This is a genomic window from Kitasatospora sp. NEAU-CNBT7 (assembly GCF_057220535.1).
Genome location: NZ_JBXQQB010000012.1, coordinates 175,222 through 225,890 on the forward strand (window position 1 = coordinate 175,222; position 50,669 = coordinate 225,890).

Sequence of the window (50,669 nt, forward strand, 5' to 3'; positions counted from 1 at the left end):
GGGGTCCGGCTTGGTGACGCCGACGCAGCCGAGCCGGTCGAGCCGGTGCGGCACGGTGATGATCAGTGCGGTGCAGGCGACCACCGCGATGCCGAGGGTCGCGGCGAACAGCCGCATCGGGGCGCCGACCATCCACAGCAGGCCGAACAGCATTCCGATCAGGACCATGGTGGTGCCCATGTCGCCGCCGACCATGATCAGCAGCATCAGCAGCACGGTGCCCGGCACCAGCGGCACCAGCAGGTGCTTCCACTGGTCGAGCATGTGGGTCTTCTGCTTGCGGGCCAGCAGGTCGCCGCCCCAGAGCACCAGGGCGAGCTTGGCGAACTCCGAGGGCTGGATCTGGAAGAAGCCCAGGCTGATCCAGTTCCGGTTGCCGTTGACCTGGGTGCCGATGCCGGGCACCGCGACCAGCACCAGGCCGGCCAGCACCCCGAACAGCACCGGGTAGGCCAGCGCCCGCAGGCCCTTGACCGGTGCCCGGGCCAGCAGCATCGCGATGGCGGCGCCGAGCAGCAGGGCGACCAGCTGCTTGCGGAAGAAGAAGGTCATCGGCAGGTGGTTCTCGGTGACCACGTTCTGCGAGGCGGAGAAGACCATCACCAGGCCGAGCACGACCAGCAGCAGGGTGGAGCCCAGGATCAGGTAGTACGGCGTCAGGGGCCGGTCCAGGGCGTAGCGGAAGCCCGCCCGGAAGGCCCGGGCGCGGGCGATCGGCCCGGCCGACTTGAAGGTGGTGGTGGTCGCCGAGATCAGTCTGAGCGGTGAGGACCGCTCGGGTGGGGCTGTGGTGCCCGCCTTGCCGTCGCCCGCCACGTCTCCCCGCCCTCGCCTCGTCCGCCGCCCGCCCCCGTCGGCCGCGGGCGGCCGGCCCGCCCGTGGGCCGGCCGGTCCGCCCGTGCGCGCCGCTACTTCTCCAGCTCCCGTACGGCGGCGGCGAACTGGTCGCCGCGCTGCCCGTAGTCGGTGAACATGTCCATCGACGCGCAGGCCGGGGCCAGCAGGACGGTGTCACCGGGCCGGGCGAGGCCGGCGGCCACCCGGACCACCTCGGCCATCGCCTCGGCGCCAGTCTGGCCCTCGGCGGCCTCGAACACCGGCACATCGGGGGCGTGTCGCGTCAGCGCCTCGCGGATCAGTGCGCGGTCCTGGCCGATCAGCACCACGGCCCGCAGCCGGTCCGCCGCGCCGAGCACCAGCTCGTCGAAGGTGGCGCCCTTGGCCAGTCCGCCGGCGATCCACACCACCGGCCGGTAGGCGGCCAGCGAGGCGGCGGCGGCGTGGGTGTTGGTGGCCTTGGAGTCGTCGATCCAGGTCACCCGGTCGACCACGGCGACCTCGGCGATCCGGTGGGCGTCCGGCCGGAAGGCGCGCAGGCCCTCGCGGACCGCCTTGGCGTCGACCCCGTAGGCGCGGGCCAGCGCGGCCGCGGCCAGCGCGTTGGCGATGTTGTGCGGGGCGGGCGGGTTGACGTCCTCGACCGAGCCGATCTCGGCGGCGTTCTTCTGCCGGTCGGGCACGAAGGCCCGGTCGACCAGCAGGCCGTCGACCACACCGAACTGGGAGAGGCCGGGCGCGCCGAGGCCGAAGCCGATCGCCCGGCAGCCCTCCTCGACGTCCGCGCCGCGGACCAGCTCCTCGGTGACCGGGTCGGCCAGGTTGTACACGCAGGCGACCTGGTTGCCCTCGTAGATCCGGCCCTTGTCGGCGGCGTAGGCCTCCATCGAGCCGTGCCAGTCGAGGTGGTCGGGGGCGAGGTTGAGCACGGCCGCCGAGTGCGGGCGCAGGCTGGGCGCCCAGTGCAGCTGGTAGCTGGAGAGCTCGACCGCGAGGACCTCGTACGGCTCCTCGGCGAGTACCGCGTCCAGCACCGAGACGCCGACGTTGCCGACGGCGGCGGTGCGCTTGCCGGCCGCGCGCAGGATCGAGGCGAGCATCCGGACGGTGGTGGTCTTGCCGTTGGTGCCGGTGATGGCCAGCCAGGGGGCGGGCTCGCCGGTGGCGGGCAGCGGGCGGCGCAGCCGCCAGGCCAGCTCGACGTCGCCCCAGACCGGGACCTCGGCCAGCGCGGCCTCGGTGAACAGCGGGCTGCTCGGCGGCCAGCCGGGCGAGGTGACGACCAGCCGGGTGCCCTCGGGCAGGGTCTCGCCGTCGCCGAGGCGGACGGTGATGCCCTCGGCCGCCAGGTCGGCGGCCTTGGCCTGCTGGGCGGGGCCCTCGCTGCCGTCCACCACGGTGACGAGCGCGCCGAGGCCGTGCAGGACCCTGGCGGCGCTGATCCCGGAGAGGCCGAGGCCGGCCACCACGACCGGCAGGCCCGGCCACTCGGGGTCGGGGGTCATCCGGCCACCCATCCTGCGTAGAAGAGTCCGAGGCCGACCGCGACGCACAGGCCCTGGATGATCCAGAACCGGACCACGATCAGCACCTCGCTCCAGCCCTTGAGTTCGAAGTGGTGCTGGAGCGGGGCCATCTTGAAGACCCGCTTGCCGGTCATCCGGAACGAGCCGACCTGGATGATCACCGACAGGGTGATCACCACGAACAGGCCGCCCAGCAGGGCGAGCAGCAGCTCGGTGCGGGAGCAGATGGCGAGGCCCGCGAGGGCGCCGCCGAGGGCGAGCGAACCGGTGTCACCCATGAAGATCTTGGCGGGCGAGGTGTTCCACCACAGGAAGCCGAAGCAGGAGCCCATCAGCGCGGCGGCGACGATGGCGAGGTCCAGCGGGTCGCGGACGTCGTAGCAGTTGGCGGTGGCGGTGATCGCGTAGGCGCAGCTCTGGCTGTACTGCCAGACGCCGATGAAGGTGTAGGCGCCGAAGACCATCACGGAGGCGCCGGTGGCCAGGCCGTCCAGACCGTCCGTCAGGTTCACGCCGTTCGACATCGCGGCGATCATGAAGTACGCGAAGATCACGAACAGCACCGGGCCGACCGACCAGCCGAAGTCGCGCACGAACGAGAGGTGCTGCGAGGCCGGGGCGAGCCCGCGGTCGTCCTTGAACTGCAGTGCCAGGATGGCGAAGGCGAGACCCACCAGGGACTGGCCGGCCAGCTTCGCCTTGGCCCGCAGGCCGAGCGAGCGGCGCTTGACCACCTTGATGTAGTCGTCCAGGAAGCCGACCAGGCCCAGACCCGCCGTCAGGAACAGCACCAGCAGGCCGGAGGCGGTGGGCGACTCGCCCGTTATCGCCTTGGTCGCACCGTAGGCGATCAGTGTCGCCAGGATGAAGGCGATGCCGCCCATCGTGGGGGTGCCGCGCTTGCTGTGGTGGGCCTTGGGGCCGTCGTCGCGGATGTACTGGCCGTAGCCGTGCTTGGCCAGCAGCTTGATCAGGGCCGGCGTGCCGAGCAGCGACAGCACCAGGCCGATCATGCCTGAGAAGAGGATCTGCTTCACCGGGCGGCTCCGTCCGAAAGCAGAGCCTCGGCCACCTTCTCCAGACCCACCGAGCGGGAGGCCTTCACCAGCACCACGTCCCCCGGCTGAAGCTGACTGCGCAGCAGCTCGACCGCCGCGTCCGCGTCGGACACCAGCACCGACTCCTCACCCCACGAACCTTCGTTCCTCGCGCCCAGTTCCATACAGGCCGCCTCGCGTCCGCCGACCGCCACCAGCTTGGTGACGTCGAGCCGGACCGCGAGCCGCCCGATGGCGTCGTGCTCGTCGAGGCTCTCCTCGCCGAGCTCCCGCATCTCTCCGAGCACCGCCCAGGTACGGCGGCGCCCCGGGCCGCGGCCCGCCATCGTCGCGAGGGCCCGCAGCGCGGCCCGCATCGAGTCGGGGTTCGCGTTGTAGGCGTCGTTGACGACGGTGACACCATCGGCCCGGTCGACGACCTCCATGCGCCAGCGGGACAGCGCGCCCGCCTCGCTGAGGGCTTCGGCGGCGTCGTCGACGGACATCCCGAGCTCCACCGCCACCGCAGCGGCGGCGAGGGCGTTCGAGATGTGGTGCTCACCGTACAGGCGCAGCTTCACGGGTGCGGAACCGGCCGGGGTGACAAGCGTGAACGATGGCCGTCCGGTGTCGTCCAGGCGAACGTCCTGGGCCCTGACCTCGGCCTCGCGGCTCTCGCCGAACAGCACCACCCGGGCCTTGGTCCGCTCGGACATCGCCCGGACCAGCGGGTCGTCGGCGTTCAGGATCGCCACCCCGTCGACGGTCAGCGCCTCCACCAGCTCGCCCTTGGCCTCGGCGATGGCCTGCTTGGAGCCGAACTCGCCGACGTGCGCGGTGCCGACGTTGAGCACCACGCCGATGGTGGGCGGCACGATGCCGGTCAGGTAGTCGATGTGGCCCTTGCCGCGGGCGCCCATCTCCAGCACCAGGTGCCGGGTGGAGCCGGTGATCCGCAGGGCGGTGAGCGGCATGCCGATCTCGTTGTTGAACGAGCCGGGCGGGAAGACCGTCTCGCCGCGGCGCTGCAGCAGCTGGCCGATCAGGTCCTTGGTGGAGGTCTTCCCGGCCGAGCCGGTCAGCGCCACGAAGGCGGTGCCGTGGGCCCGTTCGACCACGGCGCGGGCGAGCCGGCCGAGCGCGGTCACCACGTCGTCCACCAGGATCGCGGGCACCCCGACCGGGCGGGAGGCCAGCACGGCGACCGCGCCGGAGGCGGTCGCGCGGGCGGCGTAGTCATGGCCGTCGACGTGCTCGCCGAGCACCGCCGCGAACAGCCCGCCGGGCTCGACCAGCCGGGAGTCGACCACCACCGCCGCGGTGATCTCGGCCGCCGGGTCGGCGCCGTCCAGGGTGCCGCCCACCGCCGCGGCGGCCTCCGCCAGAGTCAGTGCGATCACCGATCCACCTCCTGCATCCGTACGATCGCCTCGCGCAGCACCTCGCGGTCGTCGAACGGCCGCACCTCGCCCCGGACGTACTGCCCCAGCTCGTGGCCCTTGCCGGCCACCAGGACGGCGTCACCCGCGTGCGCGCGGGCCACCGCCAGCGCGATGGCCTCGGCCCGGTCCGGCGCCACCAGCACCTCGCCGCGCTCGGCCTCGGGCACGTCCGCGGCGCCGCCCAGCATCGCGACCAGGATCGCCAGCGCGTCCTCGGAGCGCGGGTTGTCGCTGGTCAGGACGGCGGTGTCGGCGAGCCGGGCGGCGATGGCGCCCATCGGGCCGCGCTTGTAGGGGTCGCGGTCGCCGCCGCACCCCACCACCACGTGCAGCCGCCCCTTGGTGACCTCGCGCAGCGACTCCAGCACCGCCTTGAGGGCGTCCGGCTTGTGCGCGTAGTCGACCACGGCGACGTACGGCTGGCCCGCGTCCACCCGCTCCAGGCGGCCGGGGACGCCGGGGACGGCGGCCACCCCGGCGACCGCCTCGGCCAGCGGGAGGCCGGCGGTGACCAGCGCGGTGATCGCGCCGAGCGCGTTCGCGACGTTGAACGGGCCGGGCAGCGGCACCGAGGCGTCGGCCTCGGCGCCGTCGGGGCCGGCCACCTTGAAGGTGGAGCCGGCCGGGCCGAGCTGGACGTCCACGGCCCGCCAGTCGGCCTCCGGGTCGCCCTGCGCGGAGAAGGTGGTCATCGGGACCGGCGCCTCGGCGGCCAGCCGGCGCCCGTACGCGTCGTCGAGGTTGGCCACGCCGCGGCGGGCCTTGTCCGGCTGGAAGAGCCGGGCCTTGGCCCGGTAGTAGTCCTCCATGTCGGGGTGGAAGTCCAGGTGCTCCGGCGTGAGGTTGTTGAACAGCGCCACGTCGTAGACCACGCCGTCGACCCGGCCGAAGACCAGGGCGTGGCTGGAGACCTCCATCACCACCGCCTCGGCGCCGCGCTCGCGCATCACCGCGAGGACGCCGTGCAGGTCGGTGGATTCCGGGGTGGTGCGCTCGCTCTTGATCCGCTCGTCGCCGACCCGCATCTCGACGGTGCCGATCACCCCGGGCAGCCGGCCGGCGCCGCGCAGCCCGCCCTCCACCAGGTACGAGGTGGTGGTCTTGCCGTTGGTGCCGGTCAGTCCGATCATCAGCAGCCGCTCGCTGGGACGGCCGTAGACCGCCGCCGCCAGCTCGCCCATGACCGCCCGGGGGCTCTCCACGACCAGCAGCGGCGCCCCGCAGCCGGCGGCCAGCTCGGCCCCGGCGGCGTCGGTCAGCACCGCGGCGGCACCGGCCGCGACCGCGGCGGCGGCGAAGGCGGCGCCGTGGTGGTTGGCACCGGGGAAGGCCACGTACACGTCGCCGGGCCGCACCGCCCGGGAGTCGTGGGTGATGCCGGTGACCTGCGGCCCGTCGGCGGGCTCCAGGCCCAGCAGTCGGGCGACCTCGGCGAACGGCATCGCCGCCTCCTCGGTGGGACGGGGCGGACTCGCGGAGATTTGATCGGGTTTCGGCACGGCGGGCAGGCTATCGCCTTTTTCGGCGGCTCTGCTCCCCCTCGGGCGCTGCGGCCCGGCGCCGGGCGCCGAGGGCTGCTGGGCGGGCGTGCCGTGGCCGGGTTCCGGGGTGTGGGGCATCAGGGCTTCCAGTCGACGGGCAGGTTGGGTGCTTCGCTGCCGCTCGGCGGTACCTGCAGGGACTTGAGGGTGAACTCCATCACCTGCTTGAACACCGGGCCGCAGAGCTGGCCGCCGAAGTGGCCGTTGACCGGGTTCTGGATCACGCAGGAGACGGTGACCCGGGGCTGGTCGGCCGGTGCGAAGCCGATGAAGGAGGCGGTGTACCCGGAGTACTTGCCGGTCTTCGGGTCCACCCGGTTGGCGGTGCCGGTCTTGCCGGCCACCCGGTAGCCCGGGATGGCCGCCTTGGTGCCGGTGCCCTGCTCGTCGGTGACCACCGACTCCAGCATCTCGGTGAGGGTCTTGGCGGTCTGCTCGCCCACCACCCGGGAGCCCGCCGGGGCCGGGGCCGGGGTGTAGCGGCCGTCCGGCCCGGTGGTGCCCGCCAGCAGGCTGGGCGGCACCCGGACCCCGCCGTTGGCGATGGTGGAGAAGACCGAGGTGGCCTGCAGGGCGTTGACCGACAGGCCCTGGCCGAACGGGATGGTGAACTGCTGCGAGCCCTTCCAGTCCTCCGGCTTGGCCAGGATGCCCCGGGTCTCGCCGGGGAAGCCGAGCCCGGTGGGCCTGCCGATGCCGAACCTGTCCAGGTACCCGGCCAGCACCTTGTTGGACTCGGCCTGGTCGGCGCCGAGCGTCTCGGCGGCCTCGATGGTGCCGATGTTGGAGGACTTGGCCAGCACCCCGGCCAGCGTCAGGTACCAGGTCTCGTGGTCGACGTCGTCGTGGAAGACCTGGTCGGAGCGTTGCAGGGTGTTGGGCACGGTGACGTGGGTGTCCCAGGTGGCCTTGCCGGTGTCCAGCACCGCCGCCATGGTCATCAGCTTGGCCGTGGAGCCGGGCTCGTAGGCGTCCTGGAGGGCCGCGTTGCCGAGCTGTTCGGGCCTGGCGGTGGACAGGTCGTTGGGGTTGAAACCGGGCGAGGTGGCCATCGCGAGGATCTGGCCGCTCTTCACGTCCTGGACGACCACGTAGCCCTTCTCCGCCCCGGCGTTGGCCACCTGGTCGGTGATCGCCCGCTGGGCCGCCCACTGGATGTCCGGGTGCAGGGTGAGCCGCAGGTCGGAGCCGGGGACCGGCTCCTGCCGGCTGCCGCCGGCGGTGGCGACCATCCGCCCGCCGGCCGAGGCGTACGTGCTGCGGCCGCTCTGCCCGGCCAGCTCCTTCTGGTACTGCAGCTCCAGCCCGCCGGTGCCGACGCCCTCCGAGTTGACGAAGCCGACCAGGTTGGCGGCCAGCCCGTCGGCGGGGTAGACCCGGCGGGTCGACTCGGTGGAGGCGAGGGCGGCCAGCGGATTGGTGCAGGCGACGTCCAGGTACTGGCGTCCGCCCTGCTCGGCCGGCTTGCCGAGCAGCTGGCGCTGGCCGCGGCAGGCGGCGGTGTCGGCCTGCTTGGCGAGCGAGCTGCGCAGTTCGTTGATCTTGTTCTTGACCTCCGGGGTCTGCCGGTAGGCGAGCGGCGAGTACTGGCTCTTCGGGTTCTTCGGGTTCAGGTGCAGCGCGGTGGCGAGCTTCTCCTTGGGCTGGCCGAGGATCGGGGCGAGCAGCGCGGCGGCCTGCTCGGGCCCGTCGGCCAGGTGCAGCGCGGCCGGGGTGAGCAGGGTCGGGTCGCCGACGATGTCGTAGGCGTCCACCGTGGTCGCCAGCACCGTGCCGTCCGCGGCCGTTATCGAGCCGCGCTCGGCGGGCAGTTCCATCCGGACGTACTTGTTGGCGCCCGCGGCGGCGGCCAGCGCGTCCGAGTCGAGCAGCTGCAGCTGCACCAGCCGGCCGGCGAAGACCGTGAACACCAGCGCCAGCGCGACCGTCACCAGGCGCAGCCGGCGGCGCGGGTCGGCCAGCCTGATCGGGCGCGACTGCGGACGGGCCGCGGGGCGCCGGGCCGGCGGCCGGCGGGCGGCCGGACGGCGGGGATCGGCCGACGGCCGCGGGCGCGGGGCGCGCGGGCGCTGCCCGCCGGGCCGGGCGGGCCCGGCCGGGCGCCGGTCGCCCGAGCCTCGGGACGGCTGGCGGGGCGTGCTCATCGCGGCGTACCTCCGGCCTGCGCTGACGGGGTGGCGGCCGGGGCGGCCGTGGACGCCGCGGGCGGCAGCGGGGCGATCTCCACCCCGCCGCCCACCGCGGCCGGCGGGGTGGGTGCGCCGCCCTGCCCGGACGGCGCCGGGGCGGACGCCTGCGGGGAGGGCAGTGGGGCGGCGGGCGTGGCGGCCGGGGCCTGCTGCCACAGGCCGTTGTCGGTGCGCTTGACCGGCGGGCCGTCCTGGGCCTGGGCGGGCTTGCCGAGCACGGTGCCGTCGTCGGACAGGAACACCGGGTCGCCGCCGGGCACCATGCCGAGGTCGCGGGCCCGCCGTTCGAGCGCGTCGGGGGCGGAGAACTGGTCGATCTCGCGTTGCAGCGACTGCTTGCGGTCGGTCAGTTCGGTGGTCTGCCGCTTGAGCCGGGAGAGCTCGAAGGAGTTCTCGTTGAGCGCGGTGTTGAGCATCAGCAGCCCGAGCAGCCCGGCGGTCAGCAGGGCGACCACCAGGACGGCGAACGGGGTGCGTCCGCGGATCTGGCGGGCGCCGGGGCGCACGGTGATCCGCGCCCTGCCGCTCTGCCCCGGGAGCCGACCGCTCCCCCAGGCCCCCTGGCCGGCCACCGGCACCGCCGCCCTCCCTCGTCCCGATTCCCTGGCTCGTCCCGTTTCCCCGGCCCGTCCCGCTGTGCCCGGCCCGTCCCGCTCGCCGGCCGTCCGTCACGCACCCGTCCGGTCCGCGGCCGGCCCGGTCCCGGCGGGCCGGCCGGGTCAGGCCCGGGCTGCCCTGATCCTCTCCGCCACCCGCAGCCGTACGGGGGCGGCGCGCCGGTTCTCCTCGATCTCCTGCTCGGTGGCCAGCTCGGCGCCCCGGGTGAGCAGCTTCAGCCAGGGCTGGTGCTCCTCGGGGATGATCGGCAGGCCGGGCGGTGCGGTGTTGGTGGCCCCGGCCGCCAGGTACTGCTTGACCAGGCGGTCCTCCAGCGACTGGTAGGACATCACCACGATCCGCCCTCCGACGGCCAGCGAGTCGAGTGCGCCCGGGATGGCCCGGTCCAGCACCTCCAGCTCGCCGTTGACCTCGATCCGCAGCGCCTGGAAGGTGCGCTTGGCCGGGTTCCCGCCGGTGCGCCGGGTGGCGGCCGGGATGGCGTTGCGTACCAACTCGACCAGACGCGCGCTGGTGCTGAACGGTTCCTTCTCGCGTTCGCGGACGATCACCGAGGCGATCTTCCCGGCGAACCGCTCCTCGCCGTAGACCTTGAGGATCCGGGCCAGCTGGCCGTGGGTGTAGGTGTTCAGCACCTCGGCGGCGCTCAGGCCGCGGGTCTGGTCCATCCGCATGTCGAGCGGGGCGTCCTGGGCGTAGGCGAAGCCGCGCTCGGCCTCGTCCAGCTGCATCGAGGAGACGCCCAGGTCGAACAGGACGCCCTGGACCTCGGGGATGCCGAGGTCGGCCAGCACCTGCGGGATCTCGTCGTACACGGCGTGCACCAGGGTGGCCCGCTCGCCGAAGGGGGCCAGCCGCTCGCCGGAGAGCTTCAGCGCCGCCGGGTCCCGGTCCACGGCGACCAGCCGGACCTCGGGGAACTGGGTCAGCAGCGCCTCGCTGTGGCCGCCGAGCCCGAGGGTGGCGTCCACCACCACCGCGCCGGGCGCCGCGATGGCGGGCGCCAGTGCGTCCACGCAGCGCTGCAGCATCACCGGGACGTGCTTGGGTGCCGGAGCGTCGTTCGTCATTGCGCGGTGGCGCCCTTCCTCGGTGCGTCCGTCCGGGGCCGGACGGCTGCTCCCATTCTGGCCCACCGGGCCGCGGCGGCAGCACGCCGCCCGTGGTCCCCGCCCGCTCGCCCGGGGAAGGAGGGGCCGCCAGGCACCGGGGAAGGTGTGCCGGGAGGCCAGGAGCGGGTGGAGGCCGCGGGCGGCGCGGGGGCCGCAGCGACCGGCCGGGGAGACACAGTTGACGATCTGCGCGGACTGTGCTCCGGGGCGGCGCCAGCCTATCGCGGGCCACCGCCGAGTCAACGGTCCGCACCGGCGCGCCACCCGGGCGGAGGTACGGATTCCCGCAGGTCGGGGCGGTCGCCCGGGTGACCGCGGCCGATCGGCGCACGGCGGCGGCCCGCGCCGGGACCAACCGGGGCAATCCGGGGCGTACCCGTGCGCAGAGACTCGCGTTCCGCTCGGGGCCCGGTCACGGCACGGATTCGAACAGCGATCACCCGTCCCGCGCGGGCCCGGACCCCACTACCGTCATCCCCATGACAGTGACCCCCGACCGGCCCACGCCGACCGCCGCTGCCAACCCCGCCGAGTCGGTCATCGACCGCTTCGTCGGATCCAACCGGAGCTACGCCGTCGACTTCCGCGACGGCGGCATGGACGCCCGCCCGGTCCAGCAGGTCGCCGTGGTCGCGTGCATGGACGCCCGCCTCGACCTGTTCGCCGCGCTCGGCCTCGAGCTCGGCGACGCCCACATCATCCGCAACGCGGGCGGGGTCGTCACCGACGACACCATCCGCTCGCTCACCATCAGCCAGCGCGCCCTGGGCACCCGCTCGGTGGCGCTGATCCACCACACCGGCTGCGGCCTGCTCGGCCTGACCGAGGACTTCCGCCGGGAGCTGGAGCTGGAGGTCGGCCAGCGGCCGCAGTGGGCGGTGGAGTCCTTCGTCGACCTGGACGGCGACGTCCGCCAGTCGATGCAGCGGGTCCGCACCTCGCCCTTCCTCCCGCACACCGACGACGTCCGCGGCTTCGTCTTCGACGTCCACACCGGCCTGCTCCGGGAAGTCCGCCCCTGACCCTCCCCACCCCTCCCGCCCGCGGTCCGGCCGACGGCGTCCGGGCCGCCGCCCCCTGTGCGGACGAACCGGGACAGGGGCACCCGTGTCGCCCCGCGGCGCCCGCGCACCGGGCGGCGGGCCGGTCCCAAGGGTGACTTCTGCCCGGCCGACAGTGGAGAATGCGCCTGCGGACCGGTCCCCGAACCACCTGGGGCGGTCCGGCCACGATCCCGCCGCCGTAGGGTTCCGACCGGAACCGGACGCGCTGCGGGCCGTGTCATCGGGGTGGGCCGGGCCGTGACGAGGCCCCGGCGTGAGAATGGCCTTTGGGAGCAACGGGTGACGACCTTCAACGGACAGAGCGCAGCAGGCGCACCGCAGCCGGCGGGCCTCGACGCACGCCGCGAGCGGATGGGCCTGACCGAGCTCGCCGCGGTGGCCGAGCGGATCCGGGGCTCCGTGGAGAGCGTGATCGAGGGCAAGCCGGAGGCCGTGCGGATCGCCCTCACCGTGCTGCTGGCCGAGGGCCACCTGCTGCTGGAGGACGTCCCGGGCGTCGGCAAGACCATGCTGGCCAAGGCGCTGGCCCGGTCGGTGGACTGCACCGTGCGCCGGATCCAGTTCACCCCCGACCTGCTGCCGTCCGACGTGACCGGCACCAACGTCTTCGACCAGCACCAGCGCGACTTCGAGTTCCGGCCGGGCGCGATCTTCGCCCAGATCGTGGTCGGCGACGAGATCAACCGGGCCTCGCCCAAGACCCAGTCCGCGCTGCTGGAGTCCATGGAGGAGCGCCAGGTCACCATCGACGGCACCAGCTACGAGCTGCCCTCGCCGTTCATGGTGGTCGCCACCCAGAACCCGGTGGAGATGGAGGGCACCTACCCGCTCCCCGAGGCCCAGCGCGACCGCTTCATGGCCCGCATCTCGATCGGCTACCCGAGCGCGGACGCCGAGTTCGCGATGCTCGACCTGCACGGCGGCGCCAACCCGCTGGACGACCTGCAGCCGGTCGCGCACGCCCACGACATCCTCAAGCTGGTCGAGCTGGTCCGCACCGTCTACGTCTCCGACGCGGTCCGCCGCTACGCCGTCGACCTGGTCGGCGCCACCCGCACCTCCCCGGAGCTGCGCCTGGGCGCCTCCCCCCGGGCCACCCTGCACCTGGTGCGGGCCGCCCGCGCCGCCGCCGCCCTGGACGGCCGCGACTACGTGCTGCCGGACGACATCCAGGCGCTGGCCGTCCCCGTGCTGGCGCACCGCCTGCTGCCCACCGCCGAGACCCAGCTGAGCCGCCGCACGGCCGAGCAGGTCGTCCTCGACCTGGTCGCGCGCCTGCCGATCCCGCGTCCGCAGGGCCGCTGACATGCCGGGGCCGGACAACCCCTCGGGGATCCGGGCCGGCCTGCGGGGCCTGACCACCCGCGGCCGGTCGTTCCTCGCCGCCGGCGCCACCGCGGCGCTGTGCTCGTTCGTCTTCGGTCAGGACGCCCTGTTCCAGATCGGCGTGCTGCTGGCGGCCCTGCCGCTGGCCTCCGCCACCCTGCTGCTGCGCACCCGCTACCGGGTGGCCAGCGGCCGCCGGCTCAACCCGCACCGGGCGGCGGCCGGCCAGGAGGCCCGGGTGCACCTGCGCCTGGACAACGTCTCCCGGGTGCCCACCGGGCTGCTGCTGCTGGAGGACAAGGTCCCGTACGTGCTCGGGCCGCGCCCGCGCTTCGTGCTGGACCGGGTCGAGCCGCGCGGGTTCCGGGAGGTCTCCTACCGGGTCCGCTCGGACCTGCGCGGGCGCTACCCGCTCGGGCCGCTGCAGCTGCGGCTGTCGGACCCGTTCGGGATGTGCGAGCTGACCAGGTCCTTCGCCGCCTCCGACGTGCTGACCGTGGTGCCGCAGGTGCAGGCACTGCCGCCGGTGCGGCTGCCCGGCGAGTGGTCGGGCCAGGGCGAGAGCAGCGCCCACGCGCTGGCGCTGGCCGGCGACGACGACGTGATCCCGCGCGAGTACCGGCACGGCGACGACCTGCGCCGGGTGCACTGGAAGTCCACCGCCCGCTACGGCGAGCTGATGGTGCGCCGCGAGGAGCAGCCGCTCAAGGCCAAGGCCACCGTGCTGCTCGACACCAGGGAGATCGGCCACCGCGGCAGCGGCCCGGCCTCCTCCTTCGAGTGGGCGGTCAGCTGCGCCGCCTCGGTCGGGGTCCACCTGGCCGAGCGCGGCTACCAGACCCGGCTGCTCACCGACACCGGCACCGCGGTACCGGCCCCCGGCATCGCGGTGTCCACCGTCGGCGAGGCCACCGGCCTGCTGCTGGACTCGCTGGCCGTGGTCGAGTGCTCCGACGGCGGCGGGCTGTCCCGCGCCGAGGACGCGCTGCGCCTGGGCGGCGAGGGCCTGCTGGTGGCGATCCTCGGGGCGCTGGACGAGGAGCAGGTCACCCGCCTGACCCGGCTGCGCCGCCGGACCGCCGGCGCGGTGGTCTTCCTGCTGGACACCGGCAGCTGGTCCGGCCTGCGGGCGCTGCTGCCCGAGGGCCCGGACTCCGAGCTGGACGAGCAGGCCAAGCGGCTGCGGCTGGCCGGCTGGACGGTCCTGCCGGTCCGGGCGGGCGACTCGGTCGCCCGGCTGTGGCGGACCGCCGACCGTACCGAAGGCTCCGGCCGCACCGGACACAGCTCCCCCTACCGAGACGAGGTCGGCCCATGACCACCAGGGCGAAGCTGACCCTGTTCGCCGCGCTGGCGACCACGCTCGTGATGTTCAGCCTGCTCCCGGTGCTGGAACCGGACGGCTGGTCGGTGCACGCCGTGCTGCTGATCGCGGCGGTCGGCGCGATCGGCGCGGGCCTGAGGCGGCTGCCGATCCCCCGGATACTGGTGCTCCCGCTCCAGCTGCTGGCCGTGGTGTACCTGGTCATGCTGGGCTTCGTGCAGTCCTCGATGGCCGGCGGCCTGCTGCCCGGTCCGCGGGCGCTGGACGCGCTCGGCTCGGTGCTCGCCCAGGGCGGCACCGACATCCAGGACTACGCCATCCCGGCGCCCGCGACGGCCGGGCTGCGGCTGATCGTGGTCGGCTCGGTGGCGCTGATCGCCGTCCTGGTGGACGCGCTCGCGGTGACCTACCGGCGGGCGGCGGCGGCCGGGCTGCCGCTGCTCGCGCTGTACTCGGTGGGCACCGGCCTGGCCGGCGACACCGGCACGGCCTGGCTGTGGTTCCTGCTGGCCGGCGGCGGCTACCTGGCGCTGCTGCACACCGAGGGCCAGGACCGGATCTCGCGCTGGGGCCGGGTCTTCCACGGCACCGGTCGCACCGCGTCCGGTGCCACCGTGACGCACGGCGGCCGGCAGGCCGGGGTGGTCGCGCTGGCGCTGGCGCTGCTGGTGCCGCTGGTGGTCGGACCGGTCGGGCTGGGCCTGATCGGCGGGTACGGGAACGGCGGCGGGGGCGGCGGCAGCGGCCCGGGCGGCGGCGTGAAGTCGCTCAGCCCGGTGGTCGCGCTCACCGCGGGCCTCAACAACCGCGACAACACCGTCCTGTTCGACTACGTCACCGACGGTCCCAACGCGGCCGAGATGTACCTCCGGGTCGCCGCGCTGGACGAGTTCGACGGCGTGGAGTGGAAGTTCGGCGACCAGGACCCGGTCGCCGTCCCGCCGGTCTTCCCGCCGCCGGACGGCCTGGCCGCCGGCGCCGCCCCGGACACCGTGCACACCAGCGTCAAGGTCACCGACAGCCTGGCCAGCGACTGGCTGCCGATGCCGTACCCGGCCACGTCGGTCAAGGTGGCCGGCCACTGGCGCTTCGACCCGGTCACCCGGATGGTCAGCGGCGAGAACGGCCAGAAGTCCAACGGCCTGCCGTACGAGGTCACCAGCCTGGACGTGCAGCCCACCGCCGACCAGCTGCGGGCGGCCGGCCAGGCGCCCAGGGACATCACCGACCGCTACCTGCGGCTGCCGGACAACCTGCCGCCGGAGGTCAAGGCCACCGCGCAGCAGGTCACGGCCGGCCGGACCAACGCCTACGACCGGGCCCTCGCCCTGCAGACCTGGTTCACCAGCGGCCAGTTCACCTACTCGACCAAGGTCGACGCGGGCACCGGGCCGGACGCGATCCGCAAGTTCCTGGACGACCGGCAGGGCTTCTGCGTCCACTTCGCCGCCACCATGGCGGCGATGGCCAGGACCCTGAACATCCCGGCCCGGGTGGCCATCGGCTTCACCCCCGGCCAGGAGATGGGCGGCCGCAACCGGCAGGTCCGCAGCATGGACTACCACGCCTGGCCGGAGCTGTACTTCCCCGGCAGCGGGTGGACCCGGTTCGAGCCCACCCCGAGCCGCGGCTCGGCACCGGTCTACACCCGGGACAAGAACGCGCCCGAGCCGGCCGCCCCGTCCCAGGAGCCGACCGCCGCGCCGACCGGCACCGCCTCCGCGGCGCCGTCCGCCGACGCGTCCTGCGACGCCAAGCTGCGGCGGGCCGGCGAGTGCGGCGGCGACCGGCAGAGCACGCCGGTCGGGACGGCCCAGCCGGGCTGGTGGCAGGACCCGGCGGTGCTGGCCTCGCTCGCGCTGGGCGCCCTGCTGCTGGCCCTGCTCGCCACGCCGATGGTCTGGCGGGCCAGGATCCGCAGCCGGCGCCTGGGCACCGGCCGCTACCGGGCCGGCGCCGAACGGGCCGACCTGACCGACGCCCAGGTGCTGGCCGCCTGGCAGGAACTGATCGACTCGGCCTGGGACCTGGGCATCCCGCCGGACGACGCCCGGACCCCGCGCCGCACCGTGCAGCGGCTCACCGAGACCGGTGACCTCGGCACCGCGGCGGCCGAGGCGGCCGGGCGGGTGGCACTCGCCACCGAGCAGGTCATGTACGCCCGCGAGCTGGGCCCGCTGGCCCCGCTCGGTCCGGACGTCCGCACCGCCCGGGAGGGCCTGAAGGCGGGCGCCGGACGCGTCGGACGGGTCCGCGCGGTGCTGCTGCCGGCCTCCATGCTGCGGATCTGGTGGCGGGCGGCCGACCGCGTCATGGCGGCCCGTCAGGCGGTCCGGGAGCGGACCGGCCGGGCCGCCCAGGCGGTCCGCGCCCTGGCCGCCAGGGCCGTCGCGCCGCTGCGCCGCAGGCGCTGACCGTGCCCGGCCCCCCGGGGCCGGGCACAGCAGAGGGCGGGCAGTCTTCCGACTGCCCGCCCTCGCGGCTCTCCTGCTCCGGTCCAGCTGGCGATCCGCCCGGACTCCGTGCCCGTCGGCCCTGGTCTACAGGCCGTCGTGCTCGTCCCTGCGACGCTGCCAGCGCTGCTCCATACGATCCATGACGCCGGCCTTGCGGCGCGGTGGTGAGGCCGTTCTCGGGCCCGCACCGGACCCGACCGGGCCCCGCCTCCACGCGGTGACGGCGAGGACCGCACAACCCAGCATCACCAGAAACCCGACCACACTCACCCAGATCAGCTGGGCGACCATGCCGCCCATCAGCAGAGCGATGCCCGCCACGAACCCTGCGGCGGCCAGATAGACCCTCCGACGGGTGTAGGTGCGCAGCCCGGTTCCCTCAAGCGCTGACGCGAACTTGGGATCTTCGGCGTACAGCGCTCGCTCCATCTGCTCGAGCAGTCGCTGCTCGTGCTCCGAGAGCGGCACGGAGTCCTCCTACTCGTCGGTCGCGGGGCGACCGGTCCGCCACCCCTGGCTGGCCCTGTGTGGTCCATATGCCCCAAGGGTCCGGGTGTCATGCTTTCCGGCTTTACCCAGATCATACGGTCCAGCGGCCTGCTTCGGCGTGGTCAATCCTGCGTGGCTCGGGCCACTTCGGCAGTGGGCCCGCACGCTGCCCAACGCCGCAGGACACGGACAAGTGCCCGACGGCGCGCAAACATCCCGGTGACCTGCCGCCGACGCCCGGTGGACCGCCCGGCGACGGCGACCGGTCCGGCCGTCGCCGGTCCGGCCGGGCGACGCCTCAGACCAGCTCGCCCAGCAGGTGCAGCTGGGTCGCGACGGCGTGGAAGGCCGGCTGCTCGGACGCGGCCAGCTCCAGCTTCAGCAGCGCCTCCATGGCGCCGGGCTCGGTGTCCACCAGGACTCCGGGGACGAGGTCGGCGAAGACCCGTACGCCGTGCACCGAGGCGACCCGCAGCCCGGCCGCCCCCGCCAGCTCGGCGAGCTCCTCCCCGGTGAACCGGCGCGGCATCGGGTCGCCGGGGCCCCAGCGGCCGTCGGTGGCGCCCAGGACGGCCTCGGCCTCGGCGAAGTGCCCGGCCAGCGCCCGGGCCAGCACCGCGCCGTTGCGGTTGGCGGCGAGCAGGGAGACCAGGCCGCCCTTGCGCAGCGTCCCGGTGAGGCTGCCCAGGGCCTCCGCCGGGTCGTCCACCATCTCCAGCACGCCGTGGCAGAGCACCGCGTCCACCGAGCCGCCCTCGACCAGCTCCGGCAGGGTCTGGGTGTCGCCCTGCACGGCCCGGACCAGCTCGGTGACCCCGGCCTCGGCGGCCCGGCGCTCCAGCGCGAACAGCGCGTCGGGGCTCGGGTCCACCACCGTCACCCGGTGGCCGAGCCGGGCCACGGGCACGGCGAAGTTGCCCGTGCCGCCGCCCGTGTCGAGGACGTCCAGCACCGGCTGGTCCAACTCGGCGGCCCGCCGCTCCAGGGCCGCCCGCACCACCTCCCAGACCACGGCGGTACGCAGGGCACTGCGGGGACGCGTCGGGTACACGGGTGGGCTCCTCGGGCGTGTGGTTCGGCCGGACGGCTCCACCTTAGACCGAGGCGCCGCAGGCGCCGCGGACCCGGCCCGCGGGCGGTCCGCTCAGCCGGCCTCCTCCAGGGGGAGCGGCTGCGCCGGCGGGGCCGGCGACAGCCCGAGCAGGCGCTGCACCAGGCGCAGGTACAGCGCGGTGTTGCGGATCAGGTCGTCCGCGTCCCGGGCGGTGGCGGCGCCGGCGATGCCGGCCTCGGCGGCCGCGCGGCGGCGGGCCCCGGCCGCGAAGTACACCGCCCACTCGGCGAGCTCGGGCGCGACCTCGGGCAGCAGCTCCCAGGCACTGCGGATGGCCTGGCGCCGGCGCGGCTGCCGTTCGGGCCGGCCGCGGACGGCCAGCACCGCCGCCGTGGAGCGCAGCGCGGCCAGGTGGGCGGTGGCGTAGCGCTCCAGCGGGTCCTGGAGGGCGCGGGCCTGGTCGAGGGTGCGGTGGGCGTGCCGCAGCAGGTCGAGCGCGGCCGGCGGGGCGGCGGCCCGGCGGGGCACGGGGTGGACGTCGGCGCCGCGGGCCCGCGGGACCTGGACGGCGGACGGGTACGCGCTGGGCAGCGGAAGGGCGGACGGCTGGTCGGCGACAGAGCGGCGGGCGACGGGCTCAGGACGGCTGACGGTCATGGCTCCCCCGGTCCGAGGCGGGTGCCCGGGCCGGATTGACCCGTGCAGGACCATCGTGAACCGCACCACTGACAAGTCGGCCGGCCGTCGGCCCGCGAACCAGCCTTGCCCGGGACGGGCGCACGGGCGGCGGCGCCCGGTCGACTCCCCCGCGGGTCGACCGGGCACCGCCCCCCGGCAGGCCGAGTCGGGGCGCGCGGCCGCACGCCGCGTCGCCCCGAATCTCCCCCCGCGCCGCCGTCCCCCCAGGACCGGCAGCGCCCCGCACACTCTGCCGTCCTCGCAGGTGGGACGGCATCCGTCGGGGTACTCAAGTGCGAGACTGAGTATCCGTACTCAGTTCCGGCGCACCCGGGACGGGACCGGGCGGGGTGCAACCGCGGCGCCGCCCGCGGCGTCCTGACAGCGCCGGGCCCGGTACGGGTACGGTGTGGCCCGGCCGGCCGGGGGCCGGTGCGGCGGCGGTGAAGGGGAGCACAGAGTTGAGCATCATTCCGTTGGTCTTCACCAGCGGCTGGGCGAGCGGGATCAACGCCTATGCCGTGGTGCTGCTGCTGGGCCTGTTCGGCCGCTTCGGCGGGGCGGACAGCGTGCCGCCGGCGCTGGAGCGCACCGATGTGCTGCTGGCCGCCTGCGCGCTGTTCCTCTGCGAGGCCGTGGCCGACAAGATCCCGTACGTGGACACCGTCTGGGACGCCGTGCACACCGTGATCCGCCCGGCCGCCGGCGCCACCGTGGCCGCCCTGATGGCCTCGCACGACCCCGGCTCGCTGGGCGAGGTCGCCGCGGGGGCGGTGGGCGGCACCACCGCGCTGGTCAGCCATCTGACCAAGGCCTCGCTGCGGATGGCCGTCAACACCTCGCCGGAGCCCGCCTCCAACATCATCGTCAGCCTGCTGGAGGACCTCTCGGTGGCCGGTCTGGTCACCCTGGCGGTCTTCCACCCGTGGGCGGCCGCCTCGATCGCCGCGGTGCTGCTGGTGCTCGGGGTGCTGCTGGTGCTGCTGGCGGTCTCCCGCATCCGGCGCTTCCTGCAGCGCCGCCGCGAACGCCGGGCCGGCCGCGCGGCCGCCGCGGTGGCGTAGGGCGGGTCCCGGAGGCGCCCCGCCGGAGGACGCCCCCGGTCCTGCCGGGCGGACCCACCGACGCCAGCGCCCGGGTGCGGCCCGGCACGAGGCCCTTCACCGGCACGCCCGGCCCGTCGCCCACCGCCGCGCACCGATCCGCCGCGCACCGGCCCGGCGGGCAGCCGAACCCGGCCAATGACGGAACCGACCTCCGGCAGGCGCGGCCGCCGGCGGGCCAGGTCCGTCGCGCGCCCGGGTGCCGGCCGGAGCCGGGTCCGGTACGGCCTAGGATCTTCTGCCATGGCACGGATCGTCATCATCGGCGCGGGAATGAGCGGGCTCGCGGCCGCCGCCAGGCTGGCCACCCTCGGGCACCGGGTGACGGTCTGCGAGGCCTCCGGCACGTACGGCGGGCAGGCCGGGCGGCACGAGTTCGACGGCTTCCGCTTCGACACCGGCCCGACCCTGCTCACGCTGCCCGCGGTCTACCGCGACCTCGCGCTGAAGACCGGCAAGGAGCCGCTGGAGCAGCTGGTCGGGCTCGCGCCGGTCGACCCGGAGAGCCGTCACCTGTTCCCCGACGGCACCGACCTGCTGCTGCCCAACGCCTCCCGCGGCGGCGTCGGCCAGGCGCTGGACGCCGCGTTCGGCGCGGGCTCGGGCGCCGCCTGGGCCGAGGTGATGAACCGGGGCCGGGCGGTCTGGGAGGCCACCCGCCGCCCGCTGCTGGAGGAACCCCTCCCGGACGACACCTCGCCGCTGCGCACCGACCCCTACCCCGCCGCCCCCCGGCGCGGCCTGGCCCGGCTGCGCCGCCGCCCCGGGTCCACGCTGGCCGAGGTCGCCCGCCACGAACTGGGCGGGCACCCCGGCCCGGCCCAGCTGCTGCACGAGTACGCGCTGCGCTTCGGCCTGGACCCGCGCGAGGCCCCCGCCGGGGCGACCGTGCTGCCGTACATGGAGCAGTCCTTCGGCGTCTGGTACGTCCGCGGGGGCATCCGGGCGCTGGCCGAGGCGGTGTACCGGCGGTGCGAGCTGCGCGGGGTGGAGTTCCGCTTCGGCACCCCGGTGACCGAGGTGCTGACCGCCGGCGGCCGGGTGAGCGGGGTGCTGGCGGACGGGAAGCCGCTCGACGCGGACCTGGTGGTCGCAGCCGGCGGGCACGACCGGCTGGTCCCCGGGCCCTCGTCCCGGCCGGTCCCGTCGGCCGGGGCCCGGTTGCTGACGGTCTTCCTCGCCCTCGACGGCGCGCGGCCCGCCGGTACCCCGCACCGGACCGTGGTGCACGCCGCCGACCCGGCGCGCGAGTGGGAGCAGGTGTTCGGGGCGGGTGTCCTGCCCGAGCGGCCGACCGTCCAGGTGCTGCGGCCCGACGACGCCTCGCTGGTCCCCTCCGGCGGGCACGAGGCGGTCACCCTGACCGTCACCGTCCCCGAGCAGGGCGAACCCGGTCCGGCCGAGCTGGAGTCCTACACCGACGGGCTCCTCGGCCACCTGGCCGCGGCCGGCCCGGACCTGCGCGGGCGGGTCCGCCGGTACGAGAGCAGGATCAGCGCGCCGATGCCGCCGCCCGCGCTCGCCGGGGCGGGCGGTGCCTATCTCGGTGCCCCGAACCGGGCGGCGGTCCCCGGCCTGTACCTGGTCGGCGCGCACGCGCACCCCGGCGGCGGGCTGGCCCGGGTCGGCATGTCCGCCTCGATCACGGCGGGCCTGATCGGCCCGGCCTGACCGCGCCCCGGCCCGCCGTCGGGACCGGTCTGCCCCCGGGACCGGCTCAGCCCTGCTGCTGGTAGTCCCAGGGCTGCGGCTGGTACTCGGGCGAGGCCTGCGGCTGCTGCGGGATGCCCTGGTACGGCTGCTGCTGGTACTCCCAGCCCTGCGCCGCCTGCTGCTGCGCCGCGTACGGGTCCTGGTACTGCGGCTGGCCGTACGGGTCCTGGTACTGCTGCTGGTAGACGGGCTGACCGTACACGTCGTACCCGTACGGCTGCTGCTGCTGGTACTCCCAGCCCTGCGCGGCCTGCTGCTGGTACTGCGGCTGGCCGTAGGCGTCGTAGGCGTAGGCCTGCTGCTCCTGCGGCTGCTGCGGGTCCTGCTGGTAGGCGGCTGGCTGCTGCGCGGTGTAGACGCCGTCGTCCGGGCCGATCTCCTGGAGCTCCTCGTAGGCGTACGGGGCCTCGGCCTCCTCCGCCTCCACCGGGCCGACCTCGCCGACCGGCGCCACCGCCTCGACGGCGGCCACCGCGGCGGCGCCGCCGGTGACGGCGCCCAGCAGCGGAACCCTGGCCAGCGGGCCCGGCAGGGAGCCGTCGGCCCCGCGCAGCGACCAGCCGACCGGGCGGCCGCGCTTGACCGCCAGCGTGACGAAGGTCTGCCCGACCGCGAAGACGGCCGCTCCGGCCCCTATCACCAGGACCGAGCTCAGCCGCATCCCGGCGACCACGCAGAGGAATCCGGCCAGCGCGAGCGCCCGCCAGAGCAGCGGGGCGCGGTTCTGCAGCAGCAGTTCGGCCACCAGCCAGAGCGCCACCAGCGCCAACGCGACGTACAGCAGCAGGTATCCGATGCCCATCCCCGCTACCTCCAGTCGCGTACCGCGCGGTTGCGGGCGACTGTACCCGCTCCCGGCCCGCAGACCCACATCCCCGGCGGCCCCGCGCGGGGCGGGCCGCGGGCGGGCGGTCAGCGCTGGTGCAGACCGAGGTTCTGGTAGATCTCCAGGGTCGAGGTGGAGTGGTTCAGCGTGATGAAGTGCAGACCGGGCGCGCCCTCCGCGAGCAGCCGCTCGGACATGGTCGTGGCGTGCTCGATGCCGATCGCCCGGACCGCGTCGGGGTTGTCGGCGACCGCCAGGAAGCGCTCCACCAGCTCGGGCGGGAAGTCCGAGCCGGACAGCTGCGGGAAGCGCTCCAGCTGCCTGATGTTGGTGACCGGCATGATCTCCGGGATGATCGGCGTCGCGCAGCCCGCGGCGGCGACCCGGTCGCGCAGCCGCAGGTAGTCCTCGACCTCGAAGAACATCTGGGTGATCGCGTAGTCCGCACCGGCCCGGCACTTGGCGACGAAGTGCCGGATGTCGTCGTCCCAGTTCTCCGAGCGCGGGTGCATCTGCGGGAAGGCGGCCACGCCCACGCAGAAGTCGCCGATCCCCTTGATCAGCTCGACCAGCTCGTACGCGAAGGTGACGCCCTCCGGGTGGCGGACCCACTCGCCCATCGGGTCGCCGGGCGGGTCGCCGCGCACCGCGAGGACGTTGCGCACGCCCTCGTCGGCGTACTGGCCGATGATGTTGCGCAGTTCGGCGACCGAGTGGTCGACCGCGGTGAGGTGGGCGACCGGGGTCAGCGTGGTCTCGGTGGCGATCCGGCCGACCAGGTTGACCGTGCGGCCGCGGGAGGAGCCGCCGGCGCCGTAGGTCATGCAGACGAAGTTGGGATCGAGCGACTCGACCCGGCGGATCGCGTCCCAGAGCCGGCGCTCGGCCTCCTCGCTGCGCGGGGGCATGAACTCGAACGAGAACGAGCGGTCACCTGCCGCCAGCAGATCGCGCACGGTCTGCGCACGGTCGGTCCTGGTGGAGGGAATCCCTAGTGCCATGCTCGCAGGTTAGCCGGGATGCGGAGAGGCCGACCAAACGAGGTCCACCAAGTGAGACACCCGTCGAGACGGTTTCGGCCACCCTGGGAGGCGGGTGCCGGGCGCCGTGGTGAGAGGGCCGCCGGACACCCCGATAGTCTGATTGTCAGCCAATCGATCCGGAGTTCCCCGTGCGTTCGCCCACCGGTCTGCCCAGCCACCCCCTCGACGCGGAAGCCGTACGGACCCGCGTCAACACGGCCCTCGCCGAGTTCATGGACGGCCGCACGGCCCTGCTGGACGGCATCTCCCCCCAGCTCCGCCCGGTCGCCGACGCCCTGCGCGACTTCCTGCTCGACGGCGGGAAACGGCTGCGGCCGGCCTTCTGCTACTGGGGCTGGCGCGGCGCCGGCGGCAGCGACCGGGACCCCGGCATCACCCGGGCGGCCGCCGCCCTCGAACTGCTCCAGGCGAGTGCACTCGTCCACGACGACCTGATGGACCGCAGCGACACCCGCCGCGGCCTGCCCTCCGTGCACCGCCGGTTCGAGGCGCTGCACCGCAGCAGCGGCTGGCGCGGCGACCGCGAACAGTACGGCGCCTCCGCGGCCGTCCTCCTCGGCGACCTGCTGCTGATCTGGTGCGACGAGCTGTTCAACAACTGCGGCCTGCCGCCGCAGGCCGTCCGGGCCGCCAAGCCCGCCTTCGACCTGATGCGCACCGAGGTCATGGTCGGCCAGTACCTCGACGTCCTCGAACCGGTGGCCGGCGACTCCGCCGACCCCGACGCCCTCGACCGGGCCCGGACCGTCCTGCACTACAAGTCCGCGAAGTACACCATCGAGCGCCCGCTCCAGGTCGGCGCCGTCCTCGCCGGGGCCGGCCCCGACCTGGTCGCCGCCTACGCCGCGTTCGGCCTGCCGCTCGGCGAGGCCTTCCAGCTCCGCGACGACCTGCTCGGCGTCTTCGGCGACCCCGCGGTCACCGGGAAGCCGGCCGGCGACGACCTGCGCGAGGGCAAGCGGACGCTGCTGGTCGCCCACGCCATGCGGGGCCTGCCCGCGGCGGACGCGCGGCACCTGGACGAGCGGCTCGGCGCGGCGGACCTGACGGCCGAGGAGGTGCCGGTGCTGCGGGCGCTGGTCGAGCGCAGCGGGGCGGCGGATCTGGTGGAGAAGCGGATCGACGAGCTGATGCGGGAGTCCCTGGCCGCCCTGGACGCCGCCCCCCTCGCCCCCGGCCCCACCCGCACCGTCCTCCTCTCCCTCGCCGAAGCCGCCACCACCCGCAAGTACTGACCCCCCGGGGAATCCAGGAGCGCCCACCGGGAGACGGGGGCACCCCCCAGGGGCGCGGGGAACTGCGCGAGGTCGGAAGCGGATCACCGTTCAGCCGGGGTCGGTGACCGAGTTGCAGGTGGTGCCCTGCCGTTTCGCGCAGTTCCGCCCCCAGCCTTCGGCCGGGAGGTGCCCCCAGCGCCCCTATGGGTGCCCCCCGGCGCCCCTGAAATCCACCGCGCGTCCGCCGGGAGGTGTCAGCGGTTGCGGAGGCGGCGGGCGAGTTCGGCGGCGGCTGCGCCCGGGTCGTCGGCTGCCGTGATGGCGCGGACGACGACCACCCGGTCGGCGCCGGCCGCGAGGACCTCGTCCAGGTTGGTGAGGTCGATGCCGCCGATGGCGAACCAGGGCCGGTCGGTCGGCTGCTTCGCCGCGTACGAGACCAGCGAGAGCCCCGGTGCGTGGCGGCCGGGCTTGGTGGGGGTGGGCCAGACCGGGCCGGTGCAGAAGTAGTCGACGCCGGCCTCGGTCAGCGCGGTGTCGACCTCGGACTCGGCGTGGCAGGAGCGGCCGATCAGCACGTCGGGCCCGAGGATCGCCCGCGCCGCCGGCACCGGCAGGTCGTCCTGCCCGAGGTGCAGCACCTGCGGCCGGGCCGCGTGCGCCACGTCGGCCCGGTCGTTGACCGAGAAGAGCTTGCCGTGGCGGCGGGCCGCGTCGGCGAAGACCTCCAGGTACTCGAGTTCCTGCTTCGCCTCCAGCCCCTTGTCCCGCAGCTGGACGATGTCCACGCCGCCGGCCAGCACCGCGTCCAGGAACTCGGGCAGGTCGCCCTGCTCGCGGCGGGCGTCGGTGCACAGGTACAGCCGGGCGTCCGCCAGCGCGGTGCGGGGGTCGGCCGTCACAGCAGCATCGCCTGGGCGCGGCGCTTCACCTCGGTGCCCCGGTTCTCCCGCAGCGCCTGGATCGGGCTGCCGGGCAGCGACGGGTCCTCGGTGAACATCCACTCGAGGATCTCCTCGTCGTTGAGCCCGCAGTCGCGCAGCACGGTCAACGTCCCGACCAGGTGCTTCACCGGCCCGGTGGGCTCGATGAAGTCGGCGGGCACCTGCAGCGAGTTGTTCTCGCCGCGGCGGACGGCCAGCAGGGTCCGGTTCCTCACCTGGTCCCGGACCTCGGTGATCTGCACCCCCCACAGCTCCGAGATGTCGGGCAGGTAGAGCCACGCGGGGACAAGGGCTTCAATCTTGGGATCAATCTTGCTCACGCCCCCAGCCTGCCACCTCCCGAGGCCCTCGCGCACCACCTCCCCGGCCGGGCCCCGCCGCTCCCCCGGTCGGCCACCCGGCCGGCCCCCGGTCAGGACCCCGGTCCGGCGGCCGCCGCCTTGAGCTGGACGGACGGGTCCGCGGCCAGGGCGCGGTCGAGCACCGCACCCCGGTCGATCAGCCGCTTGGCCTGGTTGAGGTCGCGCGGGCGGTCCACCGACAGGGTCGCGACCAGCGCCCCCTGACGCAGCCACAGCACCGACCAGGACGCCTCCTCGGGCGAGCCGCGGTGGATCAGCTCGTCGGCACCGGCGTGCCGGCCCGCGTACTGGACCATGTGCCCGAACTGCTCGGACCAGAAGTACGGCACCGGGTCGTAGGGGGTGTCGGCGCCGAGCATCACGGCGGCCGCGGCGCCGCCGGACTGCAGCGCGTGGTCCCAGTGCTGGACGGCCAGCCGGGTGCCGGAGCGGGCCGAGGGGTAGGAGACGCAGTCGCCCACCGCCCACACGCCGGGGGCGGTGGTGCGCAGCCGGTCGTCGACCAGGATCGCGCCGTCGGGGTCGAGTTCCACCGCGGAACCGGCCAGCCAGCCGGTGGCGGGACGGGCGCCGACGCCGACCAGCAGTTCGTCGGCGGCCAGCCGGGTGCCGTCGGTGAGCACCACCGCCGCGGGTTCGGCCGCCAGGACGCCGACCCCGCAGCGCAGGTCGACCCCGGCGGCGGCGTACCAGCCGGCCATCGCCGCGCCGACGGGTCCGGGCAGCGCTCCGGCCAGCGGGGCCGGTCCCGCCTCGACCACGGTCACCTCGCAGCCGAGCTGCCGGGCCACCGTCGCGGTCTCCGCGCCGATCCAGCCGGCCCCGGCGAGCACCAGCCGCACGCCCGGGCGCAGCCGTTCCCGCAGCGCGAGGGCATCGTCCAGGGTGCGCAGCAGGCGGGCGCCGGGGGCGCCGGGCAGCGGCCGGGGGGCGGCGCCGGTGGCGATCACCAGGCCGTCGTACGGGAGCTCGCCGGCGTCGGTGTGCAGCACCCCGGGGTGGAGGGCGAGGGCGCGGCGGCCGGGCAGCAGGTCGATGCCGAGGTGGTCCCAGTCGATGTCGAAGGCGGTGCTGTCGGCCTGGCCGAGCAGCACGTTCTTGGAGAGCGGCGGCCGGTCGTAGGGGCGGTGCGGCTCGTCGCCGAGCAGCGAGATCCGGCCCTCCCAGCCTCCGCGCCGCAGGCCCAGGGCGGCCTGGGCGCCCGCCATGCCCGCCCCGACCACGACCACTCGTCCGGTTCTCTTCAGTTCGACCACCGGGTCAGCCTATCCAGCGGGGTGTCCACCCTCCGTACGCACCTTCGGGATGGGCGGCGCCCGGCGTTATGGTGGACGGGCACCTCACACGGGAGCCCGGTGCACCGGGCTGAGAGGCGGGCTGGTGCGGCCTGCGACCGTCCGAACCTGATCCGGGTCATGCCGGCGAAGGGAGTTACCGACTTTGGCACGGACATCTGCGGCCGGGACGCCGGCGGCGCGCACGCCCGACGTGCTGGTGATCGGCGGCGGGATCATCGGCCTGGGCGTGGCCTGGCGGACGGCGCAGCGCGGACTGGCGGTCGCTGTCGTCGACCCGGCGCCGGGCGGCGGGGCGGCGCAGGTCGCGGCCGGCATGCTGGCGCCGGTCACGGAGCTGCAGTACGGCGAGGAGCCGCTGCTGCGGCTCGGGATGGCGTCGAACGAGCGGTACGCCGACTTCGCCGCGGAGCTGACCGCCGCCACCGGCCTGGACACCGGCTACCGCCGGACCGGCACGCTGGCGGTGGCGCTGGACTCCGACGACCGCGAGGAGCTGCGCGAGCTGCTCGCCTTCCACCAGCGGCTCGGACTGGAGTCGCACTGGCTGACCGGCCGCGAGTGCCGCAAGCTCGAGCCGATGCTGGCCCCGGGAGTGCGCGGCGGGCTGCAGGTGACGGGCGATCACCAGGTGGACGGCCGGCGGCTGGCGAAGGCCCTGCTGGCCGCGTGCGAACGCGAGGGCGTGCTGCTGCACCGGTCCGAGGCCGCCGCGCTGCTGGTCGAGGACGGCCGGGCCACCGGGGTCCGGCTGGCCGACGGCTCCGAGCTCACCGCCGGGCAGCTGGTCCTGGCGGCGGGCTGCCGCAGCCACCTGCTGCCGGGGCTGCCCGCCGGGGTGCTGCCGCCGGTCCGTCCGGTCAAGGGCCAGGTGCTGCGGCTGCGGATCCCGCAGCCGTACGCGCCGTTCCTGTCCCGCAACGTGCGGGCCGTGGTGCGCGGGCAGCACATCTACCTGGTGCCGCGGGCCGACGGCGAGCTGGTGATCGGGGCGACCAGCGAGGAGCTGGGCCACGACACCACCGTCACCGCCGGCGGCGTGTACGAGCTGCTGCGCGACGCGCACGAGCTGATCCCCGGCATCACCGAGCTGCCGCTGGCGGAGACCGGTGCCGGGCTGCGGCCCGGCTCGCCCGACAACGCCCCGCTGCTCGGCCCGACCGCACTGCCCGGCCTCACCGCCGCCACCGGCCACTACCGCAACGGCGTGCTGCTCACCCCGGTCACCGCCGATCTGATCGCCGAGCAGCTGGCCACCGGTGTGCTGCCCGGACTCGCCGCCCCCTTCTCCCCCAGCCGCTTCACCGCAGAGGTCCCGTCATGAACCAGATTCCGCTCACCGTCAACGGCGAGCCCCGCGAGCTGCCCGCCTCGACCACGCTGGCCGAGGTGGTGGCCCAGCTGAGCAAGGCGCCCTCGGGGGTGGCCGCGGCGCTCAACGAGGCGGTGGTGCCGCGCGGGTCGTGGACCGCGACGGTGCTGAGCGCCGGCGACCGGGTCGAGATCCTCACCGCCGTCCAGGGCGGCTGAGCGCCGTGGCGGACGACGTTCTCACCATCGCCGGGACGGCCTTCACCTCCCGGCTGATCATGGGCACCGGCGGCGCCCCCAGCCTGGACGTGCTGGAGCAGGCGCTGCTGGTCTCCGGGACCGAGCTGACCACGGTCGCGATGCGCCGCGTCGACCCCGGCACCCAGGGGTCGGTGCTCGACGTGCTGACCCGCAACGGCATCCGGGTGCTGCCCAACACGGCCGGCTGCTTCACCGCCGGGGAGGCGGTGCTGACCGCCCGGCTCGCCCGCGAGGCGCTCGGCACGGACTGGGTGAAGCTGGAGGTGATCGCCGACGAGCGGACCCTGCTGCCCGACCCGATCGAGCTGCTGGACGCCGCCGAGACGCTGGTCGACGACGGCTTCACGGTGCTGCCGTACACCAACGACGACCCGGTGCTGGCCCGCAAGCTGGAGGACGTCGGCTGTGCGGCGATCATGCCGCTGGGTTCGCCGATCGGCTCCGGCCTCGGGATCCGCAACCCGCACAACTTCCAGCTGATCGTGGAGAACGCGGGCGTCCCGGTGGTGCTGGACGCGGGCGCCGGCACCGCCTCCGACGTGGCGCTGGCGATGGAGCTGGGCTGCGCCGCGGTGATGCTGGCCTCCGCGGTGACCCGGGCCCAGGACCCGGTGCTGATGGCCGAGGCGATGCGCCGGGGCGTGGAGGCCGGGCGGCTCGCCCACCGGGCCGGGCGGATCCCGCGCCGGTTCCACGCCGAGGCCTCCTCGGCGATGGCCGGCCGGGCCGAACTGGACGTGCGGGAGCGCCCGGCGTTCTGACCGGGTCTCAACTTCGGCACAGACCGGCCCGCGACGGGCAGGCCCCGGGCCCGCCCGGGGCCTGCGCCTCTACACTCCTCTGGTGGACATGACGCTGCGCGACCCCCTGATCGGAACGCTGCTCGACGGCCGGTACCGGATCGAGCAGCGGGTCGCCGCCGGTGGGATGTCCACGGTCTACCGGGGGCTGGACACCCGGCTGGACCGGGTGGTGGCGCTGAAGGTGATGCACCCGTCGCTGGTCGGCGACAGCGACTTCACGGCCCGGTTCATCCGCGAGGCCAAGGCCATCGCCCGGCTGGCCCACCCCAACGTGGTGAACGTCTTCGACCAGGGCGCCGACGGCCAGACCGTCTTCCTGGCGATGGAGTACGTGCCCGGTTCCAACCTGCGGGACGTGTTGCGCGACCGGGGCGCGCTGTCGGTGCGGGCCGCGCTGGACGTGATGGAGCCGATCCTGGCCGCGCTCGGCGCCGCCCACCGGGCCGGCCTGGTGCACCGGGACATCAAGCCGGAGAACGTCCTGATCACCGAGGGCGGCATGGTCAAGGTCGCCGACTTCGGCCTGGTCCGGCTGCTCTCGGCGGCCGGCGGCGAGGTCACCAGCACCACCGAGGCGGGCACCGTGCTCGGCACCGTCTCGTACCTGGCCCCGGAGCAGATCCGGCAGGCCCCGACCGACCAGCGGGTCGACGTGTACGCGGCCGGCATCCTGCTGTACGAGCTGCTCACCGGCACCAAGCCGCACTCCGGCGACCACCCCGCCCAGGTGATGTACCAGCACCTGCACGAGCGGGTCCCGGCGCCGTCGCTGTCCGCCCCGGCGGTGGGCCCGGAGCTGGACGCGATAGTGGCCGCCGCCACCGCCCACGACCCCGAGGCCCGGCCCTGGGACGCGGTGGAGCTGCTGGCCACCCTGCAGCGGGCCCGGCGCACGCTGAGCCAGGCCCAGCTGGACGCGGAGCCGCCGGCCTCCTCCCGGCTGACGCCGCAGTACTCGACCGGCGAGGTCACCTCGGTGATCTCGCCGCCGGTGGAGCGGACCAGCGTGCTGGAGGTGCCGCCGGACCTGCTGCCGCCGCGCCCGCCGGTGGACGAGCCCGCCGCGCACCACACCGTGCAGCTGCGCCGGGTCCGCCCGCCGCGTCCGCGCCGCTCGCGCAAGCCGTTCGTCTGGGCGGGTGCGATCGCGGTGCTGCTGGCGGCGGTCGCCGTCACCACGTACCTGCTGTCGGGCGCGGTGTACACCACGGTGCCCGCCGTGCTCGGGCAGTCCCAGGCGCAGGCCCAGGCGACCCTCGACAAGGCCGGGCTGCACGGCACCTACGTCCAGGAGTTCAGCGAGTCGGTGCAGGCCGGGCAGGTGATCTCGACCGACCCCGGGGTCGGGCAGCGGGCCCGCAAGAGCGACTCGGTGCGGGTGGTGCTCTCCCGGGGTCCGGAGCGGGTCCAGGTGCCGGAGCTGGCCGGCAAGCCGCTGGAGGCGGCGCGCAAGGCGCTCACCGACGCCCGGCTGACCCCGGGCACGGTGACCGAGGCGTTCGACGACGCGGTGCCCAAGGGTTCGGTGATCAGTGCCTCCCCGGCCACGGGCGGGCAGCTCGCGGTGGGTGCGCCGGTGGCGCTGGTGGTCAGCAAGGGCCAGGTCCCGGTGCCGAACGTGGTCGGGATGGACAAGGACGCGGCCACCAAGGCGCTCACCGACGCCGGGTTCAAGGTGCAGACCGCGGGCCTCAACCTGTTCGGTACCGGGAAGGTCTCCTCGCAGACCCCGCCGGCCGGGCAGCCGCGCCCGCAGGGCACCGTGGTGACGATCTCCTTCAGCCTGTTCTAGGGCGCGGCGGCGGGGAGCGGGCTCAGCGCAGCGGCCCGTCGCCGGGCTCCTCCTGGTACGAGTAGCGCTGCTCGGCCCAGGGGTCGGCGAGGTTGTGGTAGCCACGCTCCTCCCAGAAGCCGCGGCGGTCGGCCCGCATGTACTCGACCGCGCGGACCCACTTGGGCCCCTTCCAGGCGTACAGGTGCGGCACCACCAGCCGGACCGGGAAGCCGTGCTCCAGGGTGAGCGGCTCGTCGTTGTGGTGGGTGGCGAAGACGGTGCCGGGGTCGGCGAAGTCGGCGAGCCGCAGGTTGGCGCTGTAGCCGTACTCGGCCCAGACCATCACGTGGGTGACGCCGGCGGCCGGCGGGACCAGGTCGAGGACGGTCTTGGCGGCGACCCCGCCCCACTCGTTGCCGAGCATCGAGAAGCGGGTCACGCAGTGCAGGTCGCCGCGGACGGTGACCCGGGGCAGGGCGTGGAAGGCGGCGAAGTCCCAGCTGTGCTTCTCGGCGGAGGCGGTCGCGCCGAACACCTGGAAGTCCCAGCTCTGCGGTTTGAAGCGGGGCACCGGTCCGTAGTGCAGCACCGGCCAGCCGCGCTGCAGCCGCTGGCCCGGGGGGATCCGCGGGTCAGACGGCTGAGGCTGTTCCGGTTGGTGCTGACCCATCTCTCCATGGTGACAGACGGCGGGCGCCGCACCTCGCGCGCCCCTCGCGCACGCCCCCCGATTGGCGGATATCGGACAATACGACACATGTCCGAGTGAGTGTGAACTTACTGGAATTACCGGCCGCAAGGGTGCCACGATGCCACCAACCGCGGTAGCGCGTGCGACGCATGGGACAAGGAAGGCACCGCCATGAAGGGCGACCCCGAGGTCATCGAATTCCTCAACGAGCAGCTCACCGCCGAGCTGACCGCGATCAACCAGTACTTCCTGCACGCGAAGATGCAGGAGAACAACGGCTGGACCAAGCTCGCCAAGTACACCCGGCACGAGTCCTTCGACGAGATGAAGCACGCCGAGACGCTCACCGACCGGATCCTGTTCCTCGACGGCCTGCCCAACTACCAGCGGCTGTTCCACGTCCGGATCGGGCAGACCGTGAAGGAGATGTTCGAGGCCGACCGGCAGGTCGAGGTCGAGGCGATCGACCGGCTGCGCCGGGGCATCGTGGTGATGCGCGCCAAGAACGACGTCACCTCGGCCAACATCTTCGAGGACATCCTGGCCGACGAGGAGCACCACATCGACTACCTCGACACCCAGCTCGAACTGCTGGAGAAGCTCGGCGAGCCGCTCTACCTGGCCCAGCTGATCGAGCAGCCGGAGTCCTGACCCGCCCCCGCCGCTACGGCGCTACGCCGCCAGCGGCGCGGAGTCCGGCTCGGCGAGCCCCAGCCGGGCCGCCAGCCTGGATGTCGGGCACGGGCGGGCACCGTGCTCCCCGAGCAGGGCCTGGATCCGCCGGACGCAGGAACCGCAGTCGGTGCCGGCCTTGCAGCCCTTGGCGATCTGGCGCGGGGTGACGGCGCCGGCCTCGATCTCGTCCTTCACCTGGGCCTCGGTGACCGCATGGCACATGCAGACGTACATCGCGGTCTCTCCCGGTGGTGCTGGCGGTGCTGGACGGTGCAGGTACTGGACGGTGCCGGCGCTACGGCGAGCAAGATCAGCAAAGCCTTGCCTTACCTCGCTAAGCCTTACCTTACCCGGCGATCGGCACAGGAAAAAGCCCCTCCCCGCTCGGATCGTCCGAGCGGGGAGGGGCTTTCGTCACACCGGCGCGGGCCGGCGCCGTCGGCGGGTCTCAGTGGCTGCGGTACATCTCCGCCACCAGGAACGCCAGGTCCAGCGACTGGCTGCGGTTGAGCCGCGGGTCGCAGGCCGTCTCGTAGCGCTGGTGCAGGTCGTCCTCGAACACCTCGTCGCCACCGCCGACGCACTCGGTGACGTCGTCACCGGTCAGCTCGACGTGGATGCCGCCCGGGTGGGTGCCGAGCGCGCGGTGCACCTCGAAGAAGCCCTTGACCTCGTCGAGCACGTCGTCGAAGCGGCGGGTCTTGTGCCCGGTCTCGGCCTCGTAGGTGTTGCCGTGCATCGGGTCGCAGATCCAGACCACCTGGGCACCGCTCGCGGTGACCTTCTCGACCAGGTTGGGCAGGTGCTCGCGGACCTTGCCCGCACCCATCCGGGTGATGAAGGTGAGGCGGCCCGGCTCGCGCTCCGGGTCGAGCCGGTCGATCAGGGTGAGCGCCTCGTCGACCGTGGTGGTCGGACCGAGCTTGACCCCGATCGGGTTGCGGATCTTCGAGGCGAACTCGATGTGCGCGTGGTCCAGCTGCCGGGTCCGCTCGCCGATCCAGACCATGTGGCCGGAGACGTCGTACAGGTGGCCGGTGCGCGAGTCCGTCCGGGTGAGGGCGGTCTCGTAGTCCAGGATCAGCGCCTCGTGCGAGGAGAAGAACTCGACCGTCTTGAACTCCTCGGGGGCGACCCCGCAGGCGTTCATGAAGGCCAGCGCGTTGTCGATCTCGCGGGCCAGCTTCTCGTACCGCTGCCCGGCCGGCGAGTTGCGCACGAAGTCCTGGTTCCAGGCGTGCACCTGGCGCAGGTCGGCGTAGCCACCGGTGGTGAAGGCGCGGACCAGGTTGAGCGTCGCGGCGGACGCGTTGTACATCCGCTTCAGGCGCTCCGGGTCCGGGATCCGGGACTCCGGGGTGAATTCGAAGCCGTTCACCGAGTCGCCGCGGTAGACCGGCAGGGTCACACCGTCGCGGGTCTCGGTCGACTTGGAGCGGGGCTTGGAGTACTGCCCGGCGATCCGGCCGACCTTCACCACCGGCACCGAGGCCGCCTGGCCGCGGCCGGCCCGGACCTGCGCGGGCGGGTCCGCCGGTACGAGAGCAGGATCAGCGCGCCGATGCCGCCGCCCGCGCTCGCCGGGGCGGGCGGTGCCTATCTCGGTGCCCCGAACCGGGCGGCGGTCCCCGGCCTGTACCTGGTCGGCGCGCACGCGCACCCCGGCGGCGGGCTGGCCCGGGTCGGCATGTCCGCCTCGATCACGGCGGGCCTGATCGGCCCGGCCTGACCGCGCCCCGGCCCGCCGTCGGGACCGGTCTGCCCCCGGGACCGGCTCAGCCCTGCTGCTGGTAGTCCCAGGGCTGCGGCTGGTACTCGGGCGAGGCCTGCGGCTGCTGCGGGATGCCCTGGTACGGCTGCTGCTGGTACTCCCAGCCCTGCGCCGCCTGCTGCTGCGCCGCGTACGGGTCCTGGTACTGCGGCTGGCCGTACGGGTCCTGGTACTGCTGCTGGTAGACGGGCTGACCGTACACGTCGTACCCGTACGGCTGCTGCTGCTGGTACTCCCAGCCCTGCGCGGCCTGCTGCTGGTACTGCGGCTGGCCGTAGGCGTCGTAGGCGTAGGCCTGCTGCTCCTGCGGCTGCTGCGGGTCCTGCTGGTAGGCGGCTGGCTGCTGCGCGGTGTAGACGCCGTCGTCCGGGCCGATCTCCTGGAGCTCCTCGTAGGCGTACGGGGCCTCGGCCTCCTCCGCCTCCACCGGGCCGACCTCGCCGACCGGCGCCACCGCCTCGACGGCGGCCACCGCGGCGGCGCCGCCGGTGACGGCGCCCAGCAGCGGAACCCTGGCCAGCGGGCCCGGCAGGGAGCCGTCGGCCCCGCGCAGCGACCAGCCGACCGGGCGGCCGCGCTTGACCGCCAGCGTGACGAAGGTCTGCCCGACCGCGAAGACGGCCGCTCCGGCCCCTATCACCAGGACCGAGCTCAGCCGCATCCCGGCGACCACGCAGAGGAATCCGGCCAGCGCGAGCGCCCGCCAGAGCAGCGGGGCGCGGTTCTGCAGCAGCAGTTCGGCCACCAGCCAGAGCGCCACCAGCGCCAACGCGACGTACAGCAGCAGGTATCCGATGCCCATCCCCGCTACCTCCAGTCGCGTACCGCGCGGTTGCGGGCGACTGTACCCGCTCCCGGCCCGCAGACCCACATCCCCGGCGGCCCCGCGCGGGGCGGGCCGCGGGCGGGCGGTCAGCGCTGGTGCAGACCGAGGTTCTGGTAGATCTCCAGGGTCGAGGTGGAGTGGTTCAGCGTGATGAAGTGCAGACCGGGCGCGCCCTCCGCGAGCAGCCGCTCGGACATGGTCGTGGCGTGCTCGATGCCGATCGCCCGGACCGCGTCGGGGTTGTCGGCGACCGCCAGGAAGCGCTCCACCAGCTCGGGCGGGAAGTCCGAGCCGGACAGCTGCGGGAAGCGCTCCAGCTGCCTGATGTTGGTGACCGGCATGATCTCCGGGATGATCGGCGTCGCGCAGCCCGCGGCGGCGACCCGGTCGCGCAGCCGCAGGTAGTCCTCGACCTCGAAGAACATCTGGGTGATCGCGTAGTCCGCACCGGCCCGGCACTTGGCGACGAAGTGCCGGATGTCGTCGTCCCAGTTCTCCGAGCGCGGGTGCATCTGCGGGAAGGCGGCCACGCCCACGCAGAAGTCGCCGATCCCCTTGATCAGCTCGACCAGCTCGTACGCGAAGGTGACGCCCTCCGGGTGGCGGACCCACTCGCCCATCGGGTCGCCGGGCGGGTCGCCGCGCACCGCGAGGACGTTGCGCACGCCCTCGTCGGCGTACTGGCCGATGATGTTGCGCAGTTCGGCGACCGAGTGGTCGACCGCGGTGAGGTGGGCGACCGGGGTCAGCGTGGTCTCGGTGGCGATCCGGCCGACCAGGTTGACCGTGCGGCCGCGGGAGGAGCCGCCGGCGCCGTAGGTCATGCAGACGAAGTTGGGATCGAGCGACTCGACCCGGCGGATCGCGTCCCAGAGCCGGCGCTCGGCCTCCTCGCTGCGCGGGGGCATGAACTCGAACGAGAACGAGCGGTCACCTGCCGCCAGCAGATCGCGCACGGTCTGCGCACGGTCGGTCCTGGTGGAGGGAATCCCTAGTGCCATGCTCGCAGGTTAGCCGGGATGCGGAGAGGCCGACCAAACGAGGTCCACCAAGTGAGACACCCGTCGAGACGGTTTCGGCCACCCTGGGAGGCGGGTGCCGGGCGCCGTGGTGAGAGGGCCGCCGGACACCCCGATAGTCTGATTGTCAGCCAATCGATCCGGAGTTCCCCGTGCGTTCGCCCACCGGTCTGCCCAGCCACCCCCTCGACGCGGAAGCCGTACGGACCCGCGTCAACACGGCCCTCGCCGAGTTCATGGACGGCCGCACGGCCCTGCTGGACGGCATCTCCCCCCAGCTCCGCCCGGTCGCCGACGCCCTGCGCGACTTCCTGCTCGACGGCGGGAAACGGCTGCGGCCGGCCTTCTGCTACTGGGGCTGGCGCGGCGCCGGCGGCAGCGACCGGGACCCCGGCATCACCCGGGCGGCCGCCGCCCTCGAACTGCTCCAGGCGAGTGCACTCGTCCACGACGACCTGATGGACCGCAGCGACACCCGCCGCGGCCTGCCCTCCGTGCACCGCCGGTTCGAGGCGCTGCACCGCAGCAGCGGCTGGCGCGGCGACCGCGAACAGTACGGCGCCTCCGCGGCCGTCCTCCTCGGCGACCTGCTGCTGATCTGGTGCGACGAGCTGTTCAACAACTGCGGCCTGCCGCCGCAGGCCGTCCGGGCCGCCAAGCCCGCCTTCGACCTGATGCGCACCGAGGTCATGGTCGGCCAGTACCTCGACGTCCTCGAACCGGTGGCCGGCGACTCCGCCGACCCCGACGCCCTCGACCGGGCCCGGACCGTCCTGCACTACAAGTCCGCGAAGTACACCATCGAGCGCCCGCTCCAGGTCGGCGCCGTCCTCGCCGGGGCCGGCCCCGACCTGGTCGCCGCCTACGCCGCGTTCGGCCTGCCGCTCGGCGAGGCCTTCCAGCTCCGCGACGACCTGCTCGGCGTCTTCGGCGACCCCGCGGTCACCGGGAAGCCGGCCGGCGACGACCTGCGCGAGGGCAAGCGGACGCTGCTGGTCGCCCACGCCATGCGGGGCCTGCCCGCGGCGGACGCGCGGCACCTGGACGAGCGGCTCGGCGCGGCGGACCTGACGGCCGAGGAGGTGCCGGTGCTGCGGGCGCTGGTCGAGCGCAGCGGGGCGGCGGATCTGGTGGAGAAGCGGATCGACGAGCTGATGCGGGAGTCCCTGGCCGCCCTGGACGCCGCCCCCCTCGCCCCCGGCCCCACCCGCACCGTCCTCCTCTCCCTCGCCGAAGCCGCCACCACCCGCAAGTACTGACCCCCCGGGGAATCCAGGAGCGCCCACCGGGAGACGGGGGCACCCCCCAGGGGCGCGGGGAACTGCGCGAGGTCGGAAGCGGATCACCGTTCAGCCGGGGTCGGTGACCGAGTTGCAGGTGGTGCCCTGCCGTTTCGCGCAGTTCCGCCCCCAGCCTTCGGCCGGGAGGTGCCCCCAGCGCCCCTATGGGTGCCCCCCGGCGCCCCTGAAATCCACCGCGCGTCCGCCGGGAGGTGTCAGCGGTTGCGGAGGCGGCGGGCGAGTTCGGCGGCGGCTGCGCCCGGGTCGTCGGCTGCCGTGATGGCGCGGACGACGACCACCCGGTCGGCGCCGGCCGCGAGGACCTCGTCCAGGTTGGTGAGGTCGATGCCGCCGATGGCGAACCAGGGCCGGTCGGTCGGCTGCTTCGCCGCGTACGAGACCAGCGAGAGCCCCGGTGCGTGGCGGCCGGGCTTGGTGGGGGTGGGCCAGACCGGGCCGGTGCAGAAGTAGTCGACGCCGGCCTCGGTCAGCGCGGTGTCGACCTCGGACTCGGCGTGGCAGGAGCGGCCGATCAGCACGTCGGGCCCGAGGATCGCCCGCGCCGCCGGCACCGGCAGGTCGTCCTGCCCGAGGTGCAGCACCTGCGGCCGGGCCGCGTGCGCCACGTCGGCCCGGTCGTTGACCGAGAAGAGCTTGCCGTGGCGGCGGGCCGCGTCGGCGAAGACCTCCAGGTACTCGAGTTCCTGCTTCGCCTCCAGCCCCTTGTCCCGCAGCTGGACGATGTCCACGCCGCCGGCCAGCACCGCGTCCAGGAACTCGGGCAGGTCGCCCTGCTCGCGGCGGGCGTCGGTGCACAGGTACAGCCGGGCGTCCGCCAGCGCGGTGCGGGGGTCGGCCGTCACAGCAGCATCGCCTGGGCGCGGCGCTTCACCTCGGTGCCCCGGTTCTCCCGCAGCGCCTGGATCGGGCTGCCGGGCAGCGACGGGTCCTCGGTGAACATCCACTCGAGGATCTCCTCGTCGTTGAGCCCGCAGTCGCGCAGCACGGTCAACGTCCCGACCAGGTGCTTCACCGGCCCGGTGGGCTCGATGAAGTCGGCGGGCACCTGCAGCGAGTTGTTCTCGCCGCGGCGGACGGCCAGCAGGGTCCGGTTCCTCACCTGGTCCCGGACCTCGGTGATCTGCACCCCCCACAGCTCCGAGATGTCGGGCAGGTAGAGCCACGCGGGGACAAGGGCTTCAATCTTGGGATCAATCTTGCTCACGCCCCCAGCCTGCCACCTCCCGAGGCCCTCGCGCACCACCTCCCCGGCCGGGCCCCGCCGCTCCCCCGGTCGGCCACCCGGCCGGCCCCCGGTCAGGACCCCGGTCCGGCGGCCGCCGCCTTGAGCTGGACGGACGGGTCCGCGGCCAGGGCGCGGTCGAGCACCGCACCCCGGTCGATCAGCCGCTTGGCCTGGTTGAGGTCGCGCGGGCGGTCCACCGACAGGGTCGCGACCAGCGCCCCCTGACGCAGCCACAGCACCGACCAGGACGCCTCCTCGGGCGAGCCGCGGTGGATCAGCTCGTCGGCACCGGCGTGCCGGCCCGCGTACTGGACCATGTGCCCGAACTGCTCGGACCAGAAGTACGGCACCGGGTCGTAGGGGGTGTCGGCGCCGAGCATCACGGCGGCCGCGGCGCCGCCGGACTGCAGCGCGTGGTCCCAGTGCTGGACGGCCAGCCGGGTGCCGGAGCGGGCCGAGGGGTAGGAGACGCAGTCGCCCACCGCCCACACGCCGGGGGCGGTGGTGCGCAGCCGGTCGTCGACCAGGATCGCGCCGTCGGGGTCGAGTTCCACCGCGGAACCGGCCAGCCAGCCGGTGGCGGGACGGGCGCCGACGCCGACCAGCAGTTCGTCGGCGGCCAGCCGGGTGCCGTCGGTGAGCACCACCGCCGCGGGTTCGGCCGCCAGGACGCCGACCCCGCAGCGCAGGTCGACCCCGGCGGCGGCGTACCAGCCGGCCATCGCCGCGCCGACGGGTCCGGGCAGCGCTCCGGCCAGCGGGGCCGGTCCCGCCTCGACCACGGTCACCTCGCAGCCGAGCTGCCGGGCCACCGTCGCGGTCTCCGCGCCGATCCAGCCGGCCCCGGCGAGCACCAGCCGCACGCCCGGGCGCAGCCGTTCCCGCAGCGCGAGGGCATCGTCCAGGGTGCGCAGCAGGCGGGCGCCGGGGGCGCCGGGCAGCGGCCGGGGGGCGGCGCCGGTGGCGATCACCAGGCCGTCGTACGGGAGCTCGCCGGCGTCGGTGTGCAGCACCCCGGGGTGGAGGGCGAGGGCGCGGCGGCCGGGCAGCAGGTCGATGCCGAGGTGGTCCCAGTCGATGTCGAAGGCGGTGCTGTCGGCCTGGCCGAGCAGCACGTTCTTGGAGAGCGGCGGCCGGTCGTAGGGGCGGTGCGGCTCGTCGCCGAGCAGCGAGATCCGGCCCTCCCAGCCTCCGCGCCGCAGGCCCAGGGCGGCCTGGGCGCCCGCCATGCCCGCCCCGACCACGACCACTCGTCCGGTTCTCTTCAGTTCGACCACCGGGTCAGCCTATCCAGCGGGGTGTCCACCCTCCGTACGCACCTTCGGGATGGGCGGCGCCCGGCGTTATGGTGGACGGGCACCTCACACGGGAGCCCGGTGCACCGGGCTGAGAGGCGGGCTGGTGCGGCCTGCGACCGTCCGAACCTGATCCGGGTCATGCCGGCGAAGGGAGTTACCGACTTTGGCACGGACATCTGCGGCCGGGACGCCGGCGGCGCGCACGCCCGACGTGCTGGTGATCGGCGGCGGGATCATCGGCCTGGGCGTGGCCTGGCGGACGGCGCAGCGCGGACTGGCGGTCGCTGTCGTCGACCCGGCGCCGGGCGGCGGGGCGGCGCAGGTCGCGGCCGGCATGCTGGCGCCGGTCACGGAGCTGCAGTACGGCGAGGAGCCGCTGCTGCGGCTCGGGATGGCGTCGAACGAGCGGTACGCCGACTTCGCCGCGGAGCTGACCGCCGCCACCGGCCTGGACACCGGCTACCGCCGGACCGGCACGCTGGCGGTGGCGCTGGACTCCGACGACCGCGAGGAGCTGCGCGAGCTGCTCGCCTTCCACCAGCGGCTCGGACTGGAGTCGCACTGGCTGACCGGCCGCGAGTGCCGCAAGCTCGAGCCGATGCTGGCCCCGGGAGTGCGCGGCGGGCTGCAGGTGACGGGCGATCACCAGGTGGACGGCCGGCGGCTGGCGAAGGCCCTGCTGGCCGCGTGCGAACGCGAGGGCGTGCTGCTGCACCGGTCCGAGGCCGCCGCGCTGCTGGTCGAGGACGGCCGGGCCACCGGGGTCCGGCTGGCCGACGGCTCCGAGCTCACCGCCGGGCAGCTGGTCCTGGCGGCGGGCTGCCGCAGCCACCTGCTGCCGGGGCTGCCCGCCGGGGTGCTGCCGCCGGTCCGTCCGGTCAAGGGCCAGGTGCTGCGGCTGCGGATCCCGCAGCCGTACGCGCCGTTCCTGTCCCGCAACGTGCGGGCCGTGGTGCGCGGGCAGCACATCTACCTGGTGCCGCGGGCCGACGGCGAGCTGGTGATCGGGGCGACCAGCGAGGAGCTGGGCCACGACACCACCGTCACCGCCGGCGGCGTGTACGAGCTGCTGCGCGACGCGCACGAGCTGATCCCCGGCATCACCGAGCTGCCGCTGGCGGAGACCGGTGCCGGGCTGCGGCCCGGCTCGCCCGACAACGCCCCGCTGCTCGGCCCGACCGCACTGCCCGGCCTCACCGCCGCCACCGGCCACTACCGCAACGGCGTGCTGCTCACCCCGGTCACCGCCGATCTGATCGCCGAGCAGCTGGCCACCGGTGTGCTGCCCGGACTCGCCGCCCCCTTCTCCCCCAGCCGCTTCACCGCAGAGGTCCCGTCATGAACCAGATTCCGCTCACCGTCAACGGCGAGCCCCGCGAGCTGCCCGCCTCGACCACGCTGGCCGAGGTGGTGGCCCAGCTGAGCAAGGCGCCCTCGGGGGTGGCCGCGGCGCTCAACGAGGCGGTGGTGCCGCGCGGGTCGTGGACCGCGACGGTGCTGAGCGCCGGCGACCGGGTCGAGATCCTCACCGCCGTCCAGGGCGGCTGAGCGCCGTGGCGGACGACGTTCTCACCATCGCCGGGACGGCCTTCACCTCCCGGCTGATCATGGGCACCGGCGGCGCCCCCAGCCTGGACGTGCTGGAGCAGGCGCTGCTGGTCTCCGGGACCGAGCTGACCACGGTCGCGATGCGCCGCGTCGACCCCGGCACCCAGGGGTCGGTGCTCGACGTGCTGACCCGCAACGGCATCCGGGTGCTGCCCAACACGGCCGGCTGCTTCACCGCCGGGGAGGCGGTGCTGACCGCCCGGCTCGCCCGCGAGGCGCTCGGCACGGACTGGGTGAAGCTGGAGGTGATCGCCGACGAGCGGACCCTGCTGCCCGACCCGATCGAGCTGCTGGACGCCGCCGAGACGCTGGTCGACGACGGCTTCACGGTGCTGCCGTACACCAACGACGACCCGGTGCTGGCCCGCAAGCTGGAGGACGTCGGCTGTGCGGCGATCATGCCGCTGGGTTCGCCGATCGGCTCCGGCCTCGGGATCCGCAACCCGCACAACTTCCAGCTGATCGTGGAGAACGCGGGCGTCCCGGTGGTGCTGGACGCGGGCGCCGGCACCGCCTCCGACGTGGCGCTGGCGATGGAGCTGGGCTGCGCCGCGGTGATGCTGGCCTCCGCGGTGACCCGGGCCCAGGACCCGGTGCTGATGGCCGAGGCGATGCGCCGGGGCGTGGAGGCCGGGCGGCTCGCCCACCGGGCCGGGCGGATCCCGCGCCGGTTCCACGCCGAGGCCTCCTCGGCGATGGCCGGCCGGGCCGAACTGGACGTGCGGGAGCGCCCGGCGTTCTGACCGGGTCTCAACTTCGGCACAGACCGGCCCGCGACGGGCAGGCCCCGGGCCCGCCCGGGGCCTGCGCCTCTACACTCCTCTGGTGGACATGACGCTGCGCGACCCCCTGATCGGAACGCTGCTCGACGGCCGGTACCGGATCGAGCAGCGGGTCGCCGCCGGTGGGATGTCCACGGTCTACCGGGGGCTGGACACCCGGCTGGACCGGGTGGTGGCGCTGAAGGTGATGCACCCGTCGCTGGTCGGCGACAGCGACTTCACGGCCCGGTTCATCCGCGAGGCCAAGGCCATCGCCCGGCTGGCCCACCCCAACGTGGTGAACGTCTTCGACCAGGGCGCCGACGGCCAGACCGTCTTCCTGGCGATGGAGTACGTGCCCGGTTCCAACCTGCGGGACGTGTTGCGCGACCGGGGCGCGCTGTCGGTGCGGGCCGCGCTGGACGTGATGGAGCCGATCCTGGCCGCGCTCGGCGCCGCCCACCGGGCCGGCCTGGTGCACCGGGACATCAAGCCGGAGAACGTCCTGATCACCGAGGGCGGCATGGTCAAGGTCGCCGACTTCGGCCTGGTCCGGCTGCTCTCGGCGGCCGGCGGCGAGGTCACCAGCACCACCGAGGCGGGCACCGTGCTCGGCACCGTCTCGTACCTGGCCCCGGAGCAGATCCGGCAGGCCCCGACCGACCAGCGGGTCGACGTGTACGCGGCCGGCATCCTGCTGTACGAGCTGCTCACCGGCACCAAGCCGCACTCCGGCGACCACCCCGCCCAGGTGATGTACCAGCACCTGCACGAGCGGGTCCCGGCGCCGTCGCTGTCCGCCCCGGCGGTGGGCCCGGAGCTGGACGCGATAGTGGCCGCCGCCACCGCCCACGACCCCGAGGCCCGGCCCTGGGACGCGGTGGAGCTGCTGGCCACCCTGCAGCGGGCCCGGCGCACGCTGAGCCAGGCCCAGCTGGACGCGGAGCCGCCGGCCTCCTCCCGGCTGACGCCGCAGTACTCGACCGGCGAGGTCACCTCGGTGATCTCGCCGCCGGTGGAGCGGACCAGCGTGCTGGAGGTGCCGCCGGACCTGCTGCCGCCGCGCCCGCCGGTGGACGAGCCCGCCGCGCACCACACCGTGCAGCTGCGCCGGGTCCGCCCGCCGCGTCCGCGCCGCTCGCGCAAGCCGTTCGTCTGGGCGGGTGCGATCGCGGTGCTGCTGGCGGCGGTCGCCGTCACCACGTACCTGCTGTCGGGCGCGGTGTACACCACGGTGCCCGCCGTGCTCGGGCAGTCCCAGGCGCAGGCCCAGGCGACCCTCGACAAGGCCGGGCTGCACGGCACCTACGTCCAGGAGTTCAGCGAGTCGGTGCAGGCCGGGCAGGTGATCTCGACCGACCCCGGGGTCGGGCAGCGGGCCCGCAAGAGCGACTCGGTGCGGGTGGTGCTCTCCCGGGGTCCGGAGCGGGTCCAGGTGCCGGAGCTGGCCGGCAAGCCGCTGGAGGCGGCGCGCAAGGCGCTCACCGACGCCCGGCTGACCCCGGGCACGGTGACCGAGGCGTTCGACGACGCGGTGCCCAAGGGTTCGGTGATCAGTGCCTCCCCGGCCACGGGCGGGCAGCTCGCGGTGGGTGCGCCGGTGGCGCTGGTGGTCAGCAAGGGCCAGGTCCCGGTGCCGAACGTGGTCGGGATGGACAAGGACGCGGCCACCAAGGCGCTCACCGACGCCGGGTTCAAGGTGCAGACCGCGGGCCTCAACCTGTTCGGTACCGGGAAGGTCTCCTCGCAGACCCCGCCGGCCGGGCAGCCGCGCCCGCAGGGCACCGTGGTGACGATCTCCTTCAGCCTGTTCTAGGGCGCGGCGGCGGGGAGCGGGCTCAGCGCAGCGGCCCGTCGCCGGGCTCCTCCTGGTACGAGTAGCGCTGCTCGGCCCAGGGGTCGGCGAGGTTGTGGTAGCCACGCTCCTCCCAGAAGCCGCGGCGGTCGGCCCGCATGTACTCGACCGCGCGGACCCACTTGGGCCCCTTCCAGGCGTACAGGTGCGGCACCACCAGCCGGACCGGGAAGCCGTGCTCCAGGGTGAGCGGCTCGTCGTTGTGGTGGGTGGCGAAGACGGTGCCGGGGTCGGCGAAGTCGGCGAGCCGCAGGTTGGCGCTGTAGCCGTACTCGGCCCAGACCATCACGTGGGTGACGCCGGCGGCCGGCGGGACCAGGTCGAGGACGGTCTTGGCGGCGACCCCGCCCCACTCGTTGCCGAGCATCGAGAAGCGGGTCACGCAGTGCAGGTCGCCGCGGACGGTGACCCGGGGCAGGGCGTGGAAGGCGGCGAAGTCCCAGCTGTGCTTCTCGGCGGAGGCGGTCGCGCCGAACACCTGGAAGTCCCAGCTCTGCGGTTTGAAGCGGGGCACCGGTCCGTAGTGCAGCACCGGCCAGCCGCGCTGCAGCCGCTGGCCCGGGGGGATCCGCGGGTCAGACGGCTGAGGCTGTTCCGGTTGGTGCTGACCCATCTCTCCATGGTGACAGACGGCGGGCGCCGCACCTCGCGCGCCCCTCGCGCACGCCCCCCGATTGGCGGATATCGGACAATACGACACATGTCCGAGTGAGTGTGAACTTACTGGAATTACCGGCCGCAAGGGTGCCACGATGCCACCAACCGCGGTAGCGCGTGCGACGCATGGGACAAGGAAGGCACCGCCATGAAGGGCGACCCCGAGGTCATCGAATTCCTCAACGAGCAGCTCACCGCCGAGCTGACCGCGATCAACCAGTACTTCCTGCACGCGAAGATGCAGGAGAACAACGGCTGGACCAAGCTCGCCAAGTACACCCGGCACGAGTCCTTCGACGAGATGAAGCACGCCGAGACGCTCACCGACCGGATCCTGTTCCTCGACGGCCTGCCCAACTACCAGCGGCTGTTCCACGTCCGGATCGGGCAGACCGTGAAGGAGATGTTCGAGGCCGACCGGCAGGTCGAGGTCGAGGCGATCGACCGGCTGCGCCGGGGCATCGTGGTGATGCGCGCCAAGAACGACGTCACCTCGGCCAACATCTTCGAGGACATCCTGGCCGACGAGGAGCACCACATCGACTACCTCGACACCCAGCTCGAACTGCTGGAGAAGCTCGGCGAGCCGCTCTACCTGGCCCAGCTGATCGAGCAGCCGGAGTCCTGACCCGCCCCCGCCGCTACGGCGCTACGCCGCCAGCGGCGCGGAGTCCGGCTCGGCGAGCCCCAGCCGGGCCGCCAGCCTGGATGTCGGGCACGGGCGGGCACCGTGCTCCCCGAGCAGGGCCTGGATCCGCCGGACGCAGGAACCGCAGTCGGTGCCGGCCTTGCAGCCCTTGGCGATCTGGCGCGGGGTGACGGCGCCGGCCTCGATCTCGTCCTTCACCTGGGCCTCGGTGACCGCATGGCACATGCAGACGTACATCGCGGTCTCTCCCGGTGGTGCTGGCGGTGCTGGACGGTGCAGGTACTGGACGGTGCCGGCGCTACGGCGAGCAAGATCAGCAAAGCCTTGCCTTACCTCGCTAAGCCTTACCTTACCCGGCGATCGGCACAGGAAAAAGCCCCTCCCCGCTCGGATCGTCCGAGCGGGGAGGGGCTTTCGTCACACCGGCGCGGGCCGGCGCCGTCGGCGGGTCTCAGTGGCTGCGGTACATCTCCGCCACCAGGAACGCCAGGTCCAGCGACTGGCTGCGGTTGAGCCGCGGGTCGCAGGCCGTCTCGTAGCGCTGGTGCAGGTCGTCCTCGAACACCTCGTCGCCACCGCCGACGCACTCGGTGACGTCGTCACCGGTCAGCTCGACGTGGATGCCGCCCGGGTGGGTGCCGAGCGCGCGGTGCACCTCGAAGAAGCCCTTGACCTCGTCGAGCACGTCGTCGAAGCGGCGGGTCTTGTGCCCGGTCTCGGCCTCGTAGGTGTTGCCGTGCATCGGGTCGCAGATCCAGACCACCTGGGCACCGCTCGCGGTGACCTTCTCGACCAGGTTGGGCAGGTGCTCGCGGACCTTGCCCGCACCCATCCGGGTGATGAAGGTGAGGCGGCCCGGCTCGCGCTCCGGGTCGAGCCGGTCGATCAGGGTGAGCGCCTCGTCGACCGTGGTGGTCGGACCGAGCTTGACCCCGATCGGGTTGCGGATCTTCGAGGCGAACTCGATGTGCGCGTGGTCCAGCTGCCGGGTCCGCTCGCCGATCCAGACCATGTGGCCGGAGACGTCGTACAGGTGGCCGGTGCGCGAGTCCGTCCGGGTGAGGGCGGTCTCGTAGTCCAGGATCAGCGCCTCGTGCGAGGAGAAGAACTCGACCGTCTTGAACTCCTCGGGGGCGACCCCGCAGGCGTTCATGAAGGCCAGCGCGTTGTCGATCTCGCGGGCCAGCTTCTCGTACCGCTGCCCGGCCGGCGAGTTGCGCACGAAGTCCTGGTTCCAGGCGTGCACCTGGCGCAGGTCGGCGTAGCCACCGGTGGTGAAGGCGCGGACCAGGTTGAGCGTCGCGGCGGACGCGTTGTACATCCGCTTCAGGCGCTCCGGGTCCGGGATCCGGGACTCCGGGGTGAATTCGAAGCCGTTCACCGAGTCGCCGCGGTAGACCGGCAGGGTCACACCGTCGCGGGTCTCGGTCGACTTGGAGCGGGGCTTGGAGTACTGCCCGGCGATCCGGCCGACCTTCACCACCGGCACCGAGGCCGCGTACGTGAGCACGGCGGCCATCTGCAGCAGGGTCTTCAGCTTGTTGCGGATCTGCTCGGCGGAGACCCCGTCGAACGCCTCGGCGCAGTCACCGCCCTGCAGCAGGAAGGCCTCACCGCGCGCGACGGCACCGAGCCTGGCGCGCAGCTGGTCGCACTCGCCGGCGAAGACGAGGGGCGGATACGAGGCGAGGTCCGCAAGGGTCTTGCGCAGCGCCTCTTGGTCCGGCCATTCAGGCTGCTGCGCCGCGGGCAGGGACTGCCAGGAGTGGCCAGTCCTCGATGTCTCAGTCGTCACGGTCACAGGATCAAGGCTACGGGGTGCGACAACCGGATTGTGACGACCGACCGCTGGGTGAGACATCTGCTGGACATTTCGGTGATCGGGTTCACACCCCCGGCCCATCGGTTACGCTCGTGCCCATGAACGCGCCGCACACCCTCTGCTGGTGGTGGACCAACCCCTCGGGTGGTCCACGAAACGCGCGTCCCTGAGACGAACGACGGCCGCCCCCCGGGGCGGCCGTCGGCGTATCGAGGCTCTGACGGCCCTCCCGGACAGCGGACCGGAGCACAGCTCCCCGCCCACCCTCCCGGAAGGACCGCCGCACCCGTGACCACCACCGGCCCCGCCGCCCTGCTCGCCCGTCTCACCTCCCCCGGCGCGCCCGCCTTCGCGGTGCTGCACCGCCGCACCCCCAGGCTCGCGCCGGACACCGTCGAGGTGCTGCTGGGCACCGTCGGCAGCCACGACACGCTCGCCGACCTGCCGGTGCCCACCGGCCTGCCCGCCGACGGGCCGCGCCACGACCTGCTCGCCCTGGTCCCGTACCGGCAGATCCGCGAACGCGGCTTCGAGGCGCACGACGACGCCACCCCGCTGCAGGCGCTCGCCGTCGAGGAGCAGTACGCCTTCCCGCTGGCCGACCTGCTCGCCGCACTGCCGCGGCAGCCGGTCCGGCTGGAGGGCGGCGGCTTCGACATCGACGACGAGGAGTACGCCGGCATCGTCCGCCGGGTGATCGAGGACGAGATCGGCAACGGCGAGGGCGCCAACTTCGTCATCCGGCGCGACTTCCGCGCCCGCCTCGACGGCTTCACCACCGGCACCGCGCTGACGCTGCTTCGCCGGCTGCTGGAACAGGAGCGCGGCGCGTACTGGACCTTCCTGGTGCACACCGGCGACCGGGTGCTGGTCGGCGCCTCGCCGGAGGTCCACGTCCGGCAGTCCGGCGGCACGGTGGTGATGAACCCGATCTCCGGCACCTACCGCTATCCGGCCGGCGGCTCCGACCTGGACTCGCTGCTCGCCTTCCTGCACGACCCCAAGGAGCTGGAGGAGCTCACCATGGTGGTCGACGAGGAGCTCAAGATGATGTGCACCGTCGGCGACCTCGGCGGCCAGGTGCTCGGCCCCCGGCTCAAGGAGATGGCGCACCTCGCACACACCGAGTACGAGCTGCGCGGGCGCACCTCGCTGGACGTCCGGGAGGTGCTGAAGGAGACCATGTTCGCGGCCACCGTCACCGGCAGCCCGGTCCAGAACGCCACCCGGGTGATCAAGCGGTACGAGCGCGGCGGGCGCGGCTACTACTCCGGTGCGCTGGCCCTGATCGGCCGCGGCGCCAGCGGCGGACAGCAGCTGGACTCCCCGATCTGCATCCGGACCGCGGACGTCGACCCCGCCACCGGCGACCTGGTGGTCCGGGTCGGCGCGACCCTGGTCCGGCACTCCGACCCGTACTCCGAGGTGGCCGAGACCCACGCCAAGGCGGCCGGGGTGCTCGCCGCGATCGGCGCCCGCCCGGGCCCGGCGCGCAGCGGCGGCGCGGTCGACGGCGGTGGCGGCGCGGCCGGCGGCGGGGCCCGGCGGCTGGCCGACGACCACCGGGTGCAGGCAGCGCTGGACGCCCGGCGCGCCGGGCTGGCGCCGTTCTGGCTGCGGATGCAGCAGCCCGCCGCGCCGCTGCAGGGCCCGCACACCCTGGTCGTGGACGGCGAGGACACCTTCACCTCGATGCTCTCCCACCTGCTCGGCTCGCTCGGCCACCGGGTCACCGTGGTCCGGTACGACACCCCGGGCCTGCGCGCGCTGGCGGCCGAGCACCGCGGCCCGCTGGTGCTCGGCCCCGGACCGGGCGACCCGGCGGACCCGGCCGACCCCAAGATGGCGCTGCTGCGGCCGATTGCCGCCGACGCGCTCGCCGCCGCCCGCTCCGGCAGCCGCGGCGCGCCGCTGCTCGCGGTCTGCCTCAGCCACCAGCTGATCGCCCATCGGCTCGGGCTGCCGCTGGTCCGCAAGGGCGTCCCCTACCAGGGCGCCCAGGAGAGCATCGACCTGTTCGGCACCCGGCGCACCGTCGGCTTCTACAGCACCTTCACCGCCCGCTGCACCGACGCCGAGGCGGCCCGCCTCGCGCTGGACTCCGTCGAGCTCTCCCGCGACCCGCTGACCGGCGACGTCCACGCGCTGCGCGGCCCGGGCTTCGCCACCCTCCAGTTCCACCCGGAGTCGGTCCTCACCCGCGAGGGCGTCGACATCGTCGCGGGGCTGCTGCGGACGGGATCCCATGTGGCCACCGGCTGATCATCCGTCAAGAATACTCTCGGGATGCGTCATTGACGAGGGCCGCCGGCATCGCCGTCCCCACCCCCCAAATGTGACACTGGGTCACGCATTGCCGTGACTTTGACCACAGTTGACCACCCCTTTGACCCATTTGGCACGTCTCACCACCCTTGATCCAACACAAAGAGTCACGCTCAGCAATACCGCTTTGACACCCAGTTCGGCCGTCGGCGAAGCTCCGCCAGCCTGCATTAAAAGATCTTAAGAATTGGGAACTGGGGCACAGTGGCACATACAGAGTGGAGACGGTCCGCACGCGGCTGGCTGGCCGCCGCGGTTGCCGTAGGGGCACTCGTCGGTGCGGGGATCACTCCGGCGGTGGCGGCAACGGCCGCCGCCGGAACACCCGCCAACCCGGCGCAGTCGGGACCGGCCAAGGACACCTCACCCGAGAGCGAGGCCGTCGCCGAGGCGAGGCGGACCGGGAAGCCGGTGGAGGTGGCGTCGAAGCGCACCGAGACCGTTGACGTGGTCGCGCAGCCGGACGGCAGGCTGGTGGCGACGACGTACGTGCAGCCGCACCGGGTGCGCAAGGCGGGTGGTGGCTGGGTGGACATCGACCCGGCGCTGACGGTGCGGGCGGACGGTTCGGTGGCGCCGAAGGCGGCGACGGCGGACGTGGTGTTCTCCGGCGGCGGGCTCTCGCAGCCGCTGGTGCGGATGGCCTCGCAGGGCAGGGAGCTGACGCTCGGCTGGCCCCACGCGCTGCCGAAGCCGGTGGTGGACGGCAGCACGGCGGAGTACCGCTCGATCCTGCCGGACGTGGACCTGAAGCTGACCGCGACGCGCACCGGCTTCAGCCAGATCCTCGTGGTGCACACCGCGGCGGCGGCGAAGAACCCGGAGCTCGACCAGTTGCGGC

Annotated in this window: 46 protein-coding genes, 2 pseudogenes and 2 riboswitches (1 of these 50 running past the window's edge); of the genes and pseudogenes, 21 read left to right on the forward strand and 27 right to left on the reverse strand. The window is 74.1% G+C overall.

Going from position 1 to position 50,669, the window contains the following annotated elements; all coding sequences use genetic code 11:
• The 8 genes from ftsW to rsmH form a co-directional block, all read right to left on the reverse strand.
• A protein-coding gene (gene ftsW / locus AC2TEW_RS18330; protein WP_484624455.1) for a putative lipid II flippase FtsW crosses the window boundary here: on the reverse strand, positions 1–753 show its 5' portion. 552 nt of this gene lie to the left of the window's left edge; the window shows 753 of its 1,305 coding nt (coding positions 1–753); it begins with the start codon at positions 751–753; its stop codon lies beyond the left edge, outside the window.
• Positions 754–908: 155 nt separating this feature from the next.
• Complete coding sequence (murD, locus tag AC2TEW_RS18335) at positions 909–2,342, reverse strand: UDP-N-acetylmuramoyl-L-alanine--D-glutamate ligase (protein WP_484624427.1); 1,434 nt, start codon at positions 2,340–2,342, stop codon at positions 909–911.
• The gene (gene mraY / locus AC2TEW_RS18340) at positions 2,339–3,400 is read right to left on the reverse strand and encodes a phospho-N-acetylmuramoyl-pentapeptide-transferase (RefSeq protein WP_033825331.1); all 1,062 of its coding nucleotides are present in this window, start codon (positions 3,398–3,400) and stop codon (positions 2,339–2,341) included. Before mraY ends, murD begins: the two co-directional genes overlap by 4 nt.
• Positions 3,397–4,800, reverse strand: coding sequence for a UDP-N-acetylmuramoyl-tripeptide--D-alanyl-D-alanine ligase (locus AC2TEW_RS18345; RefSeq protein ID WP_484624428.1), 1,404 nt, complete (start codon positions 4,798–4,800; stop codon positions 3,397–3,399). The genes mraY and AC2TEW_RS18345 overlap by 4 nt, the downstream gene beginning before the upstream one ends.
• On the reverse strand, positions 4,797–6,461 hold the full coding sequence (locus AC2TEW_RS18350) for a UDP-N-acetylmuramoyl-L-alanyl-D-glutamate--2,6-diaminopimelate ligase (RefSeq protein ID WP_484624429.1): 1,665 nt from the start codon (positions 6,459–6,461) through the stop codon (positions 4,797–4,799). The genes AC2TEW_RS18345 and AC2TEW_RS18350 overlap by 4 nt, the downstream gene beginning before the upstream one ends.
• Positions 6,461–8,527 (reverse strand): peptidoglycan D,D-transpeptidase FtsI family protein, encoded by a 2,067-nt coding sequence (locus AC2TEW_RS18355; RefSeq protein WP_484624430.1) that lies wholly within the window; start codon positions 8,525–8,527, stop codon positions 6,461–6,463. The genes AC2TEW_RS18350 and AC2TEW_RS18355 overlap by 1 nt, the downstream gene beginning before the upstream one ends.
• Positions 8,524–9,078, reverse strand: coding sequence for a cell division protein FtsL (ftsL, locus tag AC2TEW_RS18360; RefSeq protein ID WP_484624431.1), 555 nt, complete (start codon positions 9,076–9,078; stop codon positions 8,524–8,526). Before ftsL ends, AC2TEW_RS18355 begins: the two co-directional genes overlap by 4 nt.
• A gap of 213 nt (positions 9,079–9,291) precedes the next feature.
• Entirely contained in the window at positions 9,292–10,260 is a 969-nt protein-coding gene (gene rsmH, locus AC2TEW_RS18365; protein ID WP_484624432.1) for a 16S rRNA (cytosine(1402)-N(4))-methyltransferase RsmH, read from the reverse strand.
• A gap of 521 nt (positions 10,261–10,781) precedes the next feature.
• Here rsmH and AC2TEW_RS18370 point away from each other — a divergent pair.
• From AC2TEW_RS18370 to AC2TEW_RS18385, 4 genes are all read left to right on the forward strand, one after another.
• Positions 10,782–11,324, forward strand: a complete 543-nt coding sequence (locus tag AC2TEW_RS18370; RefSeq protein WP_359885902.1) for a beta-class carbonic anhydrase — start codon at positions 10,782–10,784, stop codon at positions 11,322–11,324.
• A gap of 393 nt (positions 11,325–11,717) precedes the next feature.
• Complete coding sequence (locus AC2TEW_RS18375; RefSeq protein WP_149038591.1) at positions 11,718–12,671, forward strand: AAA family ATPase; 954 nt, start codon at positions 11,718–11,720, stop codon at positions 12,669–12,671.
• A 1-nt stretch (position 12,672) separates the two neighbouring features.
• Complete coding sequence (locus tag AC2TEW_RS18380) at positions 12,673–14,010, forward strand: DUF58 domain-containing protein (RefSeq protein WP_484624433.1); 1,338 nt, start codon at positions 12,673–12,675, stop codon at positions 14,008–14,010.
• A complete protein-coding gene (locus tag AC2TEW_RS18385; RefSeq protein ID WP_484624434.1) occupies positions 14,007–16,430 on the forward strand; it encodes a transglutaminase TgpA family protein in 2,424 nt (807 codons plus the stop codon). Before AC2TEW_RS18380 ends, AC2TEW_RS18385 begins: the two co-directional genes overlap by 4 nt.
• Positions 16,431–16,556: 126 nt before the next feature.
• Here AC2TEW_RS18385 and AC2TEW_RS18390 read toward each other — a convergent pair whose 3' ends face one another.
• The 3 genes from AC2TEW_RS18390 to AC2TEW_RS18400 all read right to left on the reverse strand — a co-directional run bounded on the left by AC2TEW_RS18390 (position 16,557) and on the right by AC2TEW_RS18400 (position 18,672).
• Entirely contained in the window at positions 16,557–16,940 is a 384-nt protein-coding gene (locus AC2TEW_RS18390) for an SCO2097 family morphological protein (protein WP_033824693.1), read from the reverse strand.
• Between the two features lie 319 nt (positions 16,941–17,259).
• On the reverse strand, positions 17,260–18,012 hold the full coding sequence (locus AC2TEW_RS18395) for a methyltransferase domain-containing protein (RefSeq protein ID WP_033824694.1): 753 nt from the start codon (positions 18,010–18,012) through the stop codon (positions 17,260–17,262).
• Between the two features lie 93 nt (positions 18,013–18,105).
• Entirely contained in the window at positions 18,106–18,672 is a 567-nt protein-coding gene (locus AC2TEW_RS18400; RefSeq protein ID WP_484624435.1) for an SAV_6107 family HEPN domain-containing protein, read from the reverse strand.
• 482 nt (positions 18,673–19,154) lie between these two features.
• Between AC2TEW_RS18400 and AC2TEW_RS18405 the strand changes: the two genes are divergently transcribed.
• A complete protein-coding gene (locus AC2TEW_RS18405; protein ID WP_484624436.1) occupies positions 19,155–19,757 on the forward strand; it encodes a DUF4126 domain-containing protein in 603 nt (200 codons plus the stop codon).
• Between the two features lie 282 nt (positions 19,758–20,039).
• Entirely contained in the window at positions 20,040–21,467 is a 1,428-nt protein-coding gene (locus AC2TEW_RS18410) for a phytoene desaturase family protein (RefSeq protein ID WP_484624437.1), read from the forward strand.
• A 46-nt stretch (positions 21,468–21,513) separates the two neighbouring features.
• Here AC2TEW_RS18410 and AC2TEW_RS18415 read toward each other — a convergent pair whose 3' ends face one another.
• Positions 21,514–22,311 carry a hypothetical protein gene (locus tag AC2TEW_RS18415; RefSeq protein ID WP_484624438.1) on the reverse strand — a complete coding sequence of 266 codons (798 nt, stop codon included), beginning with the start codon at positions 22,309–22,311 and terminating at the stop codon, positions 21,514–21,516.
• Positions 22,312–22,421: 110 nt separating this feature from the next.
• Positions 22,422–23,336 carry a methylenetetrahydrofolate reductase [NAD(P)H] gene (metF, locus tag AC2TEW_RS18420; protein WP_063794515.1) on the reverse strand — a complete coding sequence of 305 codons (915 nt, stop codon included), beginning with the start codon at positions 23,334–23,336 and terminating at the stop codon, positions 22,422–22,424.
• Positions 23,337–23,506: 170 nt separating this feature from the next.
• Between metF (AC2TEW_RS18420) and AC2TEW_RS18425 the strand changes: the two genes are divergently transcribed.
• On the forward strand, positions 23,507–24,613 hold the full coding sequence (locus AC2TEW_RS18425) for a polyprenyl synthetase family protein (protein WP_484624439.1): 1,107 nt from the start codon (positions 23,507–23,509) through the stop codon (positions 24,611–24,613).
• Between the two features lie 236 nt (positions 24,614–24,849).
• Here the strand turns inward: AC2TEW_RS18425 and thiE (AC2TEW_RS18430) are convergent, their stop codons facing one another.
• From thiE (AC2TEW_RS18430) to AC2TEW_RS18440, 3 genes are all read right to left on the reverse strand, one after another.
• Positions 24,850–25,497, reverse strand: coding sequence for a thiamine phosphate synthase (gene thiE, locus AC2TEW_RS18430; protein ID WP_484624440.1), 648 nt, complete (start codon positions 25,495–25,497; stop codon positions 24,850–24,852).
• A complete protein-coding gene (locus AC2TEW_RS18435; RefSeq protein ID WP_033824699.1) occupies positions 25,494–25,859 on the reverse strand; it encodes an Rv2175c family DNA-binding protein in 366 nt (121 codons plus the stop codon). Before AC2TEW_RS18435 ends, thiE (AC2TEW_RS18430) begins: the two co-directional genes overlap by 4 nt.
• A gap of 92 nt (positions 25,860–25,951) precedes the next feature.
• Positions 25,952–27,157 carry an NAD(P)/FAD-dependent oxidoreductase gene (locus AC2TEW_RS18440; RefSeq protein WP_484624441.1) on the reverse strand — a complete coding sequence of 402 codons (1,206 nt, stop codon included), beginning with the start codon at positions 27,155–27,157 and terminating at the stop codon, positions 25,952–25,954.
• Between the two features lie 78 nt (positions 27,158–27,235).
• Positions 27,236–27,348, forward strand: a riboswitch (TPP riboswitch).
• On the opposite strand from AC2TEW_RS18440, the gene thiO (AC2TEW_RS18445) reads away from it, so the two are divergent.
• From thiO (AC2TEW_RS18445) to pknB (AC2TEW_RS18460), 4 genes are all read left to right on the forward strand, one after another.
• On the forward strand, positions 27,342–28,520 hold the full coding sequence (gene thiO / locus AC2TEW_RS18445; RefSeq protein ID WP_484624442.1) for a glycine oxidase ThiO: 1,179 nt from the start codon (positions 27,342–27,344) through the stop codon (positions 28,518–28,520). (Overlaps the previous riboswitch by 7 nt.)
• Positions 28,517–28,726: a sulfur carrier protein ThiS gene (gene thiS / locus AC2TEW_RS18450; RefSeq protein WP_484624443.1), complete on the forward strand. Its 210-nt coding sequence runs from the start codon at positions 28,517–28,519 to the stop codon at positions 28,724–28,726. The genes thiO (AC2TEW_RS18445) and thiS (AC2TEW_RS18450) overlap by 4 nt, the downstream gene beginning before the upstream one ends.
• A 5-nt stretch (positions 28,727–28,731) precedes the next feature.
• Positions 28,732–29,529: a thiazole synthase gene (locus AC2TEW_RS18455; RefSeq protein ID WP_033824702.1), complete on the forward strand. Its 798-nt coding sequence runs from the start codon at positions 28,732–28,734 to the stop codon at positions 29,527–29,529.
• Positions 29,530–29,617: 88 nt separating this feature from the next.
• Positions 29,618–31,363 carry a Stk1 family PASTA domain-containing Ser/Thr kinase gene (gene pknB, locus AC2TEW_RS18460; RefSeq protein WP_484624456.1) on the forward strand — a complete coding sequence of 582 codons (1,746 nt, stop codon included), beginning with the start codon at positions 29,618–29,620 and terminating at the stop codon, positions 31,361–31,363.
• A gap of 22 nt (positions 31,364–31,385) precedes the next feature.
• Here pknB (AC2TEW_RS18460) and AC2TEW_RS18465 read toward each other — a convergent pair whose 3' ends face one another.
• Positions 31,386–32,015 (reverse strand): sulfite oxidase-like oxidoreductase, encoded by a 630-nt coding sequence (locus AC2TEW_RS18465; protein ID WP_484624444.1) that lies wholly within the window; start codon positions 32,013–32,015, stop codon positions 31,386–31,388.
• Between the two features lie 192 nt (positions 32,016–32,207).
• Here AC2TEW_RS18465 and bfr (AC2TEW_RS18470) point away from each other — a divergent pair, with 192 nt between their 5' ends.
• On the forward strand, positions 32,208–32,687 hold the full coding sequence (gene bfr, locus AC2TEW_RS18470; protein ID WP_033824704.1) for a bacterioferritin: 480 nt from the start codon (positions 32,208–32,210) through the stop codon (positions 32,685–32,687).
• A 21-nt stretch (positions 32,688–32,708) separates the two neighbouring features.
• Here the strand turns inward: bfr (AC2TEW_RS18470) and AC2TEW_RS18475 are convergent, their stop codons facing one another.
• Complete coding sequence (locus AC2TEW_RS18475; RefSeq protein ID WP_033824705.1) at positions 32,709–32,945, reverse strand: (2Fe-2S)-binding protein; 237 nt, start codon at positions 32,943–32,945, stop codon at positions 32,709–32,711.
• A 214-nt stretch (positions 32,946–33,159) separates the two neighbouring features.
• Positions 33,160–34,212, reverse strand: a pseudogene (locus tag AC2TEW_RS18480) (class II 3-deoxy-7-phosphoheptulonate synthase); the annotation flags it as partial.
• Positions 34,213–34,272: 60 nt separating this feature from the next.
• On the opposite strand from AC2TEW_RS18480, the gene AC2TEW_RS18485 reads away from it, so the two are divergent.
• Entirely contained in the window at positions 34,273–34,440 is a 168-nt protein-coding gene (locus AC2TEW_RS18485; protein WP_484624457.1) for a hypothetical protein, read from the forward strand.
• Positions 34,441–34,486: 46 nt separating this feature from the next.
• On the opposite strand, the gene AC2TEW_RS18490 is transcribed toward AC2TEW_RS18485, so the two are convergent.
• Positions 34,487–35,284: a hypothetical protein gene (locus AC2TEW_RS18490; RefSeq protein ID WP_484624438.1), complete on the reverse strand. Its 798-nt coding sequence runs from the start codon at positions 35,282–35,284 to the stop codon at positions 34,487–34,489.
• Between the two features lie 110 nt (positions 35,285–35,394).
• Positions 35,395–36,309: a methylenetetrahydrofolate reductase [NAD(P)H] gene (gene metF / locus AC2TEW_RS18495; RefSeq protein WP_063794515.1), complete on the reverse strand. Its 915-nt coding sequence runs from the start codon at positions 36,307–36,309 to the stop codon at positions 35,395–35,397.
• A gap of 170 nt (positions 36,310–36,479) precedes the next feature.
• On the opposite strand from metF (AC2TEW_RS18495), the gene AC2TEW_RS18500 reads away from it, so the two are divergent.
• On the forward strand, positions 36,480–37,586 hold the full coding sequence (locus AC2TEW_RS18500) for a polyprenyl synthetase family protein (protein WP_484624439.1): 1,107 nt from the start codon (positions 36,480–36,482) through the stop codon (positions 37,584–37,586).
• A 236-nt stretch (positions 37,587–37,822) separates the two neighbouring features.
• Here AC2TEW_RS18500 and thiE (AC2TEW_RS18505) read toward each other — a convergent pair whose 3' ends face one another.
• From thiE (AC2TEW_RS18505) to AC2TEW_RS18515, 3 genes are all read right to left on the reverse strand, one after another.
• A complete protein-coding gene (gene thiE, locus AC2TEW_RS18505) occupies positions 37,823–38,470 on the reverse strand; it encodes a thiamine phosphate synthase (RefSeq protein ID WP_484624440.1) in 648 nt (215 codons plus the stop codon).
• Entirely contained in the window at positions 38,467–38,832 is a 366-nt protein-coding gene (locus AC2TEW_RS18510) for an Rv2175c family DNA-binding protein (RefSeq protein ID WP_033824699.1), read from the reverse strand. The genes thiE (AC2TEW_RS18505) and AC2TEW_RS18510 overlap by 4 nt, the downstream gene beginning before the upstream one ends.
• A gap of 92 nt (positions 38,833–38,924) precedes the next feature.
• Positions 38,925–40,130 carry an NAD(P)/FAD-dependent oxidoreductase gene (locus AC2TEW_RS18515; RefSeq protein ID WP_484624441.1) on the reverse strand — a complete coding sequence of 402 codons (1,206 nt, stop codon included), beginning with the start codon at positions 40,128–40,130 and terminating at the stop codon, positions 38,925–38,927.
• A 78-nt stretch (positions 40,131–40,208) separates the two neighbouring features.
• Positions 40,209–40,321, forward strand: a riboswitch (TPP riboswitch).
• Here AC2TEW_RS18515 and thiO (AC2TEW_RS18520) point away from each other — a divergent pair.
• The 4 genes from thiO (AC2TEW_RS18520) (at position 40,315) to pknB (AC2TEW_RS18535) (ending at position 44,336) form a co-directional block, all read left to right on the forward strand.
• Positions 40,315–41,493 carry a glycine oxidase ThiO gene (gene thiO, locus AC2TEW_RS18520; protein ID WP_484624442.1) on the forward strand — a complete coding sequence of 393 codons (1,179 nt, stop codon included), beginning with the start codon at positions 40,315–40,317 and terminating at the stop codon, positions 41,491–41,493. (Overlaps the previous riboswitch by 7 nt.)
• Positions 41,490–41,699, forward strand: a complete 210-nt coding sequence (thiS, locus tag AC2TEW_RS18525) for a sulfur carrier protein ThiS (RefSeq protein WP_484624443.1) — start codon at positions 41,490–41,492, stop codon at positions 41,697–41,699. The genes thiO (AC2TEW_RS18520) and thiS (AC2TEW_RS18525) overlap by 4 nt, the downstream gene beginning before the upstream one ends.
• A gap of 5 nt (positions 41,700–41,704) precedes the next feature.
• Positions 41,705–42,502, forward strand: coding sequence for a thiazole synthase (locus tag AC2TEW_RS18530; RefSeq protein WP_033824702.1), 798 nt, complete (start codon positions 41,705–41,707; stop codon positions 42,500–42,502).
• A gap of 88 nt (positions 42,503–42,590) precedes the next feature.
• Positions 42,591–44,336, forward strand: a complete 1,746-nt coding sequence (gene pknB, locus AC2TEW_RS18535) for a Stk1 family PASTA domain-containing Ser/Thr kinase (protein ID WP_484624456.1) — start codon at positions 42,591–42,593, stop codon at positions 44,334–44,336.
• A gap of 22 nt (positions 44,337–44,358) precedes the next feature.
• Here the strand turns inward: pknB (AC2TEW_RS18535) and AC2TEW_RS18540 are convergent, their stop codons facing one another.
• Entirely contained in the window at positions 44,359–44,988 is a 630-nt protein-coding gene (locus tag AC2TEW_RS18540) for a sulfite oxidase-like oxidoreductase (protein WP_484624444.1), read from the reverse strand.
• Positions 44,989–45,180: 192 nt separating this feature from the next.
• Between AC2TEW_RS18540 and bfr (AC2TEW_RS18545) the strand changes: the two genes are divergently transcribed.
• Positions 45,181–45,660, forward strand: coding sequence for a bacterioferritin (gene bfr, locus AC2TEW_RS18545; protein WP_033824704.1), 480 nt, complete (start codon positions 45,181–45,183; stop codon positions 45,658–45,660).
• Between the two features lie 21 nt (positions 45,661–45,681).
• On the opposite strand, the gene AC2TEW_RS18550 is transcribed toward bfr (AC2TEW_RS18545), so the two are convergent.
• Together AC2TEW_RS18550 and AC2TEW_RS18555 are read right to left on the reverse strand one after the other, a co-directional pair.
• Positions 45,682–45,918, reverse strand: a complete 237-nt coding sequence (locus tag AC2TEW_RS18550; protein ID WP_033824705.1) for a (2Fe-2S)-binding protein — start codon at positions 45,916–45,918, stop codon at positions 45,682–45,684.
• 214 nt (positions 45,919–46,132) lie between these two features.
• Positions 46,133–47,542 carry a class II 3-deoxy-7-phosphoheptulonate synthase gene (locus tag AC2TEW_RS18555; RefSeq protein WP_484624445.1) on the reverse strand — a complete coding sequence of 470 codons (1,410 nt, stop codon included), beginning with the start codon at positions 47,540–47,542 and terminating at the stop codon, positions 46,133–46,135.
• Between the two features lie 249 nt (positions 47,543–47,791).
• Here AC2TEW_RS18555 and AC2TEW_RS18560 point away from each other — a divergent pair, with 249 nt between their 5' ends.
• Together AC2TEW_RS18560 and AC2TEW_RS18565 are read left to right on the forward strand one after the other, a co-directional pair.
• Positions 47,792–49,765: an anthranilate synthase family protein gene (locus AC2TEW_RS18560; RefSeq protein ID WP_484624446.1), complete on the forward strand. Its 1,974-nt coding sequence runs from the start codon at positions 47,792–47,794 to the stop codon at positions 49,763–49,765.
• A 360-nt stretch (positions 49,766–50,125) separates the two neighbouring features.
• A pseudogene (locus AC2TEW_RS18565) lies at positions 50,126–50,669 on the forward strand (LamG domain-containing protein); the annotation flags it as partial.

Excerpts from the sequence above, each read along its gene's own strand:
- metF (WP_063794515.1), bottom strand. The coding sequence starts at position 23,336 with ATGGCACTAGGGATTCCCTCCACCAGGACCGACCGTGCGCAGACCGTG.
- AC2TEW_RS18465 (WP_484624444.1), bottom strand. The coding sequence starts at position 32,015 with ATGGGTCAGCACCAACCGGAACAGCCTCAGCCGTCTGACCCGCGGATC.
- AC2TEW_RS18485 (WP_484624457.1), top strand. The coding sequence starts at position 34,273 with ATGCCGCCGCCCGCGCTCGCCGGGGCGGGCGGTGCCTATCTCGGTGCC.
- AC2TEW_RS18400 (WP_484624435.1), bottom strand. The coding sequence starts at position 18,672 with ATGACCGTCAGCCGTCCTGAGCCCGTCGCCCGCCGCTCTGTCGCCGAC.
- AC2TEW_RS18355 (WP_484624430.1), bottom strand. The coding sequence starts at position 8,527 with ATGAGCACGCCCCGCCAGCCGTCCCGAGGCTCGGGCGACCGGCGCCCG.
- AC2TEW_RS18550 (WP_033824705.1), bottom strand. The coding sequence starts at position 45,918 with ATGTACGTCTGCATGTGCCATGCGGTCACCGAGGCCCAGGTGAAGGAC.
- AC2TEW_RS18410 (WP_484624437.1), top strand. The coding sequence starts at position 20,040 with ATGGCACGGATCGTCATCATCGGCGCGGGAATGAGCGGGCTCGCGGCC.
- pknB (WP_484624456.1), top strand. The coding sequence starts at position 29,618 with ATGACGCTGCGCGACCCCCTGATCGGAACGCTGCTCGACGGCCGGTAC.
- pknB (WP_484624456.1), top strand. The coding sequence starts at position 42,591 with ATGACGCTGCGCGACCCCCTGATCGGAACGCTGCTCGACGGCCGGTAC.
- AC2TEW_RS18380 (WP_484624433.1), top strand. The coding sequence starts at position 12,673 with ATGCCGGGGCCGGACAACCCCTCGGGGATCCGGGCCGGCCTGCGGGGC.
- AC2TEW_RS18375 (WP_149038591.1), top strand. The coding sequence starts at position 11,718 with ATGGGCCTGACCGAGCTCGCCGCGGTGGCCGAGCGGATCCGGGGCTCC.
- bfr (WP_033824704.1), top strand. The coding sequence starts at position 32,208 with ATGAAGGGCGACCCCGAGGTCATCGAATTCCTCAACGAGCAGCTCACC.
- AC2TEW_RS18555 (WP_484624445.1), bottom strand. The coding sequence starts at position 47,542 with ATGTCTCACCCAGCGGTCGGTCGTCACAATCCGGTTGTCGCACCCCGT.
- AC2TEW_RS18350 (WP_484624429.1), bottom strand. The coding sequence starts at position 6,461 with ATGCCCCACACCCCGGAACCCGGCCACGGCACGCCCGCCCAGCAGCCC.
- murD (WP_484624427.1), bottom strand. The coding sequence starts at position 2,342 with ATGACCCCCGACCCCGAGTGGCCGGGCCTGCCGGTCGTGGTGGCCGGC.
- metF (WP_063794515.1), bottom strand. The coding sequence starts at position 36,309 with ATGGCACTAGGGATTCCCTCCACCAGGACCGACCGTGCGCAGACCGTG.
- AC2TEW_RS18415 (WP_484624438.1), bottom strand. The coding sequence starts at position 22,311 with ATGGGCATCGGATACCTGCTGCTGTACGTCGCGTTGGCGCTGGTGGCG.
- AC2TEW_RS18475 (WP_033824705.1), bottom strand. The coding sequence starts at position 32,945 with ATGTACGTCTGCATGTGCCATGCGGTCACCGAGGCCCAGGTGAAGGAC.
- thiS (WP_484624443.1), top strand. The coding sequence starts at position 41,490 with ATGAACCAGATTCCGCTCACCGTCAACGGCGAGCCCCGCGAGCTGCCC.
- AC2TEW_RS18370 (WP_359885902.1), top strand. The coding sequence starts at position 10,782 with ATGACAGTGACCCCCGACCGGCCCACGCCGACCGCCGCTGCCAACCCC.
- AC2TEW_RS18385 (WP_484624434.1), top strand. The coding sequence starts at position 14,007 with ATGACCACCAGGGCGAAGCTGACCCTGTTCGCCGCGCTGGCGACCACG.
- AC2TEW_RS18540 (WP_484624444.1), bottom strand. The coding sequence starts at position 44,988 with ATGGGTCAGCACCAACCGGAACAGCCTCAGCCGTCTGACCCGCGGATC.
- bfr (WP_033824704.1), top strand. The coding sequence starts at position 45,181 with ATGAAGGGCGACCCCGAGGTCATCGAATTCCTCAACGAGCAGCTCACC.
- AC2TEW_RS18490 (WP_484624438.1), bottom strand. The coding sequence starts at position 35,284 with ATGGGCATCGGATACCTGCTGCTGTACGTCGCGTTGGCGCTGGTGGCG.
- rsmH (WP_484624432.1), bottom strand. The coding sequence starts at position 10,260 with ATGACGAACGACGCTCCGGCACCCAAGCACGTCCCGGTGATGCTGCAG.
- thiS (WP_484624443.1), top strand. The coding sequence starts at position 28,517 with ATGAACCAGATTCCGCTCACCGTCAACGGCGAGCCCCGCGAGCTGCCC.